Raw genomic sequence first — 55,998 nt, forward strand, 5'->3', positions numbered from 1 at the left:
AGAGTGTATGGCGATCTGGCGGGCAGATGATACGAAAAAAGTACAGTCATACAGCTCAGCGAGATAATTGCTGGAACTTGCAGAGCTAGAAGAAGGCGGCGGCTAAAGCTTTTCATGGCTAACGCCAATTAGCTACAAATTTGTCGGATAACACCGTCCTGGCAGAGTTAGCCGTCATTCTGTCGGATAACACCCCGAAGCGTGGGTTATCCGTCAAGCTGTCGGATAATCCGTGACGCTGCGCACGGCTCGCAAGTACGAATTCCGTTACAAGTCGCTGACTCATTTGAGTTTCGTGCAAAGGAATGCACCATGGCTGATTCGGCGAAGACTTCATCGGATTCCGTTCCTCCCGCTACTGCAGTTCTGTCTCTCGCTTCGCCACAGCCGCCGCGGTTGTTGCGGCGGGTTCGTGAGCAGATTCGCGTGCGTCACTATAGCCTCAGGACTGAAACAGCTTATGTGAACTGGATCAGGCGATTCATTCTGTTCCACGGCAAGCGTCATCCGCAAGAATTGGGACCGGCTGAGGTGTCCGCCTTCCTGAGCAGCCTGGCAGTCGATCGCAATGTGTCGGCCAGTACGCAGAATCAGGCATTGGCGGCAATCCTGTTTCTGTACAAGGCGGTTCTGGAACTGGATTTGCCGTGGATGACGGAGGTGGTTCGGGCCAAGCGACCTCAACGTCTGCCGTCAGTGTTGACGGTGGATGAAACCATCCGGCTGATGTCCGCGCTGGACGGTGACCCTGTGGAAGGTCTCGTCGTGCGGTTGCTGTACGGAACCGGCATGCGGTTGCTGGAGGCCTTGCGCTTGCGGGTGAAGGATCTTGATCTGTCGAGACGGGAAATCGTGATCCGGGATGGCAAGGGCGGCAAGGATCGGGTGACGATGTGTCCGGATGCCTTGATCGAACCGCTCAAGGCGAGACTGGCGGAAAGGAAGCAGGTTTTCGAGTCAGACCGGGCGCAGGGTCGCGTTGATGTCTGGCTGCCCGATGCGTTGTCGGTGAAATATCCAAACGCGTCGAGGGAGTGGGGTTGGCAGTTCCTGTTCGTGGCGCCTCGTTTCTCGAAGGATCCACGATCAGGCGCCGTCCGCCGCCACCATGTGGACGAGCGTCTGATTCAGCGGCGGGTGAAGATGACGGCGGCAGCGGCTGGTATCGCGAAGCCGGTATCGCCGCACACCTTGCGGCATTCATTTGCCACGCATCTGTTGGAAGCTGGCCACGACATCCGCACGGTGCAGGAGCTGCTGGGTCATGCGGATGTCAGCACCACGATGATCTATACGCATGTGCTGAATCGCGGTGGTCATGGCGTGCGCAGTCCGCTGGATCGGCTCCTGCGTTGAGGTCTGCGGCGCCTGGGCCTAGCGCCCGGCAATCGGGCGCCTATGTCTGCTGCCAAGTCGATCAACAACACGGAGTCTTGTCGCGAAGCGTCCTGCCGCGAGGACGCGAGGCGACGTTCGGGACGAGATTCCGGAAGCCTTCCGAATAACTCAGAGGGGAGTGGAGTCTAGGCATCGGCCTGCGCCGTGACGGTTGCATCACGCTCCGACCATGGAGGGGGGCACACCCGCAGCCGCAGCCGCAGCCGCAACCGTGCTGTCCGGCCTGCCGCCGCCGTTCCCGTCCTCGGTTTCCGGTTTCCGGTTACAGCGGCGCGAATGCCTTGATGGCCAGTGGCACGGTGAGTTTGCCGGCCTTTTCGAAGCTGAGTTCGACGGGCAGCGTCTGCCCGGCGACGAGCGTCTGGTTCAGGCCGATCAGCATCAGGTGAACGCCGCCCGGCGCCAGCGCCACTTCACTTCCGGGGGCGATCGTGAGCCCGTCCGGCAGCGCGCGCATCTGCATCACGCCATCCGCCGTGGACGACATCTCATGAAGCTCGACACTCGCAGCTGCCGCGGTGGCGGACGCGCCGAGCAGACGATCCGGCTCGCTGCCGTCGTTGCGGATGGTCAGGAAGCCGGCCGTCGTGGTGCCGTGCGGCGGTGTTTCGCGGGTTCGGGCTTCGCTGATCGTCAGCGCGCCGATCTTGTAGACGGCGACCGGCGCTGCCGGCTCGGCGACGGCGGGCTCGGCCGGCGGTGCCGGTGGTTGCGTCGGTTTGCAGGCGGCCAGCGTCAGCAGCAGCACGGTGGCCGGCGCGGCAAGGCACTTCGTCATCAGAGGAGTCATCGGCGTGGTCATCGAGTCGGGAATGTGGGGTTGCGGCCGCGTGGCCACAATGGAAATGGAGGATCAGGCGTTCGGTGCGGGTTGGTCGCGGGCGATGGCGTCATCGAGCTGAGCAGCGTCGATGTCCGCTGGCGTGTCACGCAGATAGGCCAAGGTGTTGCGCACGGTTTCCTGACCCCAGCCGCGGGTGATGAACACCAGCCGCGTGCGATGGTCGTCGCTCGGCCAAGCGGCAAGCTCTTCGGACGGGTGCAGCACGTTCTGCACGCTGTGGACGACGGTCGGTTGATCGCGCCCTTCGAGGTTGATGATGCCCTTGAAGCGCAGCAGATCGGCGCCGGCCAGCGAGCGCAGGAAATCGAGCCAGCCGAACAGCTTCCAGGCCGGGACCGGCTCGTCGAGGATCAGGCTGAAGGTCTGGATGTCGTCCCAGTTCGGGCCGTCGCCCCAAGGATCGGCCTGGTCGGCGGCGTCGGCCGCGACCGGCGCCAGGCGAATGGCATCGGCATTCAGCACCAGCGAGCTGAGCGTGAACGCGGCAGATTCGGGCCGACGGCGGCCATCGGTGAACAGCCAGCCCGGTTCGGCGGTGCCTTTCTCGGGCACGTGGATGTCGGCATCCGGGTTCATCGTCAGCAGCTTGGCGCGCAGCGCGTCGATCGCGGCGTCGTCAACCAGATCGCGCTTGGTGATCAGCAGTGCGTCGGCACCCACGATCTGCTTCTGCGCGATGTCGATTTCCTCGACCGTGGTCGCCGCGTTTGCCGCATCGACCAGCGTCACCACCGAATCGAGCACGAAGCGCTCGGCCAGCTGCGGCGCACGCAGCAGCTGGTTCAGGATCGGCCCCGGCTCGGCAAGGCCGGTGGTTTCGATGATCACGCGGCGCAGGCTTGGAATCTGCTTGCGCTGCGCCTTGGTGAACAGGGTCATCAGCGATTCGGCCAGCCGGCCACGGGTGGTGCAGCACATGCAGCCGCCTTCGATCAACTCGATCTCGTCCGGCTCGGCCTGCTGCACCAGATGATGATCGAGGCCGACGGCGCCATATTCATTGATGACGACGGCCGTGCCGCTCATCTCCGGGCGACGGAGCAGGGCGTTCAGCAAGGTGGTCTTGCCGGCGCCGAGGAAGCCGGTCAGCAGGACCATCGGTATGCGGGTGTCGTTCGGCAACGCGATCTCCGGTTCGAAAAACGCGCCGCGATCGGGCGGCACGTGAGCGGTCGGCGGGCATGGGGTACCCGCCGACCGGATCACGATTATCGCCGCTTGCGTCCGCGCAAGTGCGAGTGCGAGTGCGATCAGGCGCTGGCCGCAGCGCCCGCGTAGCGACTCCGCACTTGCGGATAGCGGTTCGGGGCGCGCCGATGCTGGCAGCCCACCGACGGGTCTTCGGGCAGTGGCGCGTAGCCGATGCCATTCAGCAGCTCGCGCAATTGCCGGTCACGCCCGCTGGGGCCGACCACGCGCACGATCCGCTGCGACAGATCGACGTGGTTCAGCGCCCGCCCCGGTGCGCATGTCGAGCAGGCCGCGCAGACGCTGCCACTCGCGGTCATCACGCAGCCGCGGGATGCAGAACTCGTAGATGGTCTTCATGGTGTGGCGCCCGGAAACGCACCGCCGACCATCGCGGCGATCAGGACGGCGCTGAGCAGCAGATTGGCCCAGCCCAGACACCACAGCACCACGGGCGCGCGGAACGGGTTCCGGCGCAGTTCGAAACAGGGATTCATCAGGACACTCCTGGTTCGCGACCCGGCGGCTCGGCGGCCAGCGGATCGCGCAGCGATCGAGGGGGAAGCCCGGCGCGGCGTTCAGCCACGCGGCGTGGGCGACTTGTCGGCTTTCAGGCGTGCTGCGGGGGACCCGTCGATGGCGGCAGCCGGTCGCTGACGGCCGTCGGGAACGCGACCGCGCTGACGATCGCTCGCACACGTGCAGCCCGTGCGTGGGACCGGATCGCGACGGCATCGGGCAGGGCCGCCACTGGCGTGAAGCCCAGACAGTCCTGACACGGCGGCAGGCCGGTGACCGGCATCGTCCCCAGTCGGCTGACGACGGCCGCAGGCAGCACGGCGACCAGCTGTTTCTGCAGCACGGCCGTGGCCCGGCCGGTACCGCAGAACGCGGCGTCCATGCGGCCGGCGGCACCGGCCTGCACGTTCACGCCATGCAGCATCGGCCCGAGCAACTGGCCGACGACGGCGAACAGCGCCAGCCAGAGTGCGGCCCTTGGCCAGCGCCGGATCACGCGCGGAAACCCAGCACGGCGGCGCAACCGGTCAGGTCGCGGCGGGTTGATAGAGCCGTTCCAGCGGCACTGGCCCCAGCGTCATGTCGCAGGGTTATGAAAAGGCTCGGCAGGATGCTGCAAGCATCTGAATTCGGGACGAAAAACGTCGATCCGATGATCCGGGTGCGCGACGCCGACCCTACAATGGCGGGAGTGCCATTCAGGCGCTGCAGGACGTTGCCGTACGTCGACAGGATCACGGGAGAGTTTCGATGAACCGCAGACAATTCATGAACACGATGGCCGGCGCGGCGGCGCTCGGCGCGGCCGCAAGCTTGGCGCAGGCCGATGATCCGCGCAATGTCGCGCGCAGCGAAAACGCGCCCGCCGCCAGCAAGGCCAAGTCGGCCAAGCCGGCTGCCGCCGCCGATCCGCACGCCGGCCATGCCGGGCACCAAGGCCATGCTGCAGTCGATCACGGTGCCCATCAGCCGGGCAGCGGCCGCTATGCCGCGCTGGCCAGCAGCTTTGGCATCTGCGCCGGTCTCGCGGCCGAGTGCGTGGGCCATTGCCAGACCATTCTCGCCACCGGCGACAAGAGTCTGGCCGAGTGTCTGAGGTCGTCGCTGGCCTGCGATACCACCTGCACGGCGGTCGCGCGGCTGGCGCGGCTGGAGTCGCAATTCGCGCCGAGCCTCGCCCAGCAGACGATCCCGGTGATGGAAGCCTGCATGGAAAGCTGCCGCCCGCATGTCGAGACGCACCCGATCTGCAAGGCCTGCTTCGACGCCTGCAACAACGCCATCGGCACTGCCCGCACGATCTGACAATTGCCGCCGCGCGGCTGCCGATGCACGGCTGAGCGATGTCGGGACGATCGGCGGCGGCGTCGATCCCGATCCCCCGCCAGGCATCGGTGGCGGTCCGCGTTCCACGGCACGGAGCAGCCGCGACGCGTCGAGGGTTGCCAGCCCGTGCGTGGTGCTGATCCGGCGATCCGGAACTCGCCCGGCACCGCGCCGGACAGGCCGGGCGGGCGGCGCTTGCCGACCCGCAGGCGCAGCACCGCGCCCCGACGGCAAGTGACCGCGCGGGGCTTGCATGATCAGCAGGCGGGCAGCAGACGATTCCGTGTCGGTCAGGCCGGGGCCAGCCCGAGGAAGCTGCGGGCCGGAGCAATCCGCCGCAGCAGCGCGCGCTCGATCACGAGCACCGCGATCAGCGACAGGCCGAACATCGGCAGCAGCACGCCGAGCACCACGGCGAGGCCGATCATCGGCCGCGGCACGCGCGTCTCCGGCAGCGCCAGCGGCGCGCCGAGCACGGCCGCGGGGCGGCGCTTCAGCCACATCACGAGGCCGCTGAGGGTCAGGCCGATCAGGCTCAGCGCGGTGAATGCGCCGAGCGCCTGATTGACCCAGCCGAACAGCTGGCCTTCATGCGCGGCGACACCGGTGCCGATGATCCGGTCGAGCAGCTTGCGGTCGCGGAAGTCCTCGCGCTTGAGCACGGCGCCGGTCGCGCCATCCAAGGTCAGGTTGACCCGCTTCGGCCGGTTCTGGGTGTCCGATTTCGCGGTCCATTGCGGCGTCTTGCGGCTCGGTGGTGCCACCAGCACCGGCGGCGGCAGCGCCAGCGGGGCGACGGTGGCGACGGCGCGGTTCAGGGCATCGCCATCCAGCGCGTCGCTGGCCGCTGCGGCCACGCCATGTCCGGCATGGCCTGCGTGCTCGTCGGCAGCCGGCGTCTTCGCGGCACCGGTGGACCAGTCCTGCCGCACTTCGGTGGCGCTCGCGTACTGGCGCACGGCCTTCAGGCTCGAGCCCCAGAACTGAGTCCACGGCAGGCCGGAGATCAGCAGGAACAGCGCGAACGCGGAAACCCAGAAGCCGATCACCGCATGCAGATCCTTCCACAGCGGCCGGCCACGGCGATCGAAGCGCGGCAGCAGCACGCCGCGAATGCCGGAAGCCTCGCGCGGCCACCACAGATACAGCCCGGTGATGATCATCACGATCGCCCACGACGCCGCCAGTTCGACGAGGTAGCTGCCGATGTCGCCGATCAGCAGCTGGCCGTGCAGTTTCGAGATCACGGTCATCAGACGGTCGTCCTCGGCCACCGTCTTCCGCACCGTCAGCCGCTGCGGGTCGACATAGACGCGGATCGTGTCGCTGCCGCTGCGCACCAGCACCCGGGCCGCGGAATGTGGCGTGGCCGGCAACTCGTAGGCGCTGAACGTGGCACCCGGCACGACGGCGAGCGCGGCCTGCACCTGCGCCGAAGGCGATGCCAGCGGGGCATCGAACCGCAGGTGGTCGTGCTCGCGGTCGATCCAGGCCTCGATCTGCGGCTTGAACAGGTAGATCGAACCGGTGGCCGCCAGCCACAGCACGAACGGCAGGCACAGCAGCCCGGCGTAGAAATGCCAGCGCCAGACGGTGCGGTACAGCCGGCGCGGCGCGCGAGCGGCCGGATGGTCGTGATGCTCGGCAGCGGTGGAAGACATCAGGGTGCTCCTTCAAGATTGTGGAAACCGCCCGGCACCCGCCACCGTTGCTGCGGGATCACGCGACGGGGCGGGTTCGTGCCCATCGGCACGCGAGCGGCCGCGGTCATCCATTCCGCTCGAGTCGGAGCGGATCGTCTGGTGCGGGCTCAGTGGTGTGCATGCGCGTCCGCCGCCGGTGCCGGTGAGGGGGTCGACGCCGGCGGCTTGGCCGCACGGCGTGGAGTTTCCGGCGCGGCGGATTCCACGCGCAGCGCCACCGGCACTTCGCCGCTGCGGGCGAAGCGCAAGGTCATCGGCACGCGTTCGCCGGCCGTCAGCGGGGCCTGCAGATCAAGCAGCATCAGGTGGGTGCCGGACGGGGACAGTCGAACCTCGCCGCCGGCCGGAATCACCAGCCCGTCGGCCAGCGGCCGCATGCCGGCGACGCCATCGGCTTGGACCTGCTGATGCAGTTCGACCCGGCCGGCGCGGGCGCTGACCGCGCCGAGCAGCCGCTCGTCCTCCGGGCCCGGATTGCGGATGCGCAGGAAGCCGGCGCCGGTGCTGGCCCCGGGCGCGGTCGGGCGGCTCCAGACTTCGGTGATGGTCAGCGCCGACGGCGCGGCCGGCACCGTGGCCGGTTCCCGGTCGTCGGCGAGTGCGGCCAGCGGCAGGGCATTGAGCAGCGCCAGCGTCAGCAGGCGCCTGCGCAGGATCGGATTCATGACGCGATCTCCGGGTTGCGGCGGACGCGGCGGCGCAGCGCCACGCCGAACAGGGCGGTGAGCACCACCGTGGCCGCGAGCGCGCTCATCACGACGTTGCGCTGGTTGGCGGTGACGCCGAGCGGATCGAGGACGTGGCCCTTGTGCAGCAGGTTGAACAGCGTGGCCTGGCTCTGGGCCAGCGCGCCGTCCGGCCCGCCAACCTTGGCCGCGACAACCCCGCTGCGGGTGTCGAAGTACCAGCCGCTGCCGTCATCGGCGCTCGCACGCCAGACCGGCAGCCGCTTGTTGGCAAAGCCGTAGTCGCGATCGAAGGCGCTGATCAGCGCCAGAGGCGCGGTCACCGGCGTTCCGAGCGCGCCGCTGGCAATCCGGCGGGCCAGCAGCTCGTCGTCGCCGGCGATGGCGCTGCCGTCGGCCTCGGTCAGCCACAGGTTCAGCACCTCGCCACGCGGCGCGACCACGCGCCAGACCGGCGCGCCGCCGATCACTGGCACGGCCACCGCTTCGCGAATGTCGCCATCGGCCGCGGTGAACGGCAGCGCGGTCAGCGTCGAGGTGGCGATGCCCGGCGGTGTCGGCAGCGGCGACGTCGGCAGCTGGCCGACCAGCAGCTTGAACAGGCCCGTGGCCGGGAACAGCAGCGCCGGCAGCACGGCGATCCAGGCCACCCGCCGATGCCAGCGCCGCGCCGGCTGCCGGCCACCACGGGTCAGCAGCAGGCGCGCGCCGAAGCCGGCGGTGACGAACAGCGTGCCGACCAGCGCCGTGATCGCGATCGCCCGCAGGTACGGCACATCGATGAAGCTCAAGGTGTGCAGGGTCTGGAACAGGCCCTGCCAGCGGCGCTTGCTGGCATCGCTCATCGTGCCGAGCCGGTCGCTGCCGGTATCGACGAACACGGTCACCGCATCGTCGCCGTCGAAGCGCACGGCCCAGACCGGCAGCAGCCGGTTGATCCACGGATAGTCGCGCTCGAAGTGCTCGACCAGCCGGGTCTCGGCCACCGCCCGATCGGTGAGCCCGCTGTAGTGGCGGGCCAGTGCGATGGCGCGCTGGCGATCGGCATCGGCCAGCGGCTGGCCGCTGGCGGCATCCAGATAGAGCCGTTCGCCGCGGCCGGCCGGCTGGACCTGCAGCACCGGCTGGCCGTCGACGGCGAGATAGCGCAACTGGCTGGCGTCGCCGATGCCGGCCGTGGCCAGCAGCGCGGCCGGTGCCGGCAGCGCGGCCGCCTCGAAGCTCGCGGCCGGCGGCTGGAAGGCCACCGGCTTCGGGCCGATCGCGGTGATCAGCGGGTGGAAGGCGCCGCTGGTGGCCCAGACCACCGCCGTGACGGCGGCAGTCCAGGCCAGCGTGCGGTGCAGCCGACGTGCGGAAGCGGGCATGGCCATGGGCCGGCGCTTACCCGAACGCCCAGCGCACGCCGCCGAAGAACTGGCGGCCTTCACCCGGCACGAACAGGTTGCGATTGGCGACGGTCTGGAAGTTGGTCGTGGTCGACACGCTGCCGACATAGCGCCGGTCGAGCAGGTTGCGCGCATCGAAGAACAGCGAGAAGCCGCGCGGCAGCGTCAGGCCGCTCGACACGTTCCAGATCGTGTACCCCGGCGAACGCTGCGAGTTCGCGTAGTCGACGACGATGTTGTTGGCCGCTTCCAGACCCGGTTCGATGAAGAAGCCGGCGGGATGGTCATAGCGCAGCTGTGCCTGGTAGTAGTGCTTCGGCGCGCCCGCCAGACGATTGCGGCCGTAGGTGGCGTCGTTGTCGAACGTCAGGTCGTTGTAGGCGTAGTTCTGCTGGAACACCAGCTTGTCGCCGGCGCTGATGGCGCCGCTGAACAGGCGCAGCGCCAGACCCGCTTCCAGACCCTGATGCACGGTTTCGTCGGCATTGAACTGGATCGCCGTGGTCGGCGACGTGGCCTGCTGCAGCAGTTCCTTGTCGACCAGCGAGTAGTAGTAGCTGATGTTCCACGCCACCCGGGTCCACTCGCCACGGCTGCCGATTTCGCCGGTCACCGCGCGCTGGCCGTCGAGCGGCACGAAGCCGTTGGCGCCGACCGGTGTCGTCTGGTTCAGCGCGCCGTAGTTCGGCGCCTCGAACGAATAGCTGACATTGCCGAAGACCTGCGTGTGCTCGTCGAATGAATACAGCAGACCCAGCTTCGGGTTGACCGCCTTGTAGGTCCGCTTGGCCGATTCCCGCGGGTTGATGCGGTCATCGTAGTCGCGGGTCGAGACCAGCCCCTGCAGCCCGGCGATGGCCTGCAGGCCGGAGGCCACGGTCAGGCGATCCTCGCCGTAGAAATCGAACAGCGTGCCGCCTTCGGCAGCATCGGACGTGCGCGCGCCGCGCCGGCCGCCGCCGACGTTCTGGAACACGCGGGCATCGTTGTCCTGGCGCTGCACGTTGGTACCGAGCGTGACCTCGTTGGCAAGCCCGAAGATCGTGCCGGTGCCGTTCCACTGCGCGAAAGCGCCGTAGAAGATGCCGGTCTGATCGACGATGACGCCGGTCAGCGGGTGATACAGCCGTCGATCCCAGAAGTAGGCACCGACATCGAGCTGGCTGTCGCCGAGCCGGACGCTGGTCTTGTTCAGCAGCCGGAAGGTGGTCGGATCGCGCTTGATGTCGAAGGTGAACGACGTCGGCGGCACGCCGCGCGGATTGTTCAGGGCATTGGTCAGCGATACCGCGCCGGGAATTTCCTGGTCGATCTCGTTGAAGCCGACGTAGAAGCGGGTCTCGACATCGTCGCTGATGCGATAGCCGACATTGGCGTTGATGCGCTGGTTGTCGGTCTGCTGATGCTGGCGGAAACCGCCGGCGCGGGCATTGGTGACGGCCGCGAAGACATCGACGCGACCGTAATCCTGCGCATACGAGATGTTCTGGCGGAAGGTGTCGTAGCTGCCGCCTTCGAGCCGGACCAGCCAGGTCTGGTCGGCGGTGCGGCCGGTCGGCGTCACGGCATTGATCGCCCCGCCCAGCGTGGCGCCGCCATAGCGCAGGCCGTTGCCGCCCTTGTAGACCTCCAGATAGCGCGTGGTCAGCGGGTCGATTTCCTGAAAATCGCCGAAGCCGTCGGCGCGCGACACCGGGATGCCGTCCTGCAGCAGGTAGATGCCGCGAAGGTGCGCGTTGTTGCCGAGGCCGGAGCCGCGGATCGACAGGCGCACTTCCTCGCCATAGCGGGCCTGCGCGAACACGCCCGGCGCATCGCGCAGGGTGTCCTTGAACGACACGGCGTAGCGATCCTCGAACTGCTCGGAGCCGACCAGCACCACGCCGCCGGGGCGCTTGTTGATCTCGTCACGCGCCGCGTCGACATCCGGCGCGGTCAGCGAGCCGCCCTTGTCGCCTTGTACCTTGACCTCGTTCAGCACCGTCACCGGCGCGGTCGCCACTTCGACCGCGGCCGGTGTGGCGGCCTTGTCTTCGGGGACGGCATCGACGGCGAGCGCCGGCAGGCTGGTCGCGATCGGGCCGATGAACAGCAGTGCCGCAGCGCGGCGGATGGATGATGCAGACATGCAACGCACTCCAAAACGGCCTGCACACGGGGAGCGCCCATGCGCAGGCAAGGTCCGCCATGTCGGGCGGACGCGGGAGAGTCGATGCGAAGTGCCGGCGAGGCCGACCGGCAGCGGAGCATCCAGCGAGCCCCCGGCACCGCAGCGCGCTTCAGGCGCGAGCAGGGGCGAGGCGGGGCGGGATCAGGTCCGCTGTCGGCAGCAGGCCACAGCGCGGAACGCCAGCGTCGACGACGGGAACCCGAGTGCGCAGCCCCGTGGAAACGGGGACGGCGTGCTCAGGCGACAGCGCGGTCGTCGATGCGGGCGGGTGGCGCGCGCGCCGGCGGCAGCCGGCGCGGTGCCGCGGGGATGGCGACCGGCAGCCGGACGACATCGGGAGTCGCCGCTGCGCTGGCAGCCAGCGGCGCGGCGGTGGGGGCCAGCGCCAGGGCCGGCGTTGCCGCGGCGGCGAACGGGCAGCTCTGGTGTTCGGCAGCGATGCGATGGCCGGCGTGCTGCGCCGGATCGTGGCCTTCATGCGCGTCGTGGCCGGCATGCCCCGCAGGCGCGACGTCGTCGACCGCGCTGACCACGACCGGCTCCGGCGCCACCGGTGATGCGGCGGCGCTGGCGTGTCCGGGGCAGTGCGCCGCTGCCGGCTCGGCATCGGGTACGACCCTGGCAGCTGCCGCGAGCGCGATCTTCGGCGCCGTCGAAAGATGCCCGGCGTGGTCGTTGGACGCTTCCTTCAGCAGCGCCTGCAGCTCGCTGGCGGGGCAGATCACCAGCCAACTCGGACTGCCCGGCACCGCGCCGATCCAGCCCGGCATGAAGCCGATCGGGATCAGGCTGCGCAGCACGACCGCCGACAGCGCCAGCCACAGCGCGGCTCGGTGCAGTCGGTGATGGTGGCGGAGCATCGGCGGGATCAGCGGTCGGTCAGGCGGCGTTCGGGGCGCGGTCGGCGTCGGTGTGGCGGGAAGCGCGGACGCGCAGGAACCGCATTGCGGAGCGAAGGATACGCACGCGTGCTGCAGTGCGCCAAGGAATGAAAAGTCACCTTCTTATGCTGACGGCCAGCGCTGGGCCGGCAGTTTTTTCAGTGCGCGACTCAGATTGGCGCGGGCGGCCAGATCGAACTTCTCGTGGAAATGGCCGGTGTAGTACAGCCGCGGCCGTTCGAGAAAGCCGCGCAGCACCTGCCGCCGGCCGGCGACGTATTTGGTCCACGGAATCTCGTGGTACTCCTCGCGGATGTCGACTTCGTAGCGATCGAAGCGGGCCACCGGTGCGGCGAGGATCGCCAGGTCGATGTCGAGCAGCAGCGCCTCGTCGGTGGTTTCCGGGTGCGCGTGATGGCGCGTGGCGAGGATCAGGTTGCGCACCCGGCCGATGGCGTCGCGCGGGCAGCCGGCCACGGTCATCGCCCGTTCGGCCAGATAGGCCGACTTCAGCTCGTTGGTGTCCGGCCCGATCTCGTAGACCGCATCGTGGAACCACAGCGCGATCTCGACCTCGCCCGGAGCCTCGGCCAGCGTCTCGACCTGATCGAACAGGCTCAGGCATTCCTGCAGATGCTCGACCGTGTGATAGCGGCGGTGGCTTTCGCGCCAGTGCTTCATCAGCGTTTCGAACAGGCCCGGCGGCGGCACCGCCACGCCGAGTTTCGGCCACAGCAGGCGCCAGCGGGCGGGCAGGTCGAGCGAAGTCATGGCGGCATTATCCACGGGCCGCGGGCCGCCGCTTCACACCGTCGGCGTCGCCGCGATCAGATCGACGATTGCCTTCGCCAGCGCCGGGCCCTGATCCTCCTGAATGAAGTGCGAGCCGCGCAGGCGCTGATGCGGCTGGCCTTTGGCACCCGGCACATGGGCGATCAGCGGCTTGTCAGCATGGCCGAGGATCGGGTCGCCGGCGCCGAACGCGCACAGGAACGGCTTCTGCCACTGGCCGAGCCTGGCCCAGGCCGCGCGATTCGCCGGCACGGCCGGATCGTCGCGGTCGGTCGGCACCAGCCGCGGGAACGCGCGCGTCCCGGCCTTGTAGGCGTCGCTCGGAAACGGCGCGTCGTAGGCGGCGATTTCGGCGGGGCTGAGCTTGTCGCGGCAGCCGGTGTTGACGATCTTGCCGATCGGGAACCACGGCGAATGCACCGCGAACGCGCGCCACAGCTTGAACGCGAACGGCACCGGGGCCTCTGCCGTCGGCAGGATGCCGTTGCCGACGACGATGCGCGCGAAGCGTTCCGGATGCTCGGCGGCGATCCGCAGGCCGATCAGCGACCCCCAGTCCTGGCAGAACAGCGTGATGCCGGTCAGGTCCAGCCGTTCGATGAACGCGACCAGCCAGTCGACATGGCGCTGGTAGCTGTAGTCGTCGATCGACGCCGGCTTGTCGGACTTGCCGAAGCCGATCAGATCCGGCGCCACCACGCGATGGCCCGCAGCCACCACCGGCGGAATCATCTTGCGATACAGGTACGACCACGTCGGCTCGCCGTGCAGCATCAGCACCGGGGCGGCGTCACGCGGGCCCTCGTCGACGTAGTGCTGGCGCAGGCCGTCGATCTCGACGTAATGCGGCGCGAACGGGAAATCCGGCAGATCGGCAAAGCGGGCGTCGGGCGTGCGGAGGGCTTTCATGCGGGGGCGGGATCGGCGGCAGTCGGAAGCGTCATTCATAGCATCCGGCCGCGCCTCTCGGTGTTGATCGCGACGCCACATGGCATCGCATGCAGCGGCATTGCCATCACGGCGCGACATGAACTGTTGCGTGCTGCGGTGATTCTGCACGCGGCGCGCGATGCCTAGTCTTGCTTAACCGCCGGAGACGTTCCGGCCTCAACGATCCGGAGACTCCCATGAAGCTTTACGTCCACCCGATGTCCGGCCACGCCCACCGGGCCACGCTGTTCCTGTCGCTGATCGCCGCGCCGGTCGAATCGATCGAGGTTGATCTCGCCGCCAAGGCGCACAAGTCGCCGGAGTTCCTGAAGCTCAATCGTTTTGGCCAGATTCCGGTGCTCGTCGATGGCGATCAGGTGATTGCCGATTCCAACGCGATCCTGGTCTACGTCGCCAAGAAGCTCGGCCGCACCGACTGGCTGCCGGAAACGCCGGCCGAGGCCGCCGCCGTGCAGCGCTGGCTGTCGGTGGCCGCCGGTCCGATCGCCTACGGTCCGGCCGCGGCGCGTCTCGTCACCGTGTTCGGCGCCGCGTTCAACGCCGCCGAAGTGATTGCCCGCGCCCACACCGTGCTGACGGTGATCGAGGCCGAACTGGAAGATCGTGCATGGATCACGGGGACGGCGCCGACCATCGCCGATGTCGCGCTGTACAGCTACATCGCGCTGGCGCCGGAAGGCAATGTCGATCTCGCGCCGTACGCCCGCGTGCGCGCCTGGCTGCAGCGGATCGAGGCACTGCCGGGCTACGTGCCGCCGCGCCGCACCGCCATCGGTCTCGCCGCCTGAATCCCGGCATTCCCGTCGTCATCCACCGCGTTACCGGAGCAAGCCGATGAACCTCGAACCGTCAGCCACCCCGAGCATCTGGCACGCCGGCGAGCGCGCGATGCAGGAACACGTGGGCGTTGCCGCGCGCATGGCCGACGTGGGCCCGCGCGTGATTCGCGATCACCTGATCGAGCAGCACCAGCTGTTCTATCCGCTGCTGCCGTTCGTGGTGCTCGGCGCAGTGGATGGAAGGGGCCAGCCGTGGGCGACCCTGCGTGCGGGCCACCCGGGCTTCCTGCAGGCGAGCGACGCCAGGACCCTGCAGGTCGCCGTGCCGCGCGACGCAGCGGACCCGGCCGATGCCGGCCTGAACGACGGCGACGCCGTCGGCCTGCTCGGCATCGATCCGCGCACGCGGCGGCGCAATCGCCTGAACGGTGTCGTGCAACGCCACGCGGACGAGCGCTTCGCCATTGCCGTCACGCAGAGCTACGGCAACTGTCCGAAGTACATCCAGCTGCGAGCGCCTGAATTCACCCGTGACCCGGGCCAGCCGGCGCCGCCGGCCGAGCCGGCACTGACTGCGCTCGACGACCGCGCCCGCGCCATCATCGGTCGGGCCGATGCCTTCTTCGTCGCATCGTATGTCGATGCCGGCAGCACGCCCGCCGAGGGCGCGGAGAACCGGCGGCAGGTCGATGTCTCGCACCGCGGCGGCAAGCCCGGCTTCGTCCGCGTCGGTGCCGATGGCGTTCTGACCGTGCCGGACTTCGTCGGCAACCAGTTCTTCAACACGCTCGGCAACCTGCGCCTGAACCCGCGGGCGGGGCTGGTCTTCGTCGATTTCGCGCGCGGCGACCTGCTGCAGATGACCGGCACGGTCGAACTGCTGCTCGACTCGCCCGAAACCGCCACGTTCACCGGCGCGGAGCGGTTGTGGCGGTTCACGCCGACCCGCGTCATCCATCGCCCGGCCGGCCTGCCGCTGCGTTTCGATGATCAGCCGGACGGCGCGTCACCGAACGCGCTGGCCACCGGCGACTGGGCGCCGCCGGCCTGTTCGATCTGAGCGCTGGCTTCAGCGCGGCGGTCGAGCGCCCAGGCCCAGTGCCGTGACCATCGCCTTGAACACTTCGGTGTTTTCCATGAAACCGTGGAACTGTTCGGCGCCGGGGCCGGTGGCGGACAGCACGCCGTCATCGACCGCATGCACGCCGTGCTCTTCCGCGTGCGGCAGGTTGCCGACGCGCAGCTGCGCGCGCGGCAGGTTGGCGTATTTCGGGTTGGCGCCGTAGACGAGGCACTTGGCCGCGTCCTTCGGGTCGCGCTTCGTGCATTCCGTGGGTTCGAACGGGCCGTCGGTCTTCGGGCTGTAGGTGTCGTAGAAATCCGGGTGCGCGCCGTAGACGATGTCGAGATGGCGCGTTGCCAGCACGTTCTCCGGATAGCCGTCGGCATTCGGCTTCGGATAGGTCGGGAACTTGGCTTTTGCGTAGGTGCCGACCTGATCGCGCGCCTCGTCGGCGCTGATGTTCTCGTCGATGTCGCCGATCAGGCTCATCGGGTGCGTGTGGTCCGGCGTGACGATGATCAGCGTGTCGTTCCGCGTCGCCGCCCAGTCTTTCGCAACCTGCACCGCGTTCGACAGCAGCACGGTGTCGTAGACACTGCGCTCGCCGTCGAGCCGGTGGCTGAACTTGTCGATCGAGCCGGCCTCGACCAGCAGCACGAAGCCGTCCGGATTGCGCGACAGCACGGTCAGCGCGTCGCGGGTCATCTGGGTCAGGTCCGGCTGCTGCGGAAACTGCTCGACGGTGCCGGCCTTCAGCACGTGGCGGTCCAGCGCGCCATCGAGATTGCCTTCGTGGAACAGGCCCAGCAGCCGGCGCGTGCCGGGTGCTGCCGCGGCCGCCGCCAGTTCGTCGGCGGTGCGCGGGGTGGTGTAGCCGCGCGCGGCGAAATCGGCGATCACGTCGCGCTCATCCGAGCGCCGCTTGTAGGCATCGGCGGCCGCCAGCGGCACCCGCAACGGCGTCGATTTCGGCACGAAACTGACGCTGCCGCCGCCCATCAGCACGTCGACGCCGGACGCGAGGAACTGATCGACGATCGACAGGTACTCGCGGCGCTGGCGCGTGTGCACGAAAATGCCGGCCGGTGTCGCGTCCTCGACTTCGGCATCGGTGACCACGCCGACCGACTTGCGGCTCAGCCGCTTGACCAGTTCGCCGATGGTTTCGACCTTCGGATGATCGAGCGGATCGATCGACTTCGACGCGTAGACGCCCAGGCCATTGACGCTGCCCTTGTGGCCGGTGGTGTACGCGCTCATCGAGTTCGCCGAGTCGGTGGCGATCGAGTCGACGCTGGACGTGCCGATGAGTGCGGTGTACGGGAAGTCGTCGAACGACAGCCGCCCGGTGTACTTCCCCTGCACGATGCCCTTGGACAGGATCCGCGCCGCCGTGCGATTGGCCACCGTCATGCCGTCGCCGATGAACAGGATCACGTTCTTCGCTTTCGGCTTCGCGGCCGGGGCATAGACCGTCCACGTCGCGGTGGCGGATTCGCCGTCGCGGGTCGTGGCCTTCACCTCGTAGCGGCCGGGCTTCAGGGCGACGCCGGGCACGCGCAGGTTCGAGAACGGCTGGTTCTTGTCGGCATCCGTGCTGTCCGGTTCCTCGCCGACATAGCGACCGCGGGCCCCGAGTACCGCGTCATACGGCTCGCCGTTGACCGTCACCGTGACCTCGCTCTGCGGCGTGATGCCGGCGAAATCGACGCGGAAATCGAAGCGCGCGCCGGCGAGCATCTCGGCCCGGTCGATCGGGTAGATGGCGGCGGCGCGGGCGCCGAACGACGCGCCGGCGACCAGCGCCAGCAGCGACAGCGCGGCGAGCGCGCGGGGACGGGGAATCGACATGACGGGGCGGGTGGGCATGAAAGACGCGGAATAGTCGGCCGTGTCCATGACATTTCCGTGACAATCACGCCCCGCGCCATGGTGTCGCGCGGCTGCGCTTTTGACCCTGCCGGAAGGCGCGTGCTAAAAGCCCGAAGCCGTCATTAAATCAATGACATCGCGTCATTCTTCGACAGGAAACCCCATGCGCATCCTCGCCGCCGACATCGGTTTCGGCTACACCAAGGCCACCGACGGCCGCCAGACCCAGGTGTTCAAGAGCATCGTCGGCGAAGCCAATCCGGTGCAGTTCGCCGAAGCGCTGCTGCCGGTGCAGGCGGCCTCGCCGCGGCACTTCGTGATCAACGGCGAGGATCTGTATGTCGGTGAACTGGCGGAAACCCAGAGCCGCGGCCGCGGCACGTCGCTCGATCCGACGCAGTTCATCGCGCAGTACGCGCGCACGCTCGGGCTCGCGGCGCTGGCCCCGTTCGCCGAGCACGGCGACCCGATCCGCCTGGTCACCGGGCTGCCGATCAGCTTCTTCCGCAAGCACAAGGACGCGCTGACCACGGTGCTGCAGAACCGCCACGCGATCACCGTCGTCCACGGCAATGGCGAGCGCGAGGACAAGACGCTGTACATCGAGAAGGTGCGGGTCATTCCGCAGCCGTTCGGCAGCCTGTTCAACCTGATGCTGAACGAGCAGGGCAAGGCGATCCACCAGCGCTTCGTCACCGAGAAGATCGGCATCATCGACATCGGCTTCCGCACCGCGGATTTCGCCGTGGCCGACAAGACCAAGTACTCCGAACGCGGCTCGCTGAGCACCGATTCCGGCATGAGCGTGGCGTACCACGCGATCGCCAACGTGCTGCACGAGAAGAGCGGCACGCAGATCGAGCTGTACCGCCTGCATGACGCCATCACCCGCGGCACGATCAAGATTCGCGGCCAGCGGTTCGACATCACCGGCCTCGTGAACCAGGCCTTCGGCCAGCTGGCCACGCGCATCGCCGCCGAAGCGAACCGGCTGTGGGCGGACGACTGGGACATCGACTGCATCGTGCTGACCGGCGGCGGCGGCGCCACACTCGCCGCACAGCTGACCCCGCTGATTCAGGGCGAGGTGCTGCCGCTGCCGGCGGAGCAGGACGCGCGCTTCAACAATGTTGCCGGCTACCTCAAGTACGGCGCGAATCTCTGGTCGGCCTAAGCGCCGCAAAGTGACGCCGGCCCCGAACCCCGCGCGTCAGTCCCAGCCGGCCATGTCGCCGTCGATCACGCGCCACAGGTACCAGCTGCCGACGGAGCGATAGGGCGCCCAGTTCGCGGTGATCGCGCGGGTGGCGTCGTCGTCGAGTTTTTCGCCGCCGTGGTGCAGGCGGTTCAGGCCGTTGCGCAGGCCGACGTCGCCCATCGCGAAGATGTCGAGCCGGTCGAGCGCGAAGATCAGGAACATTTCCGCGGTCCAGCGGCCGATGCCGGGCAGCGCGTCGAGCGCTTCGATCGCCGCTTCGTCGTCCATCTTCTTGAGCCGGGCGAAGTCCAGCGTGCCGCTTTCGGCGGCGTCCGCCAGCGCCCGCAGCCACGTGGCCTTGGCGTTCGACAGCCCGCAGGCGCGCAACTGCGCATGCTCGGCGGCGGTGAAATGGGCCGGTTCGAAGCGCTTGCCGGCTCCGGTCGCCGCGGCCACGCGGGCCTGGATGGTGTCGGCCGCCTTCGCCGACAACTGCTGGCTGATGATCGAATTGCACAGCACGTGGAACGGGTCGCGCCGCGTGCGGCCGAGCGTGCACGGGCCGTACGTGTCGATCAGTCGGGCCATGCGGGCATCGCGGGCACGCAGATGCGCCTCGGCGGCGCGCAGGGTGTCGGGCTTGATCATCGGGCGTCGGCAGGCGGAATGGCGGCATCGTTCGCAGGCACAGTCGCTAGAATGCCCGAACCGATCTTGCCGACCCGAACCCATGCTTTTCGGATTCTTCCTGACCCTGCGCGCCGCCGGCCTGAAGCCCGGGCTTGGCGAATTCCTGACCCTGCTCGAAGCGCTGAAGCAGAAGGTCGTGATCTACAGCCTCGATGACTTCTACCTGCTGGCGCGGATGACGCTGGTCAAGGACGAGTCGCACTACGACCGCTACGACCGGGCGTTCGCGGCCTACTTCAAGGGCGTGGAATCGGTGTTCGATGCCTTCGGCGGCAAGATTCCGGACGAATGGCTGCGGCGCGAGATGGAAAAGCTGCTGTCGGACGAGGAGAAGGCCAAGGTCCAGTCGCTCGGCGGCTTCGAGAAGCTGATGGAAACGCTGCGCCAGCGGCTGGAAGAGCAGCAGGAGCGTCATCAGGGCGGCAACAAGTGGATCGGCACCGGCGGCACCAGCCCGTTCGGCAATTCCGGCTACAACCCGGAAGGCGTGCGCATCGGCGGGCCGGACGGCGGCGGTGGCCAGAAGCGCGCGGTCAAGGTCTGGGAGAAGCGCGAGTTCAAGAATCTCGACGATCAGGTCGAGCTCGGCACCCGCAACATCAAGGTGGCGCTGCGCAAGCTGCGCAAGTTCGCGCGCCAGGGCGCGCCGGATGTCTTCGACATCGACGGCACCATCGATTCCACGGCGCGCAATGCCGGCTGGCTCGACATCAAGATGGTGCCGGAACGCCACAACGCGGTGAAAGTGCTGCTGTTTCTCGATGTCGGCGGCTCGATGGACCCGCACGTCAAGGTCTGCGAAGAATTGTTTTCGGCGTGCAAGACCGAGTTCAAGCACCTCGAGTACTACTATTTCCACAATTTCGTCTACGAGAGCGTGTGGAAGGACAACCGCCGCCGGCACGGCGAGCGCATTCCGCTGTTCGACGTGATCCGCAAGTACACGCCGGACTACAAGCTGATCTTCGTCGGCGACGCGACGATGAGCCCGTACGAAATCCTTTATCCGGGCGGCAGTGTCGAGCACTGGAACGAGGAAGCGGGCGCGGTCTGGTTCAAGCGCCTGACCGATGCCTTCCCGCGCACGGTCTGGCTGAATCCGGAGCACGAGGATCGCTGGTCGTACACGCCATCGATCGCCGCTGCCCAGGAGCTGATCGGCGAAGACCGCATGTTTTCGCTGACGCTGCAGGGGCTCGACAAGGCGATCAAGCGCCTGAGTCACTGATCTGCAGCCACTCCCTGAAGATTTCGACCGAAAATTCAATTCTTCCGGTGGTCCCGCCTCGCCGCTTATAGTCACGGCACCGCTGCGGAGCGGATCACCATCACCCAAAGGGAGACCCTGACATGCATCACGCGACCTACGCCCTGCTGTTGTTCGCCGGCTGGACCTTTCTGCTGGTGCTGGCCGTCTTCACCTGGCGCGGCATCGCGCTGCTGACCGGTACCAAGATCACGTCGTGGCCGCGCGGCACGAAGAATCCGAATGATCCGGGCATCGTCCTGCGCATTGCCGACGCGCACGCCAACTGCCTCGAGAACCTGCCGATCTTCGCGGTGCTGGTGCTGTCGGCCGAGGCGCTGGGTCAGGCCGCGACGGTGACCGATCCGATCGCGAAGTACGTGCTGTGGGCGCGTCTGGCGCAGAGCACGGTGCACATCATCGGCGTCAACACGCCGCTGGTGCTGGCCCGTGCGACGTTCTGGGCGATCCAGCTGGTCTGCTTCGGCATCATGTTCGCAGGCCTCGTGCTTTGAAATTGCGGCGCGCCTCCCGCCGACGCCTGCGCCGCGCCCTGTCCTGGGTGGCGGTGCTGGTGATCGGCCTTGTCGCGCTGATCAACAACTGGGTCGTCAACAATTCCGAGAGCTACGTCTATTCGAACTGGTCGCTGCTGCCGGACAACGAGGTCGGCCTCGTGCTCGGCACCAGCCCGTTCGCGCGGAACGGCAAGCCGAATCCGCAGTTCTACGGCCGCATCGAAGCGGCCGTGCAGCTGTACCAGCTCGGCAAGATCAAGCAGATCATCGTCAGCGGCGCCAATCCGGATTCGACCTACAACGAGCCACGCCAGATGTGGCGCGAGCTGACCAAGGCCGGCATTCCGTCGCAGGCGATCACGATGGATTTCGCCGGCGTCCGCACCTTCGATTCGATCAGCCGGGCGAAGGACGTTTTCAACCTCGACCGCGTCACCGTGATCACGCAGGAATACCACGCCTACCGCGCGGTGTTCATCGCCAAGAAGCTGAAGATCCGGGTGGCCGGCTACGCCGCGCCGAGCGACAGCATCAGCGTTCTCAGCCGCACCTACTGGCGCGAGGTGTTCGCGCGGGTCAAGGCGGTGCTCGACATCTACGTGCTGTCGACCGAGCCGAAATTCCTCGGCACGCCGGAGCAGGTGATCATCGCGCCGGAGCAGGGCCCGCCGCCGTGATCGCGGGCCTCACCTGACGTCCGGCGGCCTGCTGCCAAGGTCGGCGAGAGCCGCCGCCGACTTGCAAGATCGGAAAGATTGGTGCAGATTTCTTTCCATGGAAATGCGTGAGAAAAACCCGGATCCGTTTTCCAGCCGTCGCCAAGCTGGCGCGGCCGCCGCGGCGGGTGCCGCCGCCGACGGCAATCCGGACGCCGCCACGGTGCTGTCGAAAGCCGTGGTTCGCTGCGCCGAGCGTCTGGAACTGTCGCAGGCGCAACTGGCGCGGGCGCTGGGCCTGAGCCCGGCCACGGCGTCGCGCCTCGCTGCCGGCAGCTGGACGCTGGCGCCGGATTCCAAGCCCTGGGAACTCGCGGCGCTGCTGGTGCGGGTGTACCGCTCGCTCGACGCGATCACCGGCGGCAAGCTCGACGCGATGCGCGCCTGGCTGCATTCCGGCAACACCGCGCTCGGCGGCGAGCCGGCCAAGCTGCTCGGCAGCGTCGAAGGCCTGATCCATGTCCTCCATTACTTGGACGCCTCGCGCTCTCGAATCTGAGTCCCGCCCGCTGACGCTGGCCTTGTGGCGAGCCGTGGAGGCCCAGCACATCGTCGCGACGCGCGCGCTGGTCGACTCCACCGCCGAGCAGGAACTGCTCGAAGCGCTGCTCGAAGCGCACAAGCCGGCGATCCCGGCCGATTGCGTCACGCTCGACTATCTGCTGTTCACGCCGTTCCGCTATCCGCCGAGCCCGTACGGCTCGCGCTTCCGCGAAGCCGGCGACCGCGGCGTCTGGTACGGCGCCGAAACCGTGCAGGCCGCCTGTGCCGAAGTCGGCTACTGGCGCTGCCGCTTCGTCGCCGACAGTGCCGGCCTGCAGACACTCGACGGCGTGGCGCACACCGTGTTCCGCGCCAGCGCCAGCGGCGACGGCATCGATCTCGGCATCGCACCGTTCGACGCCGATACCGCGATCTGGATGGACCCGGACGACTACCGCGGCTGTCGCCAACTCGCCCGCGCCGCCCGCGAGGCCGAGCTGCGACTGATCCGCTATCGCTCGGTGCGCGATCCGGAACACGCCGCCTGCGCTGCCGTGCTCGATTGCCGCGCCTTCGGCAGCGCGCGGAGCGTCACCGTGCGCCAGACTTGGTTCCTCAGCGCCGATGCCCGCCGCGCCTCGTGGGTGCGCGCCGGCAGCCGGCCGTCGCGGCCGGAAGCGCTGGAGTTCGACTACCCGGGCTGAGGCGCGGTCGGCTCGGTGGCGACGCCGTGCGGCGGCGCCTGAGCGGCCGTCATCAGCGCGGCCACGGCTTCGCGCCAGCCCGGCTCGTCGCGCACGAGCAGGCTCAGCGGCAGGCGGCGACGCACCACGTCGTCCACGGTGCGGGCCATCTCGTCGCGCACCGCGAGCACCACTTCGGCCGCGAGAAACGGCGTTTCCGGGTGCAGGCGGCGGCCCCAGGCCGGGTTTTCGTCGATCAGCGCCTCGATCCGCGAGAGGCCGGTGCCGTGGCGCAAGGTCAGCGAGCGGGCGATCGCCGCGTGAATGCCGCGGCGCGCGAGCCCCGCGATCGCTTCGACCTGCCAGCCGGTGAAGTCGCCGAGCTCGCGGACCTCGTGCGGTGCGCCGGGCAGCGGCGTCGATTCGGTGCGTGACGCCACCGCCGGCCGACCGAGCGAGGCCAGCACCCGGTCGACCAGTTCGATCGCATCGCAGCGCGCGGTCGTGTACTTGCCGCCGAGCGACCAGATCAGCCCCGGCTGCGGTTCCAGCACGGCGAACTCGCGGCTGACGGCGGACAGGCTGCTCGCGTCCTCGGCCTGCAGGGTGCGCACGCCGGCGAAGCGGCCGATGACGTGGTCCGGCGTCCAGCGCAAGCCCGGCATCAGCGCGTTGACGGCATCGAGCAGGTAGCGCGTCTCGTCGGCCGTGACCACGGCTTCCGCGACATCCAGCACCGAGGATTCGGTGGTGCCGACCAGCGTCCGGTCGTTCCACGGGATGACGAAGAACACGCGGCCGTCCTCCGGCGCCGTCAGCAGGAACGCGTCTTCCAGATTCGGGATCGCCGGCAGCACCAAGTGCACGCCCTTGACCAGCTTGACCGCCGGCGGCGTCGCGCCCGGCAGCCGGTGTGCCCACGGACCGGCGGCGTTGACCACGCAGCCCGCGCGCCGCTCGAAGGTGTCGCCGGTTTCGGTGTCGCGCAGCACCGCGCCGACGCAGCGCTCGCCGTCGAACAGCAGGCGTTCGGCGGCGACCGCGTTGGCGCAGACGGCCCCGGCCGCCTGCGCCGCGGCGACCACGAACAAGGTCATCCGAGCGTCGTCCTCCTGACAGTCGCCATAGCGCAGGCCGCCGCGCAGCCCGCTCTGTTCGAGGTAGGGATGGGCGGCCAGCAGCCTGGTCCGCGAGAACGACTTGAAGCGCGGTACCGGCTGCTTGCCGGTGGCGAGGAAGTCGTACAGGGTCAGCCCGGCCAGCAGCTGCAGGCGGCCGACGCGGGCGCCCTTCCACACCGGCACCACGAAGTTCAGCGGCCGCACCAGGTGCGGGGCGACCTTCGACAGCACGCGACGCTCGGCCAGCGCGTGGCGCACCAGTGCGAACTCGTAGTGCTCCAGATAGCGCAGGCCGCCGTGGATCAGCTTGCTGGACGACTGCGACGTGCCGGAGCCCCAGTCGGTCTTCTCGACCAGCGCCACCTTCAGGCCGCGCTGCGCGGCGTCGAACGCGGTCCACGCGCCGTAGATGCCGCCGCCGATCACCAGCACATCGAACGGCTGCGCACGCAGGGCTTCGAGATTGCGGATCAGCGGAAAGGCGTTCATCGGGCGACAGGTGACTTCAGCAAGGAATTCAGGCCGTTGGCGTGGTCTGGACGCGGCCGACGGCGGCCAGCCAGGCGTGCAGCGCGGCGGCTTCGGCATCGTCGATCGCGCCGAGCATCTGCGCCTGCTCGATCCGCGCCGGGGCAAAGCGCGGCGGCCGCTGGCGATTGGCGGCGGCGGCGCGCGCCTCGATCGCCTCGGCTTCGCGGCCGAGCCGCAGCGCGGTGTCGACCAGCGGCCACGGGCTGGCATCGGCCGGCAGTCCGGCCCGGCTGCCGAGGCGCTCGCGCAGCCGGCCGTCGTTCTGCAGCTGCGCCGCGACCGTGCGCTGGGTCATCTCGGCCGGCGCGCGACGGCTGTGGCCGAGCGGCAGGATCACCCGCCGGGTCAGCCATGCCAGCGTCGGCGACGACAGGTGCCGCAGCAGCTTGTCGAGCGCTTCCTCGCAGGCGCTGAAGGCATCGGTGCAGATCAGGGTCAGCGTCGCGCGCTCGTCGGCGTGGGCACCGCCTTCGTCGAACTGGCGCAGCGCGACACTGGCCAGATAGAGCTGGGCCAGCGCGTCGCCGAGCCAGGTGGTCAGGCTGCGGCGCGACAGCTCGCGCAGGCCGCGCAGCGCGGTGTAGGTCTGCTTCGAGCCGAGTTCGGTCGCGAGCAGGCTCAGGCTGACATCGGCGGCAAACGCGAGCGCGGCGCTGTAGCGGTTGATCCGCCGCATCATCCGGCTTTCCAGCGTATTGCTGCCGAACAGCGAGCTGCCGGCGGTCAGGCCCAGCGCCAGCGCCTGCGCACCGGTGCCGAACAGGTGCCCGACGTGCGTCCACAGCGCGTCGTCGAAGCGGGTCAGCGCTTCTGCCGGGTTCGGTGCGTTGGCCGCCGCCAGCGCCTGCATGAACGCGCCGTGGCTGCGCAGCACGCAGGCGCTGTAGACGTCCGGACGCGCCAGCAGAGTCGGTTCGAGATCGTCGTCGGCCGGGATGTCGAGATCGGCGATGAGCTTGGCCAGCACGCTGTGATCGAGCCCGAGATCGCGCGCGGCGGCGGCGCATTCGCGGCTCTGGGTCAGACGCAGGGTGCGGGCGAACGCCGCCGCGGCGAACGGCTTTTCGCCGAGATCGACGGCGCGCGCCGTCGCGTTGCTCAGCGCCTGCGCCGAATAGGCGACGGCGGCGAGCGTGGCCAGTGGCGCTTCGGCCAGCGCCCGGTCGCTGAGCGATTCGCCGAACGGCACGCGCAGCTTCGCCGCGCTGCCGGCGGCCAGCGCCAGCGCGGTGGTGCTGCCGGCATGGATGGCGATCGGCGCGATGGCATCGGCCACCGAGCGGCTTTCCGAGCCGTTGCGGGCGCCGCGGCCGATGTGTTCGCGGCCGCCGAGCACGGCCTCGAACGGCACGCGCAGGCCGCGCTGGCCGGCCTTGAGATCGGCCGCCGGCAGCAGCAGCCAGGTGGCGCCGAGCGCGCCGGGGCCGAGCCGGCCGCTCGGGTCGCGCACGTCGACGCAGACGCCGACGATCTCGGCGTCGTCCTGCAGGCGGATGTCGAGATCGACGCGCAGCACCGGGCCTTCGCTGGCGGCATCGCCGTCCGGGGCCTCGACCACGGCGTCACCGGCGATGCCGGTCTCGATGCTCTGCAGCACCGCACCATCGGCGAGCAGGCCAAGCCACCGGCTCTGCTGGGCCGGCGTGCCGTAGCGCTGCAGCGCCTCGATCCACGACAGCCGTGACGACGAGCCGACCTTGCGCGCCAGCGCGCTGCCGGCGCCGGCACTGAGCCAGCCGAGCGCTGCCGCCTGCCCGAGCGCGGACACGCCGCGGCCGCCGTGCAGGCTCTGGATCGACAGCCCGTGCAGGCCGTAGGCGCGCAGCCGGGCGCTGGCGGTCGGCGTGCCGGGATCGCGGGCGTAACGGCTGCAGAACTCGGCGACCGGCCCTTCGAGCAGCGCGCGCTCGTCCGGCGTCAGGCGGGCGCTGTAGTCCTCGTGAAAGCGGGTCCAGTTCGGCTGGCCGTCGAACAGCTCCGCCTCCCAGCCGGTGCCGGCGGCCGACAGCGCGGCCAGTTGCCGCTCATCGAGCCGCGCCAGCACCCGCTTGAAGCCGCCGAACAGCGGCCGGGAAATCCATTCCTGGCGCAGCACCGGCAGGTTCAGCGGCAGCAGCACGACGACACCGACGATCAGCAGCAGCAGGAACACCAGCCACGACTGCCCGAACAGGCCGTAGAACAGCGTGACCGACCCGAACACGAGGCTCGTCGTGCGGATGCTCGCGCGCAGCCACGCGAGCGCGGCGATCGTGATCAGGAAGAACAGCAGCCAGTAGGCCATGCGTCAGGCAGTCCCGGGCGGGCAGCGGCGCAGCGGCAGCAGCGTTTCCGACATCAGGGGGCGCGCTCGCTCTTCAGGCGCACGGCCTCGAACTCGTCGCCCGGCAGCCAGCTGATCGCAGCCGGCGCGGTCAGCGCCTGCCAGCCGAGCGCCATGCCGAAGCGCGCCATCTCGGCGCCGCTGGTGAAATCGAGATCCTCGCGGAACTCGTCGCTTGGCTGGTGATAGTTCTTCGCCGTGTATTCGCGCGACTGCTCCAGACCCCATTCGCGGGTCTGGCCGACGAACTTGTCGCCGAGGCTGACCGAGAACGCCGGCACGCCGACGCGAGCCATGCTGAAGTGATCCGAGCGGTAGTAGCTGCCGGCCAGCGGGCGGGAATCCGGCTCGATCGACAGGCGGAAGGCCTTCGCGGTCTTCTCCACCGTCGGGTAGAAACTCAGGCGCTCGGCGCCGAGCATCTTCACGCTTTCCGGCGCACCGAACGGCGCGTAGCTGTCGAAGTTCAGGTTCAGCGCGATCTGCGCCGCCGGCAGCGGCAGATGCTCGCCCAGAAACTTCGAGCCGAGCAGGCCCTTTTCCTCGGCGGTGACCGCGGTGAAGATCACCGGATGCGGCGGACGATCCTTCATCGACGACCAGGCCCGCGCCATCTCCAGCACCAGACCGACGCCGGACGCGTTGTCGATCGCGCCGTTGTAGATGTTGTCTCCCGGCATGTCCGGCACGATGCCGAGGTGGTCGTAGTGCGCGCTGTACAGCACCGCCTGCTTCGGCGGGCCCTTGTCGGTACCGGGCAGCATCGCGATGACGTTGTTCGACTCGAAGCGACGCACGCGGCTGTCGATGCTCGCGGTCAGCCGCAGCGGCAGGTCGAAGGCCTTGAACTCGCGCGTGCCGGCCAGCTTGATCGTCTCGTCGAGATCGCGGCCGGCCAGCGACAGCAGCAGCTTGGCGACACTGAGCTGGATCCACGACGCGGCCTTGAGCTTCGGCCGCGGATCGTCGGCCAGCGCCACGGCCTCGTTGCTCCACGAGCTTTTCACCACCTGCCACGGATAGCTGGCGAGATCATCGCGATGGATGATCACAGCGCCGACCGCGCCCTTGCGCGCCGCCTGCTCGTACTTGTAGCTCCAGCGGCCGTAGTAGGTCAGCGCCTCGCCCTTGAACAGCTTCACGTCGTTCGACGGCGGCTCGTTGACGATGATCATCACCACCTTGCCGCGAACATCGACGCCCTTGTAATCATCCCACTGGTACTCGGGCGCCTCGATGCCGTAGCCGACGAACACCACCGGCGCATCGACCGTGACCGATTCGGTCAGCGTGTGGTTCGACACCACGTAGTCGTCGAGCAGCTTCAGCGGAATTGCGTCGCCGGTGGTCGGTGCGAAGCCGAAGCGGGTGCTGTCGAGCGTCTGCGTGCCGGCGAACCGAACCTTCTGCAGGTACGTGCCACTGTCGCCGGCGGGTTTCAGGCCGAGCAGCGAGAACTGGGCGGCGATGTACTGCGCCGCGATGTCGCCGCCGCGGCTGCCGGTACCGCGGCCTTCGAGCAGATCGCTGGCGAGGAAGCGGACATGGCTCTTGATGTGATCGCGATCGATGCTGGCGATCGCCGCGGTGACCGGTCCCGGCAGACTGTAGTCGGCGGGTGCCGACGCCGTCGGCTGGGCGAACGCGACGCACGACGCGAACGCGCCAAACGCCAGCGCCAGCCGGGTGAGGGAGCGAGATTTCATGATGGATTCCGTGGAACGACAGACGGGCAGGCCCGGTCGCTGGATGGCGCGGGGCGGCGAACCCCCGCAGAATAGGAAAAACCTTGAGGCGCCACAAATGGCAACGTCTTCCATCGCTGCACGCCGCGCCGGTTCGCGGCGCGATTACACCCCGGCCGACGAGTGGCTGATGAAGCTTGGTCAGGGGCTGGACCGGCTGTCGAAGCGCTCGCTCGCGCCGCTCGCACCGGCGCCGACCACGAGCCGTTATCCGGCCGAAAGAGTCGCCGAAGCGCCGCTCGACGAACGCGAGCGCCGGCACGCAGCCGGGCTGATGCGCGTGAACCATGCGGGCGAAGTGTCGGCCCAGGCGCTGTACCGCGGTCAGGCGCTGGTGGCGCGCGATGCCGACGTGCGCGCCCACCTGCTGCGCGCCGCCGCCGAGGAGCGTGACCACCTGCAGTGGTGCGACGCTCGCCTGCGCGAACTGGGCGATGGTCCCAGCAAGCTCAGCCCGCTGTGGTACGCCGGCTCGTTCGTCATCGGTGCCGCGGCCGGTCTGGTCGGTGATCGCGCCAGCCTCGGCTTCGTCGAGGAAACCGAGCGCCAGGTCGTCGATCACCTGAACGAGCATCTGGGCCAGCTGCCGCGGCAGGATCGCCGCTCGCGCGCGATCGTCGAAGCGATGAAGCTCGATGAAGCCCGTCACAGCGAGGAAGCGGCCGAAGCCGGTGCCGCGCCGATGCCGCAGCCGGTGCGCCGGGTCATGCACGGCATTTCCAGGCTCATGAAGTTCGGCGCCTACCGCGTCTAAACCGGACCGCTGCCGCCGGGCCATTCGCCTGCCGCGCTCACGAAGGAACGAAGAACCGTGTCGAAACAGGCTGCAAGCGCCGTGCGCGGCGATTTTGTCGACGATATTCCGGCTGCCGCGCGCCCGCGCGCCGCAACGGCCGGGGGCCCGCGCCTGCTGGAACTGCATGCGATCAACGCGGCCGAGGATGCCGCGCGCCTGCTCGCCGGCCTGCTGGCCGGGCAGGCCCGGACCGATCCGAAATTCTTCTACGACGCGCAGGGCAGTGCCCTGTTCGATGCGATCTGTCACCTCGACGAATACCACCCGACCGGCACCGAAGCCGCGATCTTCCGGCAGTACCGCGCCGAGATCGCGCGGGAACTGCCGCGCGGCCTGCAGTGGGTCGATCTCGGCGCCGGCGATGCCGCGAAATCGCGCGAATGGCTGGCCGCAGTGCCGGCGCGCCGCTACATCGGCGTCGACATCGCCGATGCCTGGCTGCGTCCGGCGGTCGCCCGCATTGCCGAGGCCTATCCGCGCATCGAGGCGATCGGCGTCGTCGCCGATCTGACCCGGCCGCTGGCGCTGGCGCCGCTGCTGGCGGAAACGCCGGACGCGCCGCCGCTGTTCTTCTACCCCGGCTCGTCGATCGGCAACTTCCCGCCGGACCGCGCGCTGGCGCTGCTGAAGGCGATCCGGCTGCTCGGCGCCGGTCACGGTGGCCTCGGCACGCTGCTGATCGGCGTCGACTGCGAAAGCGACGACGCGCGCCTGGTCGCGGCCTACGACGATGCGCTCGGGGTCACGGCCGCGTTCAACCGCAACCTGCTGCGCGTCGCCAATCGCGTGCTGGGTGCCGATTTCGATCCGCGCGCGTTCGCCCATCGCGCCGTGTTCAACCGCGAGGAAAGCCGGGTCGAGATGCATCTCGTCGCCACCCGCGATCAGACCGTGCGCTTCACCGTGCCGGACCGCGCCGAGCGCGATTTCGCGGCCGGCGAGCACATCGTCACCGAGTATTCGTACAAGTACACGCCGGCCCGCTTCACCGCGCTGCTGGAAGCCGCCGGGTTCACCGACGTGCGCATCTGGCAGGACGCGGAGCAGCGTTTCGCGGTCTGTCTCGCGGCCGCCGGATGACGCCGCAGCCGTCGCTGGCGCACGCCTACGCGCGCGTCCGCGCCCAGAGCCGGGCGCTGGCGGACGGCCTGACGCCGGAGGACTGCCAGATCCAGTCGATGGCGGACGCCAGCCCGGTGAAGTGGCATCTGGCGCACACCACCTGGTTCTTCGAGACCTTCGTGCTGGCGGCGGGTGATCCGCAGTATCGGCCGGTCGATTCGGCTTATCGCGTGCTGTTCAACTCGTACTACGTCGGCATCGGCGAACGCGCGCCGCGGGCCGAGCGCGGCCTGATGACGCGGCCGACGCTGGACGAGGTGCTGCGCTACCGCGAGATCGTCGATGTCCGGATGGCGGCGCTGCTCGCGTCCGATCGCGTGACAGCAGCGGCGCGAGACGTCATCACGCTCGGCCTGCATCACGAGCAGCAGCATCAGGAACTGATCGTCACGGATCTCAAGCACCATTTCTCGCGCAATCCGCAGCATCCGGTCTATCGGCCGGCGCGCGCGGCTTCGACCAGCGAGACGGTGCCGTTGCGCTGGATCGGCTTCGACGCCGCCATCCACGAGATTGGCCACGACGGCGACGGCTTCGCGTTCGACAACGAGACGCCGCGCCATCGCGTGTTCGCCGAGGCCTTCGAACTCGGCTCGCGGCTCGTCACCAATGAGGAGTTCGCCGCGTTCATCGCCGATGGCGGCTACCGCCGGCCGGAACTGTGGCTGTCCGATGGCTGGGACGCCGTGCAGGCGCAGGACTGGCGCGCGCCGCTGTACTGGCTCGATCCATGGCTGAACGACGGGCTCGGCGACGGCTGGCACTACACGCTGGCCGGTCGCCAGCCGCGCGCGGCGAACGCGTCGGTCTGCCATGTCAGCTATTACGAGGCCGAAGCCTATGCCCGCTGGGCCGGGGCGCGGCTGGCCACCGAAGCCGAATGGGAAATCGCGGCGCAGACCGTCAGCGGTTCGCCGCACGGCGATGGCAGCCACCTCGACGACGGCCACTTCGCGCCGCAGCCCGCGGCCGCGGTTGCCGGGCTGGCGCAGATGTTCGGCGATGTCTGGGAATGGACGCAGAGCGCCTACCTGCCGTATCCGGGCTTTGCGCCGGCGGCCGGTGCCGTGGGCGAATACAACGGCAAGTTCATGATCAATCAGATGATCCTGCGCGGCGGCTCCTGCGCCACGCCGCAGGGCCACGTCCGGCCGAGCTACCGCAACTTCTTTCCGCCGGCGACGCGCTGGCAGTTCAGCGGCATCCGGCTGGCGCGCTCGCGGCGCTGAGCGCAGCCCGGCGGCACGCGCCATTGCGCGATCGCCTGCCTGCGGAGCACGATCGATTCGAGCATGACCATGCGGGGGCGATGACCGCGCACAAGCGCTGCATCGCGGAAGCAGCGCGCGCGGCACAAGCCGGGGCGTGAGGAACGCGCGATCGGAGGATCGACATGAGCGCAGGCATTCCAGCCGCCGTGCGGGCCTGGATCCAGGCCGAAAGCGAGGGCGGCGCACAGCCGGCGGCGCTGCTGCATGCGCTGCGAGCGTCCGGCTGGGCCGATGCCCAGAGTCTGGCGGCGCTGTCGGCCACGCTCGGTGGCGATTTCGCCGATCTGCCGCGGCAGCTGGACGAGGAGACGGTGATCGCGCCGGCCCACCTGCCGGGGCCCGATCTCGACGGCGATCCGCCGGTCATCACGGCGTTCGACCGCCGCGTCCGCGTGCTGGCACGCCTGCAGTCGCCGCAGGTCGTGGTCTTCGGCGGCCTGCTCAGCGGCCGCGAATGCTCGGCGCTGATCGCGGCGTCGCGGCCCTGGCTGCAGCGCTCGCCGGTGGTCGATGTCGACAGCGGCGGCCACCGCCACAGCGAGCTGCGCACCAGCGAGGGCGTGGCGTTCGAGCGCGGCCACAGCGCGCTGGTCGAGCGGATCGAGGCGCGGATCGCGGCCCTGCTGCGCTGGCCGGTCGATCACGGCGAAGGCCTGCAGACGCTGCGCTACGGGCCCGGCGCGGAGTATCAGCCGCATCACGACTACTTCGAGCCCGATGCCCCGGGCACGGCGACGCTCCTGCAGCGCGGCGGCCAGCGCGTCGGCACGCTGATCATCTATCTCCGGGCACCGGACGCCGGCGGCGCCACCGTTTTTCCGGAACTCGGCCTGTCGGTGACGCCAATCCGCGGCAATGCGGTGTTCTTCAGCTATGGCCGCCCGGACCCCGCGACCCGCACGCTGCATGCCGGCGCGCCGGTGCTGGCCGGCGAAAAATGGATCGCGACCAAGTGGTTGCGCGAACGCCCGCATCGGTGACGCCGGTCTCGATTGCCGGCCCGGCTTTCCGGATATAGGCAATACCAGCCCATGACGGGGCGACTGGGACCCGCTACTGTCGCTCGCATCAACGATCCATAAATGTCAACTCGGCATTGAGCGAGGTAAAGACTGCGCGACGATATCCGTCGTCGGCAGTGGATCGAAGGACACAGGAGTGGCCGATGAAACGAGTGATTGCTGCCGCGCTGCTTGCCGCCCCGATGGCCAATGCGCATGCCATCTGCATTCTGGGTTTCATCGGCAGATGTCCGCCGCCGGCGCCTGCAGTGACGCCAACGCCACCACCGGCCGCACCGGCGCCCACGGTGTCGGCACCGGAAATCGACGGCGCTTCCGGCGCGCTCGCGCTGGCACTCGCGGGTGGCGGCATCGCGCTGCTGCAGCGCTCGCGCCGCCGCAAGCCCGCCAGTCCGGCGGTCTGAACCCGGCCGGCGCCGAACACGGTGCCGGCCTTTCGCGGACCCACGGCCGTGCACCTGGTCGAGGCACGCGAAGCGACTGCCGAGACCGTCGCGACCGATCGGCCGCATGAGACCGATCGGGCTGGTCTGGCCGATAGGGCCGGTCTGGACGCTCCGGCACCATCGCGGCGCGCGTGGCTGATGCTGGCGCTGTTCGCGATCGAAGCCTTCATCGCCGTTCGCGGCTTCACCACCCCGGCCGCGTTCGCCGATCCCGCGCTCGACTGGACCTGGCCGCTGCGCAATCGCCAGACCGGCTTCGGCGCGCTGCTGCTCGGCGCGCTGACGGCACTGGTGCTGGCGCGTCCGCGGCTGGCCGGGCATTGGCAGGCTCTGCAGCACGCCGGCGGCGCCGACCGCGGCCCCGCGCCGTGGCTGCTGCAGATCGCCTTGTGCCTGACCTGCTACGCGCTTGTCTGGCCGCTGTACCACGATCCGGTTGGCGTGCACGTTCTTGGCTGGCCATTGCTGCTGCTGTGGATGGTGGCGGTGGTGGCCTGCGGCATTGCCAGCCTGTGGCTGCTGGCACCCGGCAGTTACTGGCACCGGCTCTGGCAGCAGGAGCGCGCCGTGCTGTCGCAGGCCGCCGTGTCGGTGCTGGCCGCCGGAGTGCTGATCACGCTGATCTATCGCGCGTGGATCGCCGTGCCGCTGCTCGCCAGCCTGACCCTGCAGGCCTGCGCGGCGCTGCTGCGGCTGCGCTATCCGGACGTGCAGGTCGAACCTGCCAGCCAGTTGCTGGCGGTGGCCGATTTCCGCGTGCTGATCACCGATGTCTGTTCCGGCTATCTCGGCGTCAGCCTGACCCTGAGCGTGCTCGCCGCCTACGGCTATCTGTTCCGACGCGAACTGCCACGCGCGCTGCTGCTGGCGCTGCTGCCGCTGGGTGTCGTCGTCAGCCTGTCGCTGAACGTGATCCGGATCGTGGTGCTGGTGATCCTGGGCGTCGAAGTGTCACCGGAGGTCGCGGTCAACGGCTTCCACACCAATGCCGGATCGATCGCGATGGTGCTCGGCTGCCTTGCGCTGATCGGCCTCGTGCATCGAGGCGTCGTGCTGCGCCGCGATGCTGCGCGCGATCCGATGCCGCGACTCGGCTGGACGCTCGACGGCGAGAGCGCACTGCTGCTGCCGATGCTGGTGCTGATCGCGGCGACCCTGCTGACCGGTGCCGCGTCCGGCGTCATCGTCTGGCTGTACCCGCTGCGGGTGCTGGCGGTGGCCGTGGTGCTGGCGTTGTGCTGGCCGCAGTTGCGCCCGGTGCTGGCGCTCGGCAAGGGCTGGCCGGCAGCGGAGGCGCTGCTGACCGGCGGGCTGGTGTTTGCCGGCTGGATCGCGCTGGTCGAGCCCGATGCCGCACACAGCCAGCAGTTCGAAGCACAGTTTGCAGGGGTGCCGCCGCTGCTGGCGCTCGGCTGGCTGGCGCTGCGCGTCATCGGCGCCGTCATCACGGTGCCGATCGCCGAGGAACTCGCGTTCCGCGGCTATCTGCTCGGCCTGCTGTCGCGGCAGACGCCGGATGTGAAGGTCCGGCCGCGATTCAGCGGCGTGGCCGTGATCGTGTCGTCGCTCGCCTTCGGGGCGCTGCACGGCCAGTGGCTGGCCGGCACGATGGCCGGGCTTGCGTACGCGGTGATGCGCTACCGGGGTGGCGGGCTGCGTGATGCCATCGCTGCGCATCTGACCACCAATCTGCTGCTGGCGATCTACGTGATCGCGACGCGCCAGTGGTCGTACTGGTGATGTCGCCGTGCCGGTTCAGGCCGCGACGGCGGTCTGATCGCCGATCAGGAAGAAGCTCGGCATCGCGCCCTTGCCCTTGACGTCGAGGCTGCCGCGCAATTCGAAGTGGAAGCGATGGCTCAGGCGCGTCCGCACCTGCTCGGTGACGTGGATGCGGCCGACGACGCCGCTGGTTTCCATGCGGCTGGCGGTGTTCACCGTATCGCCCCAGAGGTCGTACGCGAACTTCTTCTGCGCGATGACGCCGCTGATGGCCGGCCCGGTGGCGATGCCGACGCGCAGGTACAGCGGCATCGCGGATTCCGCGCCGATGCGCTCGCAGGTCGCCATCATCGCCAGCGCCATCCGCGCCACGCGTTCGGCGTGGTCGGGCACGGCTTCCGGCACGCCGGCCGCCGCCATGTAGGCATCGCCGACGGTCTTGATTTTCTCGACGCCGAAGTCGTCGGCCAGATCGTCGAAGGCCTTGAACAGCGTTTCGAGCAGGTTGATCAGCCGGCTCGGTTCCAGTTCCGACGCCAGCTTGGTGAAGCCGACGACATCGGCAAACAGCACGGTCACCTCGTCGTGGAACTCCACGACATGCTGATCGCCGTGCTTGAGCCGGTCGGCAATGCTGTCGGGCATGATCTTGCGCAACAGCTGATCGGCGCCGCAGCGTTCTTCGTCCAGCGTGCGGCGCAGCACGAAATTGCGGATCGCGGCGACGTGCGAGACCTGACTGGCGAACATCGCGCAGACGGTCACGCACAGGGCATTGACCGATACCGCGGACGCCACGAGCTTGTCGCTCTGCACCAGCGCCACGCCGGTCAGCAGTGCGATCAGGCCGATCGGATAGACCCAGATCCGCCCGCGGCCCGGCGTCACCATCAGCACGGCGACGAAGAACAGGACCATCGTGTAGATCGAGAAATCGACCACGCCGCGCTGGCTCAGGATCGCGTGCCAGGCGCCGAGGCCTATCGCGAGCACGATCGCGATCCAGCTCAGATTGCGCAGTTGCGGAAGGTTGCCGATCGATGCATTCAGCCGGGCCGAGACCAGCAGATACGCACCCACCGTCGTCATGTTGACGATGCGCCAGACCAGCAGGTCGAAATATCGCGGATGCGTGTCGTGCAGGCCGTTCAGGAACAACGGCAGGTCATAGGCCACCAGCGCGACGGCGTTCAGCAGGGTGGCCACGAGAAACAGCCGTCGCGCGTGCGCGATGGCGCTGCGATAGCAGTCGACCTCGAAATCCGCACGCCAGTCCGCCCGGACGTCCGCCACCGAATAGCGGCGTTCCAGCGGCAGGCTGATAGGCATCCAGTGCGGGCGGTTCACGGCAATGTCGAATGTCGAGCTTCGATCGGCAGTGGTCGGGCAGGCAGGCCGCGAGGCGGTCAGAACGTCGGTCTCACCGCGGAAGGCAACCGGTTTTACAGTTTGTAACAGTTTGCCTGTCGAATTTCGGTCGAGGCAGTTAATTAGTTCTACGCGGGTGTTTTGGCGATTCGGGCGGGAATCGTGGCCATTCGTCGAGCTTGGATACGCAAGCGGCCATTTGGAAAGCATTTTCGGCCATGAAAAAGCCCGCCAGAGGCGGGCTTCGGGAGGCGTCGGCAGCGCGAAAAACGCTCAGCGCTGGATATTGCGTCCGTAAAAGATTTCCATGATCTCGTGATCGACGCGCTCGCGAATGCGCTTGGCTTCGCGCGGCGGCAGTTCGGAAACGCCTTCGCCGAACAGGTAGGTGTCGAGATCGAGCTGCTTCAGGCGCATCTTCGTGTGGAAGATGTTTTCCTGATAGACGTTGACGTCGACCATGTCGTACTTGTCCTTCACTTCGCGCGACAGGAAGTTCTGGATCGAGTCGATCGTGTGGTCGATGTAGTGCTTCATGCCGCGCACGTTGCGGGTGAAGCCGCGCACGCGGTAGTCGCAGATCACGATGTCCGACTCGAAGCTCTTGATCAGGTAGTTCAGGGCCTTCAGCGGCGAAATCTTGCCGCAGGTCGAGACGTCGATGTCGGCGCGGAAGGTCGAGATGCCGGCGTCCGGATGCGTTTCCGGATACGTGTGCACCGTGATGTGGCTCTTGTCGAGATGCGCCACGACCGAATCCTTGTGCGCGGCCGGCGTCGGCAGGCCGTCGAGATGGCCTTCGGAAATCAGCATCGTCACCGACGCGCCCTGCGGATCGTAGTCCTGGCGGGCCACGTTCAGGATGTTGGCGCCGATGATGTGCGCGACCTCGGTCAGGATCGTGGTCAGGCGCTCGGCGTTGTAGGCCTCATCGATGTATTCGATGTACTCCTGCTGCTGCTGCGCGTTGCGGGCGTAGCAGATGTCGTAGATGTTGAAGCTCAACGACTTGGTCAGGTTGTTGAACCCGAGCAGCTTGAGTTTCGGATTGTTCGTGGGCTTTGCCAACGTGCATCTCCCGGTTGGGCGAATCGCCAATCAAACCCGTCGCCGAATCGCGAAGGGGCGACATTATCCATCAAATTTCGCCGAAGTTCGTGACCGCTGGAAGACAGCCGCCGCCGCTGATCGAAAATCCCGTGCTCGCGATGCCCGACAAGCTCGCTGCCACATCGTGCTGCGGCGTCTTTGGCATGGTGGCGTCAGCCGCGGAGAAGCGCAGCGAAAGCGGCGAAAAGCCGCGCTTTTGCCCGGCTTGAGTGCCTGCCGGCGTGCGCTTTCCGCGGGATCGCCAAAAGCCGCCGCGTTTCCTCAGCTTGCCGCTTCGGGATCGCGCACTTCGTAGCCGTGCGTGATCTCGGCGGCCTTGCCGAGCATGATCGACGCCGAGCAGTACTTCTCGGCCGACAGCTGCACCGCGCGCTTGACGTGATTGTCCGACAAGCCCTTGCCGCTGATGACGAAGTGCAGGTGTATCTTGGTGAACACCTTCGGATCGGTTTCGGCCCGTTCGCCGTCGACGCGGACTTCGCAGCCCGACACCGGCTGCCGCGCCTTCTTCAGGATCTGGACGATGTCGACCGCGGAGCAAGAGCCGACCGACATCAGCATCAGCTCCATCGGTCTCGGCCCGAGATTGCGTCCGCCGATCTCGGCCGGACCGTCGACGACAATGGCATGACCACTGCCACTTTCGGCTATGAAAACCGCGTTCTCGTGCCACTGGACTGTTGCTTTCATGGGATTCCCCGGGGTGTCGGCGAGCTGTGATATTTTCGGCCGGAATCTTACGCCGCAGCCGCAAGACAAGCTGGCGCGGCATGACTGACAGGGGGATCGCAGTGCTCGAAAAAGCCGCCGTGCAGGCCTTCATCAACATCGCGCACAAGCGCGGCTACCCGCCGAAGCAGACCATCGTCCATGCCGGGGCCGAACCGCAGTCGCTGTTCCTGATCGTGTCGGGCTCCGTCAGCGTGCTGGTCGAGGACGAGGACGGCCGCGAAATGGTGCTGGCCTATCTCAACGCCGGCGACTTTTTTGGGGAGATGGGTCTGTTCCCGGATCAGCAGGTCCGCACCGCGCTGGTCCGCACGCGCACCGCGACCCTGCTGGCCGAAGTCAGCTACACCGCGTTCCGGGCCTTCGTCCGCGAACAGCCGGACATCATGTTCGAAGTCGCCGGCCAGCTTGCCGCGCGCCTGCGCGACACGTCCGGACGCCTGCGCGACCTGACCTTTGTCGATGTCGCCGGCCGCCTGGCCCGCACCCTGATGGAACTGGCTGCCCAGCCGGACGCCAAGCAGCACCCGCGCGGCACGCTGGTGAAGGTCAGCCGTCAGGAAATCGCCCGCATCGTCGGCTGTTCGCGCGAAATGGCCGGACGCGTGCTGAAGAAGCTCGAGGAAGACGGCGTGGTGCAGTCGCAGGGCCGCAGCATCATCGTGCTGTCGACCGGACGGCTGGCCAAGGCGAAGGGCTGAACCGGACGCGCCGCACCCGGCCGAAGCCGGGCTGACCGCGCCAGATTGGCGTCAGCCGATCAGCGCCGCCAGCGCGTCGCCCGGGCTGGCCTTGCGCATCAGCGATTCGCCGATCAGGAAGCGCCGCACGCCTGCGGCCAGCATCCGCTGCACGTCCGCCGGTTCGCCGATGCCGCTTTCGGTGACGACCTCGGTGCCGGCCGGAATGCCGTCGAGCAATTCCAGCGTCGTTTCCAGCCGGGTCTCGAAGGTCCGGAGATTGCGGTTGTTGATGCCGAGCAGCACCGGCTGCGAGAAGCTCAGGCCCAGCATCGCGTCGCGTTCCGCGCGGTCGTGGACTTCGACCAGCACGTCCATCTCCAGATCGTGCGCGACCTGCGCCAGCTCCGCGAGGCGGGCCGGGGCCAGTGCCGCGGCGATCAGCAGCACGCAGTCGGCACCGATCGCGCGGGCTTCGATGATCTGGCTTTCGCTGATCAGGAAATCCTTGCGGATCACCGGCAGCGGGGTGTGCTGGCGCGCTTCGACCAGATAGTCGTCATGGCCCTGGAAGAAGTCGCGGTCGGTCAGCACGCTCAGACAGGCGGCACCACCGCGGGCGTAGTCCTCGGCCAGCCAGCCGGGATTGAAGTCCGCGCGGATCAGGCCCTTGCTCGGGCTGGCTTTCTTGATCTCGGCGATGACGCCGGCGCCGCGTTCGGCCGCCGCCGACAGCGCCCGGATGAAGCCGCGCGGGGCCGGTTGCGCGAGCGCGATGCGCTCGAGATCGGTCAGTCGCACGCGCGCTTCGAGGGCGGCGATCTCGACCTGCTTGCGGTCGAGGATGGTCTGCAGGATGTCGCTCATGGCGCGTTCAGGAAAAAGGAATCAGGGCGCGCCGGCTGCGCGGGTGGCGGCGACGTAGGCATCGAGCCTGGCCCGCGCCGCGCCGCTGCCGATGGCGCCTTTCGCGCGGCGGATGCCGTCTTCGATGGTGCTGGCGACGCCGGCGGCATAGAGCGCGGCGCCGGCGTTGAACGCGACGATGTCGCGCTCCTGTCCGGCGCGGTTGTCGAGCGCTTCGAGCAGGCGCTGCTTCGAGTGCGCGGCATCGTCGACGCGCAGGTTGCGGCTGGCCGACATCTTGAAGCCGAAGTCTTCGGGATGGATGTCGTACTCGCGCACGACGCCATCGTTCAGCTCGCCGACGAGGGTCGCCGCACCGAGCGAGATCTCGTCCATGCCGTCGCGGCCCCAGACCACCAGCGCGCGCCGGGCGCCGAGCTTCTGCAGCACGCGAACGAGAATGCCGACGAGGTCCGGATGGAACACGCCCATCAGGATGTTCGGCGCGCCGGCCGGGTTGGTCAGCGGCCCGAGGATGTTGAAGATCGTGCGCACACCCATCTCGCGGCGCACCGGGGCGACGTTCTTCATCGCCGGGTGATGCAGCGGCGCGAACATGAAGCCGATGCCGGTGGCTTCGAGGCAGGCGGCGACCTGATCGGGTGCCAGCTCGATCCGCGCACCGAGCGCTTCGAGCACGTCGGCGCTGCCGGATTTCGACGACACGCCGCGGTTGCCGTGCTTGGCCACCTTGGCGCCGGCGGCTGCGGCGACGAACATCGACGCGGTGGAGATGTTGAAGGTGTTGGCGCCATCGCCACCGGTGCCGACGATGTCGACCAGATGGCGGTCGGCGTCGCCGCCGGGTGTCGGCACGGTCAGCGCGAACTCGCGCATCACCTGGGCGGCGGCGGCGATCTCGCCGACGGTCTCCTTCTTGACCCGCAGGCCGGTCAGGATCGCCGCGGTCATCACCGGCGAGACCTCGCCGCGCATGATCTGGCGCATCAGCCCGATCATCTCGTCGTGAAAGATTTCGCGATGCTCGATGGTGCGGGCGAGGGCTTCCTGCGGGGTCATGCGTGGCGTGCTCGCGTCAGGTCCAGTTCGTCAGGAAGTTCTTCAGCATCGCGTGACCGTGTTCGGTCAGGATCGATTCCGGGTGGAACTGTACGCCTTCGATCGGCAGGTGCCTGTGGCGCAGGCCCATGATCTCGTCGACCGAGCCGTCCGGCCTGACCGTCCACGCGGTCGCTTCGAGCGCGTCCGGGAAGCCGTCGCGGTCGACGATCAGCGAGTGGTAGCGGGTGGCGGTGAACGGCGACGGCAGATCGCGGAACACCGAGCTGCCGTGGTGGTGGATCGGGCTGGTCTTGCCGTGCATCACCGAGGCCGCGCGGCGCACGGTGCCGCCGAAGGCCTGGCCGATCGACTGATGGCCGAGGCAGACGCCGAGAATCGGCACCGCGCCGGTCTTGCCGAGCCGTTCCAGCAGTTCCAGGCAGATGCCGGCCTCGTTCGGGGTGCACGGCCCGGGCGACAGCACGATGTGGCTGGGCTTGAGCGCCGCGACGTCATCGACCGTGATCTGGTCGTTGCGGTGGACGGCGACCTCCGCCCCGAGCTCGCCGAAATACTGGACGAGGTTGTAGGTGAAGGAGTCGTAGTTGTCGATCATCAGGATCATGACGGGCCTGCAGGTGTGTCGTTGTGGCCGCACCGGGCGGTGCGGGTCCCATCTCGGCCGCGGCGCAACGGCGCGCGGCAGCGGTCACTCAGGGAAAACGACGCCAGCGGGTCATGACGGGGAGATCGAACAGGAGGCAGGTGGGCATTTTAGCTGGCCGCCGCCGTTCGCGGGGGCCGCCGACGGCTGGAACATCACCGGGCTGTCAGGGCATGATGCGGATACAGACCGACCGTTCAGTTGCGCGTCCCGAAGAGGCTCCGTGCAGGTCGGCCCGACCATAAGAAACCCGACAGGCGCCTGCGCTGCGCCGGACCATCGCGACAATGGAGGAAACCTGATGTCTACCGCTACGCAATCCGCGCCATCCGCCCCCGCAGCGGCCGGAGTTCCGCAGTTCGATGCCGTGGTGATCGGCGCTGGCGTCGCCGGCCTTTACCAGACCTATCGGCTGCGCGAAGCGGGCTTCAGCGTGCAGGCCTACGAGGCCGGGTCCGCGGTCGGCGGCACCTGGTACTGGAACCGCTACCCGGGCGCGCGCTTCGATTCCGAAGGCGAGATCTATCAGTACTGGTTCTCGAAATCGATGTACGCGAACTGGAAGCCGTCCGAGCGCTTCCCGGCGCAGCCGGAGACCGAGGCCTGGCTGAATCACGTGGCCGACCAGCACGATCTGCGCAAGCACTACCGCTTCAGCACCAAGGTCACGAGCGCGATCTACAACGAGGCCGGCAAGTTCTGGACGGTGACCACCGATCAGGGCGAGACCGTCACCGCGCGCTTCTTCGTCAGCTGTGCCGGCATGCTGTCGGCGCCGCTGGAAAACCGCTTCCCGGGTCAGGACACGTTCAAGGGCCGCATCTTCCACACCGCGCGCTGGCCGCGCGAGGAGATCGACTTCGCCGGCAAGCGTGTCGGCGTCGTCGGCACCGGCGCCACGGGCATCCAGGTGATCCAGACCCTGGCGCCGAAGGTCGGCCAGATAACGGTGTTCCAGCGCACGCCGCAGTACATCATCCCGATGCGCAACCCGAAGCTCGACGCGGCCGACTGGCAGAAGCAGTCCGACCGCTTCGACTACCTGCGCGCGCGCGTGCAGACCACGTTCAGCGGCTTCGAGTACGACTTCGAGAACGGCGCCTGGCACGACAAGACGCCGGAAGAGCGCCGCGCGGTGTACGAGCACTACTGGGCCTACGGCTCGCTGGCGCTGTGGCTGGCCGCGTATGCCGAAGTGTTCTTCGACGAGACCGCGAACGACGAGTTGTCCGAGTTCGTGCGCGAGAAGATGCGCGCGCGCCTGAACAACGATCCGTACCTGTGCGACAAGCTGATCCCGAAGAAGTCGGACTACGGCTTCGGCACCCATCGCGTGCCGTTGGAAAGCGGCTACCTCGAAACCTTCCTGCGTCCGAACGTCAAGCTGGTCGACTGCCGCGAATCGGCGATCGAGCGGGTGGTGCCGAACGGCGTGCAGATGAAGAACGGCACGGTGCACGAGGTCGACATCCTGATCCTCGCCACCGGCTTCGATGCCGGCACCGGTGCCTTGACCCGCATCGACATCCGCGGTCGCGGCGGTCGCTCGCTGAAGGACGACTGGGGCAAGGACATCCGCACCGCGATGGGCCTCGGCAAGCATGGCTATCCGAACCTGTTCACCACGGCCGCACCGCTGGCGCCATCCGCCGCGCTGTGCAACATGACCACCTGCCTGCAGCAGCAGGTCGACTGGATCGCCGACTGCCTTATCGCGCTGCGCGAGAAGGGCGTGCAGGAGATCGAGCCGACGCTCGAGTTCGAGGACGCGTGGGTCCAGCACCATGACGAGATCGCGAACATGACCCTGCTGACCAAGACCGACAGCTGGTACATGGGCTCGAACATCGAAGGCAAGCCGCGCCGGCTGCTGTCGTACTGCGGCGGCGTCGGCGTCTATCGCGGCAAGTGCGACGAAGTGGCGGCGAAAGGCTATGAAGGCTTCGCGATGAGCTGAAGCGGGTCTGGGATTGACCGAAGCGCGTCCGGCAACGGGCGCGCTTTTTTGATGCGTGCGCGAAACGGTCGACGCCGGGACGGTGCCCGTCGACACCGGCCGGAGGCTAGCCCGGCAGCCGGCGCAGGAAGGCACTGACGCCGTCGTTGAACGCGTCGTTGCGGTCGCCGGCGACCATGTGACCGGCGGCGGCGACATCACAGACTTCCAGATGCGGCGTGTGGGCGCGAAATTCGGCGATGCCGTCGTCGCTGACGATGTCGCTTTCCAGGCCCCGGACCAGCAGAGTCGGGATGGTCAGTCGGGCGGCCGCTTCGTAGAGCTTTTCGGCGAAGCGCGGCGGTTCCGACACGGCCTGCGAATTGGCGACGAACGCCGGGTCCCAGTGCCAGTGCAGGCGGCCGTCCGCGCGCCGTCGCAGGTTCTTCATCAGCCCGCTCGGATCGCGCGGCCGGCGGCGCTGCGGGTAGTACGCGGCGACGGCATCGGCCGCCTCGTCGAGCGTGGCGAAGCCGTCGGGTCGGGCGCGCATGAAGGCGATGATCCGCTCGGCGCCTTCCGGATTCAGTCGCGGCACGACATCGACGAGGATCAGCGCGCGGGCCACGCCGGCGTCGGCCGCCGCGATCAGCGAAGCGGCGCCGCCCATCGACGCCCCGACCAGCACCGGCCGCGCGGGCAGCGTGGCGGCGATCCCGGCGATGTCGGCCGCCAGCCGCTCGATCCGGTACTGGCCGCTCGGCGACCAGTCGCTGTCGCCGTGGCCGCGGGCATCGACATTGATCACGTGATGACCATCGGCCACCAGCCGCCGCATCGCCGCGCCCCAGGAATGCCGGGTCTGGCCGCCGCCGTGACTCAGGATCACCGCCGGTGCCGACGGATCGCCGCCAACGTCCGCCGCCAGGCTCAGGCCATCGTCGGTGACGTAGCGGCGGAGCGTGGTCACGGCCGCCGTGGCCTCAGCGCGGCGAGGGCGGGCCGACGACGTCGGCGACGGCGCGCATCACCGCCCGGGCCTTGTTGACGGTCTCGTCCCACTCGGACTGCGGCACGGAATCGGCCACCACGCCGCAGCCGGCCTGCGCGTGGACCTGTCCGTCCTTGATCACGGCCGTGCGGATGGCGATGGCCATGTCCATGTTGCCGTCCCAGCCCAGATAGCCGACGGCGCCGCCATAGATGCCGCGGGCAACGGGTTCGAGTTCGTCGATGATTTCCATCGCGCGGACTTTCGGCGCACCGCTGAGGGTGCCGGCCGGGAACGTCGCGGCCAGCGCATCCAGCGCATCGAGCCCCGGCTTCAACTGGCCGGTGACGTTCGAGACGATGTGCATCACATGGCTGTAGCGCTCGACGATCATCTTCTCGGTGAGCTTCACCGAGCCGGTCTGGGCGACGCGGCCGACATCGTTGCGGCCGAGGTCGATCAGCATCAGGTGCTCGGCGATTTCCTTCGGATCGGCCAGCAGATCGGCTTCAAGCGCCTTGTCTTCATCCGGCGTCTTGCCGCGCACACGGGTGCCGGCGATCGGGCGCACCGTCACTTCGTTGTTCTCGGCGCGCACCAGGATTTCCGGGCTGGAGCCGACGACATGGTGATCGTCGAGGTTCAGGCAATACAGGTACGGCGACGGATTCAGGCGGCGCAGCGCACGGTACAGGCTCACCGGCGGTGCGGTGAACGGCGCGCTCATCCGCTGCGACGGCACCACCTGCATCACGTCGCCGGCGGCGATGTAGTCCTTGATCCGGCCGATGCCCTGCTTGAACGCGTCTTCGCCAAAACCGGAGACGAATTCCGCTGTGGCCTGCGGTGCGACCGGGACATTCGGTGCCGGTTGCGCCAGCAGCGCTTCGATCTCGTCCAGCCGGCGGCGGGCGCGGGCCTGATCGGCGGGCGAGGCGGCTTCGGCATGGACGACCAGAGTCAACGTGGCGCGCAGCGCGTCGAACACCACGAGTTCGTCGGAGCGCATCAGCAGCACGTCCGGGGTGCCCAGCGGGTCGGGCGGAACGGTTTTCCCGGGCGCTTTCAGGCGCGGCTCGAACAGGCGCACGCACTCGTAGCCGAAGTAACCGACGAAGCCGCCGGAGAAGCGCGGCAGCCTGTCGTTCGGCGCCACGCGGATGGTCGCGGCGTGGTCGCGCAGCCAGCCGATCGGGTCCGCGGGCTCGACCGTGCGGGTGACCACACCATCGACGCTGACCGTGATCGTGTGGCCCTTGATCCGGAGAATCTCGCGCGCCGGCAGGCCGATGAACGAGTAGCGGCCCCAGCGCTCGCCGCCGTGCATCGATTCCAGCAGATAGGTGTACGGGCGATTGCCCAGCTTCAGGAAGGTGCTGACCGGCGTATCGAGGTCGCCGGGAAGCTCGCGCGTCAGCGCGACATGCGTGTAGTCGGACATGAATTCGTGAGGCGTCAGGCGAGAGGGGTGAGGCGAGAACGGTGCAGCAGCCGAGGACAGCGCTTCAATTCAGCGCCATCGCCACCCGAACTTGCTTCCGATTGCCATCCGTCGTCGCATTATCGCCTCACGCCTCACGCCTCACGCCTCACGCCTCACGCCTCACGCCTCACGCCTTGGCGATCTCGGCCCGCATGGCCGCAATGGTAGCCGCGTAGTCCTGGGTATTGAAAATCGCGGAGCCGGCGACGAAGGCATCGGCACCCGCTGCGGCAATCGAGCGGATGTTGTCGACCTTCACGCCGCCGTCGATTTCCAGCCGGATCTCGTGGCCGGTCTCGGCACGGTGCTGGTCGATCAGGCGGCGCGCCTCGCGCAACTTGTCGAGCGCGCTCGGCAGGAAGCTCTGCCCGCCGAAACCCGGGTTGACCGACATCAGCAGCACGATGTCGACCTTGTCCATCACGTAGCGCAGATGGTCCAGCGGCGTGGCCGGATTGAACACGAGCCCGCTCTTGCAGCCGGCGTCGCGGATCGCCTGCAGGCTGCGGTCGACGTGCCGGGTCGCTTCCGGGTGGAAGGTGACCGAGGTGGCGCCGGCCTTGGCGAACAGTTGCGCCAGCGCATCGACCGGCTCGACCATCAGGTGCACGTCGATCGGAGCGACGATGCCGTACTTGCGCAGCGCTTCGCAGACCATCGGCCCGATCGTCAGGTTCGGCACGTAATGGTTGTCCATCACGTCGAAATGGACCCAGTCGGCGCCGGCGGCCAGCACCTTCGCGGTGTCGTCGCCCAGACGGGCGAAGTCGGCCGACAGGATGCTGGGGGCAATGACGGGCGGCAGCGGCGACAGGCTCATGTCTGATCCGATTGGGTGATGGCGAAGTCCCGGGAATCTATCAGATTCTTGTCTGCCGCCCGGCCCGATGTTCCTGCTCGCGGCAGCCGGTGACGAAGGGGGTGGAAATAGAATTTGAAAATTCAAAAGATAAAAAGCATTGCCTTTACCAATTGATCGGGACTGTCCAGAATGCCGGCCAACAGGGATTCATCGACATCTGCCTCGCCCCGGTTCGTATCGATTGGAAAACCGCCCGAAACCGAAGGGCCGGCGAGGCAATCCAAGCGACGAGTCGTTGCAGCATGTGAGCACCACGAGCAGGTCGCAGCACCGCCGGCAGCACCGCTGGCTGGTGCTGCGTGAATCCGGGACCGGCGCTTGATCCGGTCGACAATCGCCAGCCAGCAGCATCAGGAGAACACGATGACCATCGAACAGAAGTGCCCATTTTCCGGCGGCGCGCCGAAACCCACCGTTGCCGGCGCCCGCAGCAATGCCGACTGGTGGCCGAACCAGCTGAACCTGAAGATCCTGCATCAGCACGCGCCGAAGTCGAACCCGCTCGGCGAAGCCTTCAACTACGCCGAGGCGTTCAAGCAGCTCGACCTGCATGCCGTGGTCAAGGACCTGACGGCGCTGATGACCGATTCGCAGGACTGGTGGCCGGCCGACTACGGCCACTACGGTCCGTTCTTCATCCGCATGGCCTGGCACAGCGCCGGGACCTACCGCATCGCCGATGGCCGCGGCGGCGCCGGCTCGGGCGAGCAGCGCTTCGCGCCGCTGAACAGCTGGCCGGACAACGGCAACCTCGACAAGGCCCGCCGCCTGCTGTGGCCGATCAAGCAGAAGTATGGCCAGGCGCTGTCGTGGGCCGATCTGATGGTGCTCGCCGGCAACGTCGCGCTCGATTCGATGGGCTTCAAGACCTTCGGCTTTGCCGGTGGCCGCGAAGACGTCTACGAGCCGAGCGAAGACATCTACTGGGGCCCGGAAGCGGAGTGGATGGGCGACAAGCGCTACACCGGCGACCGTGAGCTCGAAAATCCGCTCGGCGCGGTCCAGATGGGCCTGATCTATGTGAATCCGGAAGGCCCGAACGGCAAGCCGGACCCGGTGGCGTCGGCGCGCGACATCCGCGACACCTTCGCCCGCATGGCGATGAACGACGAGGAAACCGTGGCACTGGTCGCCGGTGGCCACACTTTCGGCAAGGCACACGGCGCGGCCGACCCGGGCCAGTACGTCGGTGCCGAACCGGAAGGCGCGGCGATCGAGGAGATGGGCCTGGGCTGGAAGAACCGCTTCGGCACCGGCCGTGGCGGCGACACCATCACCAGCGGCATCGAGGGCGCGTGGAAGCCGAATCCGACGACCTGGGACAACGGCTACCTCGAAACGCTGTTCAAGTACGAGTGGGAGCTGACCAAGAGCCCGGCCGGTGCCCACCAGTGGACGCCGAAGGGCGGCGCCGGAAACGGCACCGTGGTCGATGCCCACGACCCGTCGAAGTTCCACGCCCCGATGATGACGACGGCCGATCTGGCCTTGCGGGCGGACCCGGCGTACGAGCAGATCTCGCGCCGCTTCCTCGCCAATCCGCAGGCATTCGCCGATGCCTTCGCCCGCGCCTGGTTCAAGCTGACGCACCGCGACATGGGCCCGATCGCCCGCTACCTCGGCCCGCTGGTGCCGAAGGAAGAGCTGATCTGGCAGGACCCGGTGCCGGCACCGACCTATTCGCTGATCGACGCGTCCGACATCGCCGCGCTCAAGTCCAAGGTGCTGGCTTCGGGCCTGTCGATCCCGCAACTGGTGTCGACGGCCTGGGCCTCGGCCTCGACCTTCCGCGGCTCGGACAAGCGCGGCGGCGCCAACGGGGCCCGCATCCGGCTCGCGCCGCAGAAGGACTGGGAAGCGAACGATCCGGCCGAACTGGCCCGGGTGCTGGCCGCACTCGAAGCGATTCGCGCCGAGTTCAACGCCGGCGGCAAGTCGGTGTCGCTGGCCGATCTGATCGTGCTGGCCGGTTCGGCGGCGGTGGAAGCGGCGGCGAAGAACGCCGGCGTCGACATCGTCGTGCCGTTCGCGCCGGGTCGCACCGATGCCACGGCGGCGCAGACCGATGCCGAATCGTTCGCGGTGCTGGAGCCGGTGGTCGATGGCTTCCGCAACTACGCCCGCAAGGGGGTCAAGGCCTCCACCGCCGAGCTGCTGGTCGACAAGGCGCAGCTGCTGACGCTGAGCGCACCGGAAATGACCGTGCTGGTCGGCGGCCTGCGCGTGCTGAACGCGAACACCGGTCGCGCGCCGCATGGCGTGTTCACCCGGCGCGTCGGAACCTTGAGCAACGATTTCTTCGTCAACCTGCTCGACATGGGCACGGCCTGGCAGAAGTCGACGTCGGCCGACGGCGTGCTCGAAGGCCGCGACCGCGCGACGGGTGCGGTGAAGTGGACGGCCACCGTCGTCGATCTCGTGTTCGGCTCGAACGCGCAGCTGCGCGCCATCGCCGAGGTCTACGCCGCGGCCGACGCCCAGAAGAAGTTCGTGACCGACTTCGTGGCCGCGTGGACCAAGGTGATGAACCTCGACCGCTACGACCTGAAGTAACCCGCCGCGGCCGCTCGGGGCGGCGTGACACGAAGGCCGCCGGATTCGTCCGGCGGCTTTTTTGCGGCCCGGCGGTCCGCGCAGGCAGGCGCCGGGGGCCGCGCCAATGGCGAATGCGGGGTCAGTTCAATAAAGTGGCGCTCTGTTCGCCACCGGTACTGCACGCTCCATGGGTCTTGCGCTCGCTGTTCACACCTTGTTCGCCGCCATCTGGGTCGGTGGCATGTTCTTCGCCTACGTCTGCCTGCGGCCGACCCTGGCGGGCATCGATCCGAAGACCCGCACGACCCTGTGGGCACAGGTGCTGCATCGCTTCTTCGGCTACGTCTTCGTCTCGGCAGCGCTCCTGCTCGGCACCGGCCTGCACATGATTCGCGGGCTTGGCGGCATGGCGAACGCGGGCCCGCATGTCCACATCATGCTGACCCTGGGCCTGGTGATGATGGCGCTCGCGGCGCACGTCTGGTTCGCGCCGCTGAAGCGCCTGAAGCTGGCCGTGAAGGCGGGCGATGTGCCGGAAGCCGGCCGGCGCGTCGGCCAGATCCGCATCTTCGTCGGCATCAACCTGCTGCTGGGACTGACCGTCATCGCGATCGCCAGCGGCGGTCGCTATTTCTTCTCGTCTGGCCTCGGCGGAGCCTGACCGTGACGACCGCTCCGCTGCATGAAGCCATGATCACCAGCTTGCCGAAGATTCACAGCGGCAAGGTGCGCGACCTGTTCGCGCTGGGGACCGATCACCTGTTCATCGTCACCAGCGATCGCCTGTCGGCGTTCGACGTGATCCTGCCGAATCCGATCCCGGGCAAGGGCGCGGTGCTGAACGCGCTGACCGCGTTCTGGATGGCGCGCTTCGCCAGCATCATCCCGAATCACTTCGACACTTCCGTCGACCTCGCGCAGTGGCTGACGCCGGCCGAGCGCGCGCAGTGCGAAGGCCGCGCCGTGGTCGCGAAGAAACTGAAAGCGCTGCCGGTGGAAGCGGTGGCGCGCGGCTACCTGATCGGTTCCGGCTGGAAGGACTATCAGGACACCGGCGCCGTCTGCGGCATTCCGCTGCCGAACGGCCTGCGGCTGGCCGACAAGCTGCCGCAAGCCATCTTCACGCCGGCGTTCAAGGCGCCGAAGGGCGAGCACGACGCCAACATCTCGTTCGATGAGACGGTGAAGCTGGTCGGCCCGGCGCTCGCTGCGCAGGTGCGGGACGTGACCCTGCGGCTGTATCGCGAAGCCTCCGAATTCGCCGCGACGCGCGGCATCATCATTGCCGACACCAAGTTCGAATTTGGTCTGGATGACGCCGGCACGCTGCATTTGATCGACGAAGTGCTGACGCCGGATTCCTCGCGCTTCTGGCCGGCGGATCGCTATCAGCCCGGCATCAGTCCGCCGAGCTTCGACAAGCAGTACGTCCGCGATTATCTCGAGACCCTCGACTGGAACAAGACCGCACCCGGGCCGACTCTGCCGGACGCCGTCATCGCCCGCACTGCGAGCACCTATCGCGAAGCGCAGCGCCTGCTGACCGGAGCCTGACCGATGACCCTCGCTTACTGGTGCGTGCTCGTGGCGGCCTACCTGCCGATCGTCTGGACCGGCATCGCCAAGTTCGGCGCTGGTGGCCGTGACTTCGACAACGCCGCGCCGCGCGTGATGCTGGCCAAGCTCGACGGCTGGCGGCAGCGCGCGAACTGGGCCCAGCTCAACGGCTTCGAGGCGTTTCCGCCGTTTGCGGCCGCCGTGATCATCGCCCACCTCACGAGCGTGCCGCAGCCGCGGATCGATGCGTTGGCGCTGGCCTTCATCGCTGCCCGCATCGTCTACGGCGTGTTCTACCTGATGAATCTGGCGACCTTGCGCAGCGTCGCCTGGATGGCGGCCACCGGCTGCGTCGTTGCCCTGTTCGTCTCCGCCGCCTGATCGTCCCTTTGCCGAGGAAACGCCGTGCAGATCAAGATTGAAATCGACGTCAAGCCGGAAGAACTGCGCCGCTTTCTGGGTCTGCCCGATGTCGCGGGGCTGCAGGAGGATCTGGTCAACTTCCTGCGCGAAAAGCTCGGCGCGGCGACCGAAACCTTCGATCCGGCGAGCTTCGTCAAGGACAACCTGCAGACCCTGAAACAGAGCACGCCGTGGCAGTTGCTGGTGTCGGCGACCAAGAAGTCGCCACCGGCGCCGGCGGCAAAGTCGGGCAAGTCGAGCGGGCGCAGCAGGAAGTCCGCCGCGGACAGCGGCAAGGCGAAGAAGACGGAGGCCGCGTCGGCGAAGCGCCGCGTGGCCAAGCCGAAAGGCGAGGCGCCGTCCGGGCAGTAATCCTGAGGCGAAACGTGTTGGCGGCGATCAGCCGTTGATGCAAGGCCGGATCGTGGATACGCCGCGATCTGCGGCGGTGTCGCTCAGGGCAGCCGGAACTCGGCCAGCCGCATCCGCAAGCGCCGGAACCGCCGGACTCGCCGGGCGTGATCCTGGGCCAGCCGTGCCGTCGTCGCCGGCAGCAGGTCGATCTGCAGCCGCAGCATCTCCGCCGGATCAGGCGTGCGCACAGCAACGCGCCAGCGTTCGCGCAGGGCCGCGCGATGCTCGCGCCACGCAGCCGCTTCCTGTCGGAACCAGCGACGGGTCCAGCGCATGGCCCAGGACGTCAGCTCGTGTGCCGCTGTGTCGAGGCGCGCGCGGGCACCCGGATCGATCGGCCGACGCGACATGGGCAAGGACGGCTTCATGGGGAATTCGGAAAGTCTTGCTGTCGCCGGCGTGGCGGCGCCCCAACGGACGAATGGCGCGGCAGCCGCGAAGGCTGCCGCGCCATTCCGATCACATGCCGACAGCGGGATCGCTTACTTCGCGACCTTCGCGGTGGCCTTCTTGACCGAGGCGGCTGCCTTCTTGGTCGTGGCCTTGACGGCCTTTTCGGCCTTGGCGACGACGGCCGGCTTGCCGGTCAGCTGCGCCTGAATGGTCTCGACGCCGGTCTTGACGACCTTGTACAGCTCTTCGCCGGTGCGCGAGACGACGGTGACCGTCTGGCTGAACGGGGCGGTCAGCGTGTCGGTGGTCGGCAGGTAGCTGATCGGGTCCGCGGCGACGGCCTTCAGGCCATCGGTCTTCGCCTTCTCGAAGCTCGACACGGCGGCCGAGTAGATTTCCTTCGCGGCGGCCGTGTTGTCGCTGACCAGCGACTTGTAGCCGCCGACGACGACATCGCCAGCCTGCTTCAGGCTGTCGATCGAGATTTCGGCAACCTTCTGGCCGTGGCCGGACAGGGTTTCGACGCGGCCTTTGACATCTTCAACAACGCTCTGCAGGGACATGGTTCAGCTCCTTTCGTTGATCGGGGATCAAATTGCTGCGACGCAACATTTGATGCACCGCATCATAACAGCCGATTTTCGGAAGTCAAGCGCGTTCGGCTGTCAAGACTTTATTGAACGAATCGTCAATTTTTTTGATCGGAACCGGGCGCGCCCGGACCCGCGTCGGTGGCCTTCAGGCCGTCGGTCGGCGAGCACGTCCGTGCAGCCAGCCACGCACCAGGCGCAGTTCGTCATAACTGTAGACACCGCTGCCGAGCGCTTCCCACGCCGGCTTGAGCCGCGCCACGCCGTGCTTCTCCAGCGCGCCGACGATGGCCTGCAGCCGGGCATGGTCGATCAGGCGGCTGATGTCGATGGCCGTGCCATGCGCGAGCAAGGCTTCGAGATGGCCGCTGATGGTGTTGGCATCAAGCGCGCGCTGGGCGGCGATCTGGTCCGGCGACAGGCCGCGGTCGAACAGCGTCATTGTGGTCAGCACGGTCTCCGGCAGATCCTCGTCGACGATGTTCGCTTCGTCGATCTCGAACGCCTTCGCGTCTTCTGCCGGCGCGTCCGGCACGCTCAGCCCCTTCTCGACGAGAAACGCGCGGATCGCCGACGTGAACGCCGCGCCGTACTGCGCGAGCTTGCGACTGCCGACACCGGAAATGTCGAGGAACGCGGCACTGGTCAGCGGCTGGCGCTCGGCCATCTGGCGCAGCGAGGCGTCGCTGAACACGACATACGGCGGCACGCCCTGACGATCCGCCAGTTCCTTGCGCAGGCCGCGCAGCGCCTCGAACAGCGCATCGGCCTCCGGCATCGCGCTGCTGTCGGTCGAGACCGCCGCACCGCGTCGACGCTTGCCTTTCTCGGCCTGCGGCGCGACTGCAAACGTCACCGGCCGCTCGCCCTTGAGCACGGCGCGGCCGGCTTCGTTCAGGCGCAGCACCGGAAAGCTGTCGCCGAACTCCTCGACCAGCCCCTGATGCAGCAGCGCGCGCACCAGCAAACGCCATTCGTCCTGCGATCGCTGCTTGCCGATGCCGTAGACCGACAGCGACTGATGGCCGCGATCGATCAGCTTCTGGGTCTCCGCACCGCGCAGAAGATCGATGATGTAGGCGGCACCGAAGCGCTCGTTGCGCTGCGCCAGGCGGGCGATGGCCGACAGGAACTGCCGCGCTTCGAGCGTCCAGTCTTCGACCGGCTTCGGATCGAGGCAGTTGTCGCAGGCGCCGCACGGCGGATTGAAGTTCTCGCCGAAGTAGCGCAGCTGGATCGCGCGGCGGCATTCGGTGGATTCGGCGTAGTCCAGCACCTTGCGCAACTGCAGCTTGGCCATGCGCTGCTCGGCCTCGAGCGGCGCGCCGGTGGCCGGATCGACCTTTTGCTGGATCAGGAATTCCGCAGTTCGGATGTCGCCGACGCCGAAATACAGCAGGCAGTCGGCATCGAGTCCATCGCGGCCGGCGCGGCCGGCTTCCTGGTAGTAGCCCTCCATGGTCTTCGGCAGGTCGTAATGGACGACCCAGCGCACGTCCGGCTTGTTGATGCCCATGCCGAAGGCGATGGTCGCCACGATCACCTGCGCATCGTCGCGGATGAACGCATCTTGATGGTTGCGCCGGTCTTCGGCCGACAGCCCGGCGTGATACGGCAGCGCCCGGATGCCGTCGTCGGCGAGGCTTGCGGCCAGTTCGTCGACCCGCTTGCGCGACAGGCAGTAGACGATGCCCGAGTGACTCGGGCGCTTGCGTGCGCGTTCAAGCAGCTCGCCGTAGCTGCGGCCGTCCTTGGCCCGCACGGCGTAATGCAGGTTCGGCCGGTTGAAGCTCGCGACATGCACCGCCGGGTCGCGCAGCCCGAGCTGATGACTGATGTCGTCCCGCACGCGGCCGGTGGCCGTGGCGGTGAACGCGAACACCGGCACGTCCGGAAAGTGCTCGCGCAGCCGGTGCATCTGCCGGTACTCCGGCCGGAAGTCATGACCCCATTCCGATACGCAGTGCGCTTCGTCGATGGTGAAGCCGGACAGGCCCTGGGCTTCCTGCAGACGCGGCAGAAAACCGCTCAGGAATTCCGGCAACAGCAGCCGTTCCGGTGCCAGGTACACCAGCTTGAATTCGCCGCGCAGCAGGCCGGCGGTGGTCTCGGCCGATTCACGTGCGGTTAATGAAGAGTTCAGGAAAGCGGCGTCGATGCCGTTGTCGCGCAGCAGCCGAACCTGGTCCTGCATCAGCGCGATCAGCGGCGAAACCACGACCATGACGCCGGGCCGGATCAGCGCCGGCAGCTGAAAGCACAGCGACTTGCCGCCGCCGGTCGGCATGATCGCCAGCAGGTCGTGACCGGCGAGGGCATCGGATACGACTTCGCGCTGGCCGGGCCGGAAACGGTCGAAGCCAAACCAGCGCTTCAGTGACGCTTCGAGCAGGGGCGGGCGGTCGGCGGATGGCATGCGAGGCTGAGTGTTCGGAAACGGGTGCGCATTGTCGCCGGTGTCGGCGGCCGAGGCCGCAAGCGATCGCGATGCATCTGGATTAGGGGTCCCAGAACACGCCTTTAATCTAGGAAATCTATTAACGAGCGTTCATTTTCTTGATCCACATCAAGCCCGAACCTGTCCAGCATGCCTTTGGGAGTTTTTCTCCCCGTCGGATGCTTGTGATCCAGTTCTCACGTGAGTAGGCTCTTCCTAGTCGAAAAATTACATAGACAAGCGCTATCCGACGAACGGTCTGTCCGTTCTGACGAAGACGATCTTGTCGGTACGTTCAGTGAACTAGCCGCAAGTGATTGCTCCGCAGGACTGCGGGGCTGAGACGATTTCGGTCGGTTCGAATCACCCGGGATACACGGACGTTGCTGCGAGTCATTCACTACGAGACGGGCGTACCTCTGATCATGAAGTCCTGGCTGTCTGGCGTCACTTCGGTGGCCCTCATCGCTGCAAGCCTTTCGATGGGCGCCGTGCGCGCCGACGGACCGGTTTCCAGCCGGCTCGAAGCCTTGAAGGTCACGGCCGATGCTTCCGGGCAGGAGTCTTTCGTTGCCGCCGGCGAAGTCGCGCCCGGGGATTTGATCGAGTACCGGCTGACGTACGCCAACTCGGGAAAGACCGCCGTATCCCAACTCGCCGTCAACGGACCGGTGCCGAAGGGCACGACCTACGTGCCCGGCAGCGCCAGTACCACGGTGCGGCACGAACTCAAGTTCAGCTACGAC

At 68.0% G+C, this 55,998-nt stretch carries 54 protein-coding genes (1 of these 54 only partly in view); 25 read left to right on the plus strand and 29 right to left on the minus strand.

What is annotated here, in order from left to right:
• Positions 1-312: 312 nt before the first annotated feature.
• A complete protein-coding gene (locus QZ951_RS02375; protein WP_292998163.1) occupies positions 313-1,356 on the plus strand; it encodes an integron integrase in 1,044 nt (347 codons plus the stop codon).
• 304 nt (positions 1,357-1,660) lie between these two features.
• Here QZ951_RS02375 and QZ951_RS02380 read toward each other — a convergent pair whose 3' ends face one another.
• The 5 genes from QZ951_RS02380 to QZ951_RS02400 form a co-directional block, all read right to left on the minus strand.
• Positions 1,661-2,176 (minus strand): copper chaperone PCu(A)C, encoded by a 516-nt coding sequence (locus QZ951_RS02380; RefSeq protein WP_292998165.1) that lies wholly within the window; start codon positions 2,174-2,176, stop codon positions 1,661-1,663.
• Positions 2,177-2,251: 75 nt separating this feature from the next.
• Positions 2,252-3,364, minus strand: a complete 1,113-nt coding sequence (locus QZ951_RS02385; protein ID WP_292998167.1) for a GTP-binding protein — start codon at positions 3,362-3,364, stop codon at positions 2,252-2,254.
• 128 nt (positions 3,365-3,492) lie between these two features.
• Positions 3,493-3,750 (minus strand): hypothetical protein, encoded by a 258-nt coding sequence (locus QZ951_RS02390; RefSeq protein WP_292998169.1) that lies wholly within the window; start codon positions 3,748-3,750, stop codon positions 3,493-3,495.
• A gap of 36 nt (positions 3,751-3,786) precedes the next feature.
• A complete protein-coding gene (locus QZ951_RS02395; protein WP_292998171.1) occupies positions 3,787-3,927 on the minus strand; it encodes a hypothetical protein in 141 nt (46 codons plus the stop codon).
• Positions 3,928-4,040: 113 nt separating this feature from the next.
• Entirely contained in the window at positions 4,041-4,472 is a 432-nt protein-coding gene (locus QZ951_RS02400) for a hypothetical protein (protein WP_292998173.1), read from the minus strand.
• 227 nt (positions 4,473-4,699) lie between these two features.
• Between QZ951_RS02400 and QZ951_RS02405 the strand changes: the two genes are divergently transcribed.
• On the plus strand, positions 4,700-5,254 hold the full coding sequence (locus QZ951_RS02405; RefSeq protein ID WP_292998175.1) for a hypothetical protein: 555 nt from the start codon (positions 4,700-4,702) through the stop codon (positions 5,252-5,254).
• 311 nt (positions 5,255-5,565) lie between these two features.
• Here QZ951_RS02405 and QZ951_RS02410 read toward each other — a convergent pair whose 3' ends face one another.
• The 7 genes from QZ951_RS02410 to QZ951_RS02440 all read right to left on the minus strand — a co-directional run bounded on the left by QZ951_RS02410 (position 5,566) and on the right by QZ951_RS02440 (position 13,804).
• A complete protein-coding gene (locus QZ951_RS02410; RefSeq protein WP_292998177.1) occupies positions 5,566-6,936 on the minus strand; it encodes a PepSY domain-containing protein in 1,371 nt (456 codons plus the stop codon).
• Between the two features lie 149 nt (positions 6,937-7,085).
• The gene (locus QZ951_RS02415) at positions 7,086-7,643 is read right to left on the minus strand and encodes a copper chaperone PCu(A)C (protein ID WP_292998179.1); all 558 of its coding nucleotides are present in this window, start codon (positions 7,641-7,643) and stop codon (positions 7,086-7,088) included.
• Positions 7,640-9,031 (minus strand): hypothetical protein, encoded by a 1,392-nt coding sequence (locus QZ951_RS02420; protein ID WP_292998181.1) that lies wholly within the window; start codon positions 9,029-9,031, stop codon positions 7,640-7,642. Before QZ951_RS02420 ends, QZ951_RS02415 begins: the two co-directional genes overlap by 4 nt.
• A 16-nt stretch (positions 9,032-9,047) precedes the next feature.
• Entirely contained in the window at positions 9,048-11,180 is a 2,133-nt protein-coding gene (locus tag QZ951_RS02425) for a TonB-dependent receptor (RefSeq protein ID WP_292998183.1), read from the minus strand.
• A 278-nt stretch (positions 11,181-11,458) separates the two neighbouring features.
• Positions 11,459-12,082 carry a hypothetical protein gene (locus tag QZ951_RS02430; protein WP_292998185.1) on the minus strand — a complete coding sequence of 208 codons (624 nt, stop codon included), beginning with the start codon at positions 12,080-12,082 and terminating at the stop codon, positions 11,459-11,461.
• Between the two features lie 144 nt (positions 12,083-12,226).
• On the minus strand, positions 12,227-12,874 hold the full coding sequence (locus tag QZ951_RS02435; protein WP_292998187.1) for a metal-dependent hydrolase: 648 nt from the start codon (positions 12,872-12,874) through the stop codon (positions 12,227-12,229).
• 33 nt (positions 12,875-12,907) lie between these two features.
• A complete protein-coding gene (locus QZ951_RS02440; RefSeq protein ID WP_292998189.1) occupies positions 12,908-13,804 on the minus strand; it encodes a haloalkane dehalogenase in 897 nt (298 codons plus the stop codon).
• Positions 13,805-14,022: 218 nt separating this feature from the next.
• Between QZ951_RS02440 and QZ951_RS02445 the strand changes: the two genes are divergently transcribed.
• Positions 14,023-14,634, plus strand: a complete 612-nt coding sequence (locus tag QZ951_RS02445) for a glutathione S-transferase family protein (protein ID WP_292998191.1) — start codon at positions 14,023-14,025, stop codon at positions 14,632-14,634.
• A gap of 46 nt (positions 14,635-14,680) precedes the next feature.
• Positions 14,681-15,685: a pyridoxamine 5'-phosphate oxidase family protein gene (locus QZ951_RS02450; RefSeq protein ID WP_292998193.1), complete on the plus strand. Its 1,005-nt coding sequence runs from the start codon at positions 14,681-14,683 to the stop codon at positions 15,683-15,685.
• 9 nt (positions 15,686-15,694) lie between these two features.
• On the opposite strand, the gene QZ951_RS02455 is transcribed toward QZ951_RS02450, so the two are convergent.
• Positions 15,695-17,539, minus strand: a complete 1,845-nt coding sequence (locus QZ951_RS02455; RefSeq protein ID WP_292998195.1) for an alkaline phosphatase — start codon at positions 17,537-17,539, stop codon at positions 15,695-15,697.
• Positions 17,540-17,723: 184 nt separating this feature from the next.
• On the opposite strand from QZ951_RS02455, the gene QZ951_RS02460 reads away from it, so the two are divergent.
• Positions 17,724-18,734, plus strand: a complete 1,011-nt coding sequence (locus tag QZ951_RS02460) for a ParM/StbA family protein (RefSeq protein ID WP_292998197.1) — start codon at positions 17,724-17,726, stop codon at positions 18,732-18,734.
• Between the two features lie 36 nt (positions 18,735-18,770).
• Here the strand turns inward: QZ951_RS02460 and QZ951_RS02465 are convergent, their stop codons facing one another.
• Positions 18,771-19,406 (minus strand): DNA-3-methyladenine glycosylase 2 family protein, encoded by a 636-nt coding sequence (locus QZ951_RS02465; protein ID WP_292998199.1) that lies wholly within the window; start codon positions 19,404-19,406, stop codon positions 18,771-18,773.
• Positions 19,407-19,488: 82 nt separating this feature from the next.
• On the opposite strand from QZ951_RS02465, the gene QZ951_RS02470 reads away from it, so the two are divergent.
• The 5 genes from QZ951_RS02470 to QZ951_RS02490 all read left to right on the plus strand — a co-directional run bounded on the left by QZ951_RS02470 (position 19,489) and on the right by QZ951_RS02490 (position 23,115).
• Complete coding sequence (locus QZ951_RS02470; protein WP_292998201.1) at positions 19,489-20,676, plus strand: VWA domain-containing protein; 1,188 nt, start codon at positions 19,489-19,491, stop codon at positions 20,674-20,676.
• A 122-nt stretch (positions 20,677-20,798) separates the two neighbouring features.
• Positions 20,799-21,209 (plus strand): MAPEG family protein, encoded by a 411-nt coding sequence (locus QZ951_RS02475; RefSeq protein WP_292998203.1) that lies wholly within the window; start codon positions 20,799-20,801, stop codon positions 21,207-21,209.
• A gap of 2 nt (positions 21,210-21,211) precedes the next feature.
• A complete protein-coding gene (locus QZ951_RS02480) occupies positions 21,212-21,889 on the plus strand; it encodes an ElyC/SanA/YdcF family protein (protein ID WP_292998205.1) in 678 nt (225 codons plus the stop codon).
• 97 nt (positions 21,890-21,986) lie between these two features.
• Entirely contained in the window at positions 21,987-22,427 is a 441-nt protein-coding gene (locus QZ951_RS02485; protein WP_292998207.1) for an XRE family transcriptional regulator, read from the plus strand.
• Between the two features lie 22 nt (positions 22,428-22,449).
• On the plus strand, positions 22,450-23,115 hold the full coding sequence (locus QZ951_RS02490; protein WP_292998209.1) for an RES family NAD+ phosphorylase: 666 nt from the start codon (positions 22,450-22,452) through the stop codon (positions 23,113-23,115).
• Here the strand turns inward: QZ951_RS02490 and QZ951_RS02495 are convergent.
• Genes QZ951_RS02495 through QZ951_RS02505 form a run of 3 tightly spaced genes read right to left on the minus strand, consistent with a single transcriptional unit; the run spans position 23,103 to position 28,775 of the window.
• Positions 23,103-24,704 carry a glycerol-3-phosphate dehydrogenase/oxidase gene (locus QZ951_RS02495; RefSeq protein WP_292998211.1) on the minus strand — a complete coding sequence of 534 codons (1,602 nt, stop codon included), beginning with the start codon at positions 24,702-24,704 and terminating at the stop codon, positions 23,103-23,105. The two genes, QZ951_RS02490 and QZ951_RS02495, sit on opposite strands and share 13 nt — an antisense overlap.
• A gap of 28 nt (positions 24,705-24,732) precedes the next feature.
• Positions 24,733-27,030: an acyl-CoA dehydrogenase domain-containing protein gene (locus tag QZ951_RS02500; RefSeq protein ID WP_292998213.1), complete on the minus strand. Its 2,298-nt coding sequence runs from the start codon at positions 27,028-27,030 to the stop codon at positions 24,733-24,735.
• Positions 27,031-27,083: 53 nt separating this feature from the next.
• Positions 27,084-28,775 carry a M28 family peptidase gene (locus tag QZ951_RS02505; RefSeq protein WP_292998215.1) on the minus strand — a complete coding sequence of 564 codons (1,692 nt, stop codon included), beginning with the start codon at positions 28,773-28,775 and terminating at the stop codon, positions 27,084-27,086.
• A 97-nt stretch (positions 28,776-28,872) separates the two neighbouring features.
• Here QZ951_RS02505 and coq7 point away from each other — a divergent pair, with 97 nt between their 5' ends.
• From coq7 to xrtE, 6 genes are all read left to right on the plus strand, one after another.
• Positions 28,873-29,568, plus strand: coding sequence for a 2-polyprenyl-3-methyl-6-methoxy-1,4-benzoquinone monooxygenase (gene coq7 / locus QZ951_RS02510; RefSeq protein WP_292998217.1), 696 nt, complete (start codon positions 28,873-28,875; stop codon positions 29,566-29,568).
• Between the two features lie 57 nt (positions 29,569-29,625).
• Positions 29,626-30,690, plus strand: coding sequence for an L-histidine N(alpha)-methyltransferase (egtD, locus tag QZ951_RS02515; RefSeq protein WP_292998219.1), 1,065 nt, complete (start codon positions 29,626-29,628; stop codon positions 30,688-30,690).
• Entirely contained in the window at positions 30,687-31,961 is a 1,275-nt protein-coding gene (gene egtB, locus QZ951_RS02520) for an ergothioneine biosynthesis protein EgtB (protein WP_292998221.1), read from the plus strand. Before egtD ends, egtB begins: the two co-directional genes overlap by 4 nt.
• A gap of 164 nt (positions 31,962-32,125) precedes the next feature.
• Positions 32,126-32,983, plus strand: coding sequence for a 2OG-Fe(II) oxygenase (locus tag QZ951_RS02525; RefSeq protein WP_292998223.1), 858 nt, complete (start codon positions 32,126-32,128; stop codon positions 32,981-32,983).
• 185 nt (positions 32,984-33,168) lie between these two features.
• Complete coding sequence (locus QZ951_RS02530; protein WP_292998225.1) at positions 33,169-33,429, plus strand: hypothetical protein; 261 nt, start codon at positions 33,169-33,171, stop codon at positions 33,427-33,429.
• A gap of 48 nt (positions 33,430-33,477) precedes the next feature.
• On the plus strand, positions 33,478-35,211 hold the full coding sequence (gene xrtE / locus QZ951_RS02535; RefSeq protein WP_292998227.1) for an exosortase E/protease, VPEID-CTERM system: 1,734 nt from the start codon (positions 33,478-33,480) through the stop codon (positions 35,209-35,211).
• Positions 35,212-35,226: 15 nt separating this feature from the next.
• Here the strand turns inward: xrtE and QZ951_RS02540 are convergent, their stop codons facing one another.
• Both QZ951_RS02540 and speD read right to left on the minus strand, forming a co-directional pair.
• Positions 35,227-36,522, minus strand: coding sequence for an adenylate/guanylate cyclase domain-containing protein (locus QZ951_RS02540; protein WP_292998229.1), 1,296 nt, complete (start codon positions 36,520-36,522; stop codon positions 35,227-35,229).
• A 312-nt stretch (positions 36,523-36,834) separates the two neighbouring features.
• The gene (gene speD, locus QZ951_RS02545) at positions 36,835-37,629 is read right to left on the minus strand and encodes an adenosylmethionine decarboxylase (RefSeq protein ID WP_292998231.1); all 795 of its coding nucleotides are present in this window, start codon (positions 37,627-37,629) and stop codon (positions 36,835-36,837) included.
• Between the two features lie 14 nt (positions 37,630-37,643).
• On the opposite strand from speD, the gene QZ951_RS02550 reads away from it, so the two are divergent.
• Entirely contained in the window at positions 37,644-37,880 is a 237-nt protein-coding gene (locus QZ951_RS02550) for a hypothetical protein (RefSeq protein WP_292998233.1), read from the plus strand.
• A gap of 52 nt (positions 37,881-37,932) precedes the next feature.
• Here QZ951_RS02550 and QZ951_RS02555 read toward each other — a convergent pair whose 3' ends face one another.
• On the minus strand, positions 37,933-38,361 hold the full coding sequence (locus QZ951_RS02555) for an OsmC family protein (RefSeq protein ID WP_292998235.1): 429 nt from the start codon (positions 38,359-38,361) through the stop codon (positions 37,933-37,935).
• Between the two features lie 80 nt (positions 38,362-38,441).
• Between QZ951_RS02555 and crp the strand changes: the two genes are divergently transcribed.
• On the plus strand, positions 38,442-39,101 hold the full coding sequence (crp, locus tag QZ951_RS02560) for a cAMP-activated global transcriptional regulator CRP (protein WP_292998236.1): 660 nt from the start codon (positions 38,442-38,444) through the stop codon (positions 39,099-39,101).
• A 51-nt stretch (positions 39,102-39,152) separates the two neighbouring features.
• On the opposite strand, the gene trpC is transcribed toward crp, so the two are convergent.
• The 3 genes from trpC to QZ951_RS02575 are packed head-to-tail and all read right to left on the minus strand — an operon-like array spanning position 39,153 to position 41,613.
• Complete coding sequence (gene trpC / locus QZ951_RS02565) at positions 39,153-39,947, minus strand: indole-3-glycerol phosphate synthase TrpC (RefSeq protein WP_292998237.1); 795 nt, start codon at positions 39,945-39,947, stop codon at positions 39,153-39,155.
• 21 nt (positions 39,948-39,968) lie between these two features.
• The gene (trpD, locus tag QZ951_RS02570; protein WP_292998238.1) at positions 39,969-41,006 is read right to left on the minus strand and encodes an anthranilate phosphoribosyltransferase; all 1,038 of its coding nucleotides are present in this window, start codon (positions 41,004-41,006) and stop codon (positions 39,969-39,971) included.
• A gap of 16 nt (positions 41,007-41,022) precedes the next feature.
• Entirely contained in the window at positions 41,023-41,613 is a 591-nt protein-coding gene (locus QZ951_RS02575; protein ID WP_292998240.1) for an aminodeoxychorismate/anthranilate synthase component II, read from the minus strand.
• 340 nt (positions 41,614-41,953) lie between these two features.
• Between QZ951_RS02575 and QZ951_RS02580 the strand changes: the two genes are divergently transcribed.
• The gene (locus QZ951_RS02580; RefSeq protein WP_292998242.1) at positions 41,954-43,609 is read left to right on the plus strand and encodes an NAD(P)/FAD-dependent oxidoreductase; all 1,656 of its coding nucleotides are present in this window, start codon (positions 41,954-41,956) and stop codon (positions 43,607-43,609) included.
• A 106-nt stretch (positions 43,610-43,715) separates the two neighbouring features.
• Here QZ951_RS02580 and QZ951_RS02585 read toward each other — a convergent pair whose 3' ends face one another.
• From QZ951_RS02585 to rpe, 3 genes are all read right to left on the minus strand, one after another.
• Positions 43,716-44,558, minus strand: coding sequence for an alpha/beta hydrolase (locus QZ951_RS02585; RefSeq protein ID WP_292998244.1), 843 nt, complete (start codon positions 44,556-44,558; stop codon positions 43,716-43,718).
• 13 nt (positions 44,559-44,571) lie between these two features.
• Positions 44,572-46,020, minus strand: coding sequence for an anthranilate synthase component I (gene trpE / locus QZ951_RS02590; RefSeq protein ID WP_292998246.1), 1,449 nt, complete (start codon positions 46,018-46,020; stop codon positions 44,572-44,574).
• 169 nt (positions 46,021-46,189) lie between these two features.
• Positions 46,190-46,882 carry a ribulose-phosphate 3-epimerase gene (rpe, locus tag QZ951_RS02595; RefSeq protein ID WP_292998248.1) on the minus strand — a complete coding sequence of 231 codons (693 nt, stop codon included), beginning with the start codon at positions 46,880-46,882 and terminating at the stop codon, positions 46,190-46,192.
• 405 nt (positions 46,883-47,287) lie between these two features.
• On the opposite strand from rpe, the gene katG reads away from it, so the two are divergent.
• The 5 genes from katG to QZ951_RS02620 all read left to right on the plus strand — a co-directional run bounded on the left by katG (position 47,288) and on the right by QZ951_RS02620 (position 51,790).
• Complete coding sequence (gene katG, locus QZ951_RS02600) at positions 47,288-49,477, plus strand: catalase/peroxidase HPI (protein ID WP_292998250.1); 2,190 nt, start codon at positions 47,288-47,290, stop codon at positions 49,475-49,477.
• Between the two features lie 169 nt (positions 49,478-49,646).
• Positions 49,647-50,120: a CopD family protein gene (locus QZ951_RS02605; protein WP_292998252.1), complete on the plus strand. Its 474-nt coding sequence runs from the start codon at positions 49,647-49,649 to the stop codon at positions 50,118-50,120.
• A gap of 29 nt (positions 50,121-50,149) precedes the next feature.
• On the plus strand, positions 50,150-51,013 hold the full coding sequence (locus QZ951_RS02610; RefSeq protein ID WP_366943787.1) for a phosphoribosylaminoimidazolesuccinocarboxamide synthase: 864 nt from the start codon (positions 50,150-50,152) through the stop codon (positions 51,011-51,013).
• A gap of 3 nt (positions 51,014-51,016) precedes the next feature.
• Complete coding sequence (locus tag QZ951_RS02615; RefSeq protein ID WP_292998256.1) at positions 51,017-51,397, plus strand: MAPEG family protein; 381 nt, start codon at positions 51,017-51,019, stop codon at positions 51,395-51,397.
• A gap of 24 nt (positions 51,398-51,421) precedes the next feature.
• On the plus strand, positions 51,422-51,790 hold the full coding sequence (locus QZ951_RS02620) for a DUF6489 family protein (protein ID WP_292998258.1): 369 nt from the start codon (positions 51,422-51,424) through the stop codon (positions 51,788-51,790).
• Between the two features lie 83 nt (positions 51,791-51,873).
• Here the strand turns inward: QZ951_RS02620 and QZ951_RS02625 are convergent, their stop codons facing one another.
• From QZ951_RS02625 to recQ, 3 genes are all read right to left on the minus strand, one after another.
• The gene (locus QZ951_RS02625) at positions 51,874-52,200 is read right to left on the minus strand and encodes a hypothetical protein (RefSeq protein WP_292998260.1); all 327 of its coding nucleotides are present in this window, start codon (positions 52,198-52,200) and stop codon (positions 51,874-51,876) included.
• A gap of 114 nt (positions 52,201-52,314) precedes the next feature.
• The gene (locus tag QZ951_RS02630; protein WP_292998262.1) at positions 52,315-52,788 is read right to left on the minus strand and encodes a hypothetical protein; all 474 of its coding nucleotides are present in this window, start codon (positions 52,786-52,788) and stop codon (positions 52,315-52,317) included.
• 175 nt (positions 52,789-52,963) lie between these two features.
• On the minus strand, positions 52,964-55,231 hold the full coding sequence (gene recQ / locus QZ951_RS02635; protein WP_292998264.1) for a DNA helicase RecQ: 2,268 nt from the start codon (positions 55,229-55,231) through the stop codon (positions 52,964-52,966).
• A gap of 446 nt (positions 55,232-55,677) precedes the next feature.
• Between recQ and QZ951_RS02640 the strand changes: the two genes are divergently transcribed.
• Positions 55,678-55,998 carry the 5' portion of a hypothetical protein gene (locus QZ951_RS02640; protein ID WP_292998266.1) on the plus strand. Its footprint extends 186 nt past the window's final position, so the window shows 321 of its 507 coding nt (coding positions 1-321); the start codon lies at positions 55,678-55,680; its stop codon lies beyond the right edge, outside the window.

The organism is Nevskia sp., from assembly GCF_021732705.1.
Taxonomy (GTDB): Bacteria; Pseudomonadota; Gammaproteobacteria; order Nevskiales; family Nevskiaceae; genus Nevskia.

What these genes read in the sequence shown, in the direction of transcription:
- QZ951_RS02375 (WP_292998163.1), top strand. Translation starts at nt 313, where the DNA reads ATGGCTGATTCGGCGAAGACTTCATCGGATTCCGTTCCTCCCGCTACT.
- QZ951_RS02380 (WP_292998165.1), bottom strand. Translation starts at nt 2,176, where the DNA reads ATGACGAAGTGCCTTGCCGCGCCGGCCACCGTGCTGCTGCTGACGCTG.
- QZ951_RS02390 (WP_292998169.1), bottom strand. Translation starts at nt 3,750, where the DNA reads ATGACCGCGAGTGGCAGCGTCTGCGCGGCCTGCTCGACATGCGCACCG.
- QZ951_RS02395 (WP_292998171.1), bottom strand. Translation starts at nt 3,927, where the DNA reads ATGAATCCCTGTTTCGAACTGCGCCGGAACCCGTTCCGCGCGCCCGTG.
- QZ951_RS02405 (WP_292998175.1), top strand. Translation starts at nt 4,700, where the DNA reads ATGAACCGCAGACAATTCATGAACACGATGGCCGGCGCGGCGGCGCTC.
- QZ951_RS02410 (WP_292998177.1), bottom strand. Translation starts at nt 6,936, where the DNA reads ATGTCTTCCACCGCTGCCGAGCATCACGACCATCCGGCCGCTCGCGCG.
- QZ951_RS02415 (WP_292998179.1), bottom strand. Translation starts at nt 7,643, where the DNA reads ATGAATCCGATCCTGCGCAGGCGCCTGCTGACGCTGGCGCTGCTCAAT.
- QZ951_RS02420 (WP_292998181.1), bottom strand. Translation starts at nt 9,031, where the DNA reads ATGCCCGCTTCCGCACGTCGGCTGCACCGCACGCTGGCCTGGACTGCC.
- QZ951_RS02425 (WP_292998183.1), bottom strand. Translation starts at nt 11,180, where the DNA reads ATGTCTGCATCATCCATCCGCCGCGCTGCGGCACTGCTGTTCATCGGC.
- QZ951_RS02430 (WP_292998185.1), bottom strand. Translation starts at nt 12,082, where the DNA reads ATGCTCCGCCACCATCACCGACTGCACCGAGCCGCGCTGTGGCTGGCG.
- QZ951_RS02435 (WP_292998187.1), bottom strand. Translation starts at nt 12,874, where the DNA reads ATGACTTCGCTCGACCTGCCCGCCCGCTGGCGCCTGCTGTGGCCGAAA.
- QZ951_RS02440 (WP_292998189.1), bottom strand. Translation starts at nt 13,804, where the DNA reads ATGAAAGCCCTCCGCACGCCCGACGCCCGCTTTGCCGATCTGCCGGAT.
- QZ951_RS02445 (WP_292998191.1), top strand. Translation starts at nt 14,023, where the DNA reads ATGAAGCTTTACGTCCACCCGATGTCCGGCCACGCCCACCGGGCCACG.
- QZ951_RS02450 (WP_292998193.1), top strand. Translation starts at nt 14,681, where the DNA reads ATGAACCTCGAACCGTCAGCCACCCCGAGCATCTGGCACGCCGGCGAG.
- QZ951_RS02455 (WP_292998195.1), bottom strand. Translation starts at nt 17,539, where the DNA reads ATGTCGATTCCCCGTCCCCGCGCGCTCGCCGCGCTGTCGCTGCTGGCG.
- QZ951_RS02460 (WP_292998197.1), top strand. Translation starts at nt 17,724, where the DNA reads ATGCGCATCCTCGCCGCCGACATCGGTTTCGGCTACACCAAGGCCACC.
- QZ951_RS02465 (WP_292998199.1), bottom strand. Translation starts at nt 19,406, where the DNA reads ATGATCAAGCCCGACACCCTGCGCGCCGCCGAGGCGCATCTGCGTGCC.
- QZ951_RS02470 (WP_292998201.1), top strand. Translation starts at nt 19,489, where the DNA reads ATGCTTTTCGGATTCTTCCTGACCCTGCGCGCCGCCGGCCTGAAGCCC.
- QZ951_RS02475 (WP_292998203.1), top strand. Translation starts at nt 20,799, where the DNA reads ATGCATCACGCGACCTACGCCCTGCTGTTGTTCGCCGGCTGGACCTTT.
- QZ951_RS02485 (WP_292998207.1), top strand. Translation starts at nt 21,987, where the DNA reads ATGGAAATGCGTGAGAAAAACCCGGATCCGTTTTCCAGCCGTCGCCAA.
- QZ951_RS02495 (WP_292998211.1), bottom strand. Translation starts at nt 24,704, where the DNA reads ATGAACGCCTTTCCGCTGATCCGCAATCTCGAAGCCCTGCGTGCGCAG.
- QZ951_RS02500 (WP_292998213.1), bottom strand. Translation starts at nt 27,030, where the DNA reads ATGGCCTACTGGCTGCTGTTCTTCCTGATCACGATCGCCGCGCTCGCG.
- QZ951_RS02505 (WP_292998215.1), bottom strand. Translation starts at nt 28,775, where the DNA reads ATGAAATCTCGCTCCCTCACCCGGCTGGCGCTGGCGTTTGGCGCGTTC.
- coq7 (WP_292998217.1), top strand. Translation starts at nt 28,873, where the DNA reads ATGGCAACGTCTTCCATCGCTGCACGCCGCGCCGGTTCGCGGCGCGAT.
- egtB (WP_292998221.1), top strand. Translation starts at nt 30,687, where the DNA reads ATGACGCCGCAGCCGTCGCTGGCGCACGCCTACGCGCGCGTCCGCGCC.
- QZ951_RS02525 (WP_292998223.1), top strand. Translation starts at nt 32,126, where the DNA reads ATGAGCGCAGGCATTCCAGCCGCCGTGCGGGCCTGGATCCAGGCCGAA.
- QZ951_RS02530 (WP_292998225.1), top strand. Translation starts at nt 33,169, where the DNA reads ATGAAACGAGTGATTGCTGCCGCGCTGCTTGCCGCCCCGATGGCCAAT.
- QZ951_RS02540 (WP_292998229.1), bottom strand. Translation starts at nt 36,522, where the DNA reads ATGCCTATCAGCCTGCCGCTGGAACGCCGCTATTCGGTGGCGGACGTC.
- QZ951_RS02555 (WP_292998235.1), bottom strand. Translation starts at nt 38,361, where the DNA reads ATGAAAGCAACAGTCCAGTGGCACGAGAACGCGGTTTTCATAGCCGAA.
- crp (WP_292998236.1), top strand. Translation starts at nt 38,442, where the DNA reads ATGACTGACAGGGGGATCGCAGTGCTCGAAAAAGCCGCCGTGCAGGCC.
- trpC (WP_292998237.1), bottom strand. Translation starts at nt 39,947, where the DNA reads ATGAGCGACATCCTGCAGACCATCCTCGACCGCAAGCAGGTCGAGATC.
- trpD (WP_292998238.1), bottom strand. Translation starts at nt 41,006, where the DNA reads ATGACCCCGCAGGAAGCCCTCGCCCGCACCATCGAGCATCGCGAAATC.
- QZ951_RS02575 (WP_292998240.1), bottom strand. Translation starts at nt 41,613, where the DNA reads ATGATCCTGATGATCGACAACTACGACTCCTTCACCTACAACCTCGTC.
- QZ951_RS02580 (WP_292998242.1), top strand. Translation starts at nt 41,954, where the DNA reads ATGTCTACCGCTACGCAATCCGCGCCATCCGCCCCCGCAGCGGCCGGA.
- trpE (WP_292998246.1), bottom strand. Translation starts at nt 46,020, where the DNA reads ATGTCCGACTACACGCATGTCGCGCTGACGCGCGAGCTTCCCGGCGAC.
- rpe (WP_292998248.1), bottom strand. Translation starts at nt 46,882, where the DNA reads ATGAGCCTGTCGCCGCTGCCGCCCGTCATTGCCCCCAGCATCCTGTCG.
- katG (WP_292998250.1), top strand. Translation starts at nt 47,288, where the DNA reads ATGACCATCGAACAGAAGTGCCCATTTTCCGGCGGCGCGCCGAAACCC.
- QZ951_RS02605 (WP_292998252.1), top strand. Translation starts at nt 49,647, where the DNA reads ATGGGTCTTGCGCTCGCTGTTCACACCTTGTTCGCCGCCATCTGGGTC.
- QZ951_RS02610 (WP_366943787.1), top strand. Translation starts at nt 50,150, where the DNA reads ATGATCACCAGCTTGCCGAAGATTCACAGCGGCAAGGTGCGCGACCTG.
- QZ951_RS02615 (WP_292998256.1), top strand. Translation starts at nt 51,017, where the DNA reads ATGACCCTCGCTTACTGGTGCGTGCTCGTGGCGGCCTACCTGCCGATC.
- QZ951_RS02625 (WP_292998260.1), bottom strand. Translation starts at nt 52,200, where the DNA reads ATGAAGCCGTCCTTGCCCATGTCGCGTCGGCCGATCGATCCGGGTGCC.
- QZ951_RS02630 (WP_292998262.1), bottom strand. Translation starts at nt 52,788, where the DNA reads ATGTCCCTGCAGAGCGTTGTTGAAGATGTCAAAGGCCGCGTCGAAACC.
- recQ (WP_292998264.1), bottom strand. Translation starts at nt 55,231, where the DNA reads ATGCCATCCGCCGACCGCCCGCCCCTGCTCGAAGCGTCACTGAAGCGC.